Source organism: Paenarthrobacter sp. 10N417 (assembly GCF_056394745.1).
In genome coordinates this window covers 113,868-171,538 of sequence record NZ_JBFTIL010000006.1, presented here as the reverse complement: position 1 = coordinate 171,538, position 57,671 = coordinate 113,868, and the positions used below count along the sequence as shown (strand labels likewise).

The window sequence follows — 57,671 nt, the reverse complement described above, 5'->3', positions numbered from 1 at the left end:
GGCGCCCTGAGCCAGCAGGTGACGTACTTCGTGCACCATGGTGTCCACATCCGAGGCGGAGTAGTGGAAATCGCCGGGGCGGCATCTCACGAGCGGATGGATCTCCAAGCGTCCGGCAACGTGTTCAATGCTGGCTTCCATGAGTCCCTGGCTCGGTGTGATGCCACCAAGTTCCAGGCTGCTGCAGAGCTCAATCCGATCGGCACCTTCGGATGCGGCCGTACCGGCGCCCGCCGCGCTCACCACGGCGATTTCAAGTTTCATGGTGAAACTCTACGCGCGGTAACGCTCCAGCTTTTCCTTCTGGTCTGGAGTGAGCCTGAGGACTCTGCCGGTAGCTTCCGCCACGAAGGCCAGGTGTGTAACGGCCTTGACGCAGTCTTCCCTTGTGACGGGGTCCTTGATGACGTAGTGCAGATCAAAGCTGGCCCCCTTGACGACGCCAACCCAGATCTCCACCACTGCCGGGATGTTGCGATATTCCAACGTCCGCACGTACCGGACTTTGTGCTCCACAACCAACGTCATGGTGCCCTCTTCAACATCATTGAAGAGGGCAGCCGGTGGTTCTACCCCTGGAAGGCCAGCACCTCGTGGTGGTCCGAAAGCCGCGATTCGGGCTTCTTCCAGCATCCGAACGATCTGCACATTGTTGATATGCCCGTACGCATCCATGTCACCCCAGCGCATAGGTACGAGTACCTCAATGCGCTGGGGTGCCACGGAATTCTGGGCTTGCACCCCGGTGCTCAGGGAATCCGCGCTCAGCTGTGCACCGCCGTCGAATCATCCACGGCGGTCTCTTCCTCACCGGCAAACTGGGACATGTAGAGGCGGTAGTAGGCGCCCTGGAGCACCAGCAGCTGGTTGTGGTTGCCCTGCTCCACGATCTGCCCGTTCTCCATCACCAGGATCGTATCGGCGTCGCGGATAGTGGACAAACGGTGGGCGATGACGAAACTCGTCCGGTCCGTGCGGAGCGCGGCCATGGCCTTCTGCAGCAGCAGCTCAGTACGGGTATCCACCGAGCTCGTAGCTTCATCAAGGATCAACAGCGACGGATCGGAGACGAAAGCACGTGCGATGGTGATGAGCTGCTTCTCACCTGCGCTGACGTTATTGCCTTCTTCGTCGATGATCGTCTGGTAGCCGTCCGGGAGGGCCCGGACGAAGCGGTCCACGTAAGTGGCCTTGGCCGCTTCCATGATTTGTGCTTCGGTGGCGTCCAGGTTGCCGTACTTGATGTTGTCGTAGATGGTCCCGCCGAAGAGCCAGGCATCCTGCAGCACCATACCCACCTTGGACCGCAGCTCGGAGCGGCTGAGGTCCTTGATGTCCACGCCGTCCAAGGTAATGCGTCCGGCATTGAGCTCGTAGAAGCGCATTACCAGGTTCACCAGGGTGGTCTTTCCGGCCCCGGTGGGTCCGACGATCGCCACGGTGTGGCCAGGCTCTGCGCTGAAGGACAGGTCCTCGATGAGGGGCTTGTCCTCCACGTAGCTGAAGGAGACGTGCTCGAACTCCACGTGGCCATCGGTCTTTGCAGGCAGGTGGCGGGTACCGGTCTCTTCAACTTCTTCGTCGGCGTCGAGGAATTCGAAAACGCGTTCGGCCGAGGCAACACCGGACTGCAGCATGTTGGCCATGCCGGCGATCTGGCCGAGCGGCTGGGTGAATTCCCGCGAGTACTGGATGAATGCTGTGGCGTCGCCAAGGCTCATCGAGCCTGAGGCAACCCGCAAGCCGCCCACCACTGCAATGCCGACGTAGGACAGGTAGGACACGAAGTTCATGGCCGGGAAAATTACGCCGGAAACAAACTGGGCGCCGAACGAGGCCTTGTACAGGGCCTCATTGCGTTCATCGAAGCGCACCAGCATGTCAGCATCACGGCCAAACACCTTGACCAGGTCATGCCCGGAGAATGATTCCTCGATCTGGCCATTGAGCGAGCCGGTGTTCTTCCACTGTGCAGCGAAGAGCTTCTGGCTCCTGGCACCAATGACGCCGGCCATGACACCGGAGAGTGGCAGCGCGATCAGTGCGATCAGTGCCAGTTCCCAGGACACGATGAACATCATCACCGTGATGCCCAGCACCGTAAGCACCGAGCTGACCAACTGTGCGAACGCCTGCTGCAGTCCCTGCTGGACGTTGTCGACGTCGTTCGTAACGCGGGACAGGATGTCGCCGCGCTGGCGGGTGTCGAAGTAGTTCAGCGGGAGCCTGTTGAGCTTTGCCTGGACATCATTGCGGAGTTGCTTGATGACGCGCATGACGATCCTGTTGAGGAGCCAGCCCTGGGCCCACAGGAAAATGTTGGCCACAAAGTACATCAGGAGCACGATTGAAATGAGGAACGTCAGTTTGGGGAAATTGATTCCGTTGGTGAGTTCCATCTTGGAGACCATGTCCGCAAAGTTCTCTTGGCCTTGCTGGCGCATGAGCTCGACGAATTGTTCCTGGGAGACGCCGGGCGGGAGCTGCTTGCCCATGACGCCGCCGAAGATCACGTCCATGGCACTGCCCAGAATCTTGGGCGCAATCACATTCAGGACCACCGAGACAACCACAAGGCCGATCACGATGTAGACGCCCACGCTCTCAGGCTTTAACAAGCCCATGAGTCGCTTGGCCGATGGCCAGAACTCCTTGGCCTTCTTGGCGGGAACATCGCCGAACATGCCGCCATCGGCTTCCGAAGGGACGTACTCCTCCTCTACGAAGTCGTCGTCATCAAGTGCCTCGGTTGCCACGTCTGCCTCGTCTGAAGCCCGGGCATTCTTCGCGGCCTCTGCCTTGGCAGCCCAGCCACGCTTCTTCTGCTGGTTCTGCTCGCTCATGCGACTTCCTCTACACTCAGCTGGGATTCAACGATTTCCTGATAGGTGGGCGAAGTTTCCAGCAGTTCGTCGTGCGTTCCGCGGTCCACGATCCGGCCGTTATCCAGAACCAGGATCTCGTCCGCATCGGCAATGGTCGAGACGCGTTGGGCAACGATGATGACCGTGGCGTCACGTGTCTTGGCCTTCAAGGCCTTCCGGAGCCTGGCATCTGTGGCAACGTCCAAGGCTGAGAAAGAATCGTCAAACAGATAGACATTCGGCTTGGTGACCAGGGCCCTTGCAATGGAAAGGCGCTGGCGCTGGCCGCCGGACACATTGGTGCCGCCCTGGGCGATCCGCCGGTTCAGGCCGGATGACTTTTCCTCAACAAAGCCCTTGGCCTGCGCGGTCTCCAGCGCCTCCCAGAGTTCCTCGTCGGTGGCCTCGGGCTTGCCAAAGCGCAGGTTGTGCTCGATGGTCCCGGAGAAAAGATACGGCTTCTGCGGCACGGCCGAGACGCGGCTGGTGATCTCCGACGCGTCCAGTTCGGTGACTGGGACGCCGTCGAGCAGGACATCACCTGAGGCGACATCGTAAAGCCGCGGCAGCAGGGAGACCAGGGTGGTCTTGCCTGCGCCCGTGGAACCGATGATCGCCAGGGTCTTGCCCGGCTCAGCGGTGAAGGAAATGTTGCTCAGCACCGGCGCCTCGGCTCCGGGGTACTTGAAGGTGACATCGCGGAACTCCACGCGTCCCTTCTTCTCGGCCGGAACCACAGGGGATGTCGGGTTGTGGATGGAAGGCTCCACATCCAGCACCTCGCCGATGCGGTCTGCACAGACGGAAGCACGGGGAATCATCATGGCCATGAAGGTTCCCATCATGACTGCCATCAGGATCTGCAGGAGGTACTGAAGGAAGGCCGTGAGAGACCCTACCTGCATGTCGCCGGAGTCCACACGCTGGCCACCAAACCACAGGACCGCCGCAGTAGACAGGTGCAGGATCATGCCGATGGCCGGGAACATCAGGACAAAGAGATTGCCGATCTTCACGGACACGGCGGTGAGGTCCTGGTTGGCGTCACCGAAACGCTTGGCTTCATAGGGTTCGCGCACGAAGGCGCGGACAACCCGGATACCAATGATTTGCTCGCGCAGCACACCGTTGATGGCATCGATCTTGGTTTGCATGGAACGGAACAGCGGCATCAGCCGCACCACGAGGTAGCCCACGACAGCCACCAGGAGGGGCACGGAAACCCAGACCAACCAGGACAAGCTGAGGTCCTCGCGGAGGGCCATGAAGATGCCACCCACGCACATGATGGGTGTGGACACCATGAAGTTCAGGCCCATCAGCACCAGCATCTGGACCTGCTGGACATCGTTGGTGCCGCGGGTGATCAGCGTAGGAGCACCGAAACGGTTCACGTCCTGTGCCGAGAAGCTGCTCACTTGGCGGTAGACGCTGCGCCGGAGGTCCCGGCCGATCGCCATTGCCGTCCGTGCACCGAAGTAGACGGCGGCGACGGCGGTGAGCACCTGGCCGAGTGCGACGGCGAGCATCAGCGCGCCGGTCCGCCAAATGAAATCGGTGTCGCCGCGGGAGACTCCCTCGTCAATGATTTTGGCGTTGAGGCTTGGGAGGTAGAGCGTGGCAATAGTGGACGCCAACTGGAATATGAGGACGGCCACTATCTGCGGCAAATACGGCTTGGAGTAGCGCCGTATAAGGGTGACAAGCATGCCCACGGGTCCTTAGAAAGAGTGCGTGAATGAAGTAAGAGAAGTTTTGCAGCAGGGGCTGACAGTATTAGCCTCCCCACTCTACGAAATCCGTTGCCTCGGCGAAACAACCTAGGGAAAAGATCATCCCTGCGGAGTATTTCCCGTGTCGGATGTGCTCCCGCTGGCGCAGGCGGGGCGAGCCGCTGCAGGCCGGATCAGCCGGTGCAGGCCGGATCAGCCGGTGCAGGCAACAAAAACGCCGGCTGGTCACCCAGCCGGCGCTTTCTGTCCCGCCCTCGTTCGCCACGCCCCGCGTACGTCGGGAATTTCGAACGAGGGCAGGATCTGTGATGGTTAGCCCGCGTGCTTGCCGTGGTCCGAACGTGCTTCTACGCCTTGGAGGAGGATCAACGCCATGCGTTCCTGCTGCCTGCGTTCACGCTTGAGCTCCTTGCGGAGGGCGGCGAGCTTTTCCGCGGTATGGGCCTGCTGCTCGGCGACCGTCTGCTGCTCCCGCAAACGTGCCTGCAGTTCAACGTTCGCGCGACTCAGCTGCAATTGCTGTTCGGCCAGGACGTACTGGGTGCGGGACAGTTGTTCCTGCAATTCCTTGACGTCGGCAGTTGCCTGGGGGCGTTCCTGGGTCAGGATCCGCGCAAATTCGAGGTCAAGATCGGATCCGGAGTCCGTGGCCGGGCCTTGGCGCTCCCCCACCGGAACCTGACGGGCACCCCCTGAAACGGCGGGCTCGGCACCCACGTGGCGTGCGCCGTCGTCGGACGTTCCGATCTGGCCGACTGGGGAATCGGCTGTATCAAGGGAAGTGGTATCCAGAGTCATGGCAGCATCTCCGGATGCCGTTGCCACGAGTTCCTTCTCCGGTGCCGCATCGACAGTGCGCCGCAGCGGGCGTTCCTTGATGAAGAGCACGGCCAGGAGCGCCACCACGCTGATGATCGCGGAGATCAGGAAGATCTGGGCAGTGGCATCGCCGTAGGCAGCGCGCATGATGTCCGCGATGGGAGCAGGCATATCAGCCAGGTCCATACTGGCACCGGACCCTCCACCTTGGACCGGAATACCGGCGGCGGCCATCCCTTGAACGGCCAGGTCCTTCACGTGGTTGGACATGATGGCACCCAGGACGGACACACCGATTGCGCCACCCACAGAGCGGAAGAAGGCCACCGAGGCACTGGCCGTTCCAATGTCCTTGGCCTGGACCGTGTTCTGCACGGCGAGCACCAGGTTCTGCATCAGCATGCCCAGCCCGAGGCCGAACACACCGGTGTAAATGGCTACGATCCACAGTTCAGTGGTGTGGTCCATGGTGCCGGCGAAAGCGAGGCCGCCGATCAGGAGCACTGAACCGGCGATCAGGAACCGCTTCCATTTGCCAAAGCGGCTGATCAGGACGCCCGATGCCACAGAACCAATGAGGTTGCCTGCGATCATTGGCAGCGTCAACAGGCCGGCCTCAGTGGGCGTGGCTCCACGGGCCACCTGGAAGTACTGGCCCAGAAAGGTGGACGAACCGAACATGGCGATACCGACCGCGATCGACGCGATGATGGCAAGAGCTGTGGTGCGCTCGGAGATGATCTTGAGCGGAATGATCGGCTGGGCCACTTTGGTTTCCACCAGCACCAGGAGGGCCAACAGCACTACGCCTCCGCCGACCATGAGGGCTGACTGCCAGGAGAACCAGTCGTAGTAGTCCGGGTTACCGGCGAAGGAAACCCAGATCAGGAGCAGGCTCACGCCGGAGGTCAGCAGGATGGAACCGAGCCAGTCGATCTTCGCGGGGCGCTTGATGTGCTGGATCTTCAGGGTCACCTGGAGCAGGATGAGCGCAACAACGGCCAGCGGCACGCAGACGAAGAAGGTCCAGCGCCAGCCGAGCGGGCTGTCCACAATGAAACCACCCAGCAGCGGGCCGCCGGCAGTGCCCACCGCCATCACGGCACCCATGTAGCCGGAGTACTTACCACGATCCCGCGGCGGGATCATGGAACCGATGATTGCCTGGGCCAGGGCGGTGAGGCCACCCATGGCGATGCCTTGAACGACACGCGCAGTAAGCAGCAGCGGAATCGTCTCGGACAAGCCGGCCATGACGGAGCCCGCCACGAAGATAATGATGCTCAGCTGGACCAGGAGCTTCTTGTCGAAGAGGTCAGCGAGCTTTCCCCAGATGGGTGTAGTGGCTGCGTTCGCCAGCAAAGCGGCGGTGATGACCCAGGCGAAGTCAGTTTGCGTGCCCTTGAGTTCGGACATGATGGTTGGCAGCGCATTGGCGACGATTGTGCTGCTGAGGATCGCGGTGAAGAAGGCAGCGAGAAGACCTGTGAGGGCTTCCATGATTTGCCGGTGGGTCATGGGTGCTGCGGTATTCCCCAGGGCGGCATTCTGAATTGGTGTGGCCATGCGTGGCTCCTAAGCTATGTGAGTCGTCGTAGTGGAGCCGGCCGCCGTTGCCCGGATTGAGTCCTTGAGGGACGTGGTGAGTTTGTTGATGACCTGGGAGGCCTCGAGGGCGTCAGCCTCGCTCCAATCCGCCAGGTAATCCCGCAGCCTCACGCTGCGTTGTTCTTCGAAGTCGCGCAGCTTCGCCGCGCCATCCTCCGTCAAAGCAAGGAGCTGGGCCCTGCCGTCCGCCGGATCAGGCCGCCTGGCGACGAAGCCAAGTTCCTCGAGTTCAGCGACGTGTCTGCTCAGGACCGGCGCACTGACACCCAGGCGCGCAGCCAGCGCCGTTGCCCGGGTCTCCCCCTCGCCTATGAAGCGCATGACGCCTTGGACCGCCATCCCGACGTCGGGAACGCGGGCCATGTGGGCGGTTACCACGCAGCGCAGAGTGCGCTGGAGGTCGAATATTTGATGCACAAGATCGGTTGCTGTGGCAGAACCGACGGACATGGAAAACACCCCTTTTTTGTTTGCCTAGAGCAACTATAACTCATATTGATTGCTTTGGGAAACTAAAGAAGCGACTGGACCCTTAAAAACATCAAGCCCCGCACGGATAGCGTGCGGGGCTTGACCCTGGGTACTTAGTGGTCCAGGTGGGTGGGGCCGAACATCTTCAGCAGCGTCTCAACCACGACGACGTTAGGGCCGTCAGCTTCGAAGGACGCTTTGAGCGCGTCCCCCACTTCCTCCGAGGCCACCCGACGGGCGGGAACACCGAAGGACTCGGCCAGCTTGACGAAGTCTGGTCGTGCAAGCTCGGTGGCCGTGGCCTTGCCGAAAGCGCCCACCATGTATTCGCGGAGGATGCCGTAGCCGCCGTCGTCCACGATCAGCCAGGTGACCGGGATGTTGTGTTGCTTCGCCGTGGCAAGTTCGGAGATGGAGTACATGGAGGAACCGTCACCGGATACAGCCAGAACCCTGCTGGGTTTGCCCGTGGTTTCCAATCCCACGGCGCCGCCGATGGCTGCCGGGAAACCGTAGCCGAGGCCACCGGCGCCCTGTGCCGAATGGAACTGACCTTCGCGGGCGTCCCAGCAGCTCCAGCCCCAGTACGCGGAGATGGTCATGTCCCAGAACGTCTGCATGTCAGCCGGGACAGCTTCACGGATATCGGCCATGAACTTCAGTTCCTTGGCCAGGTCCTGTGATTCCAGGCGGGCCTTCACCTTGGCCAGGGTTTCCTTCACCAGGTTCTCAGGTGCGGTGCCATGCCAGGAACGCGTCACCGTGTCAGCGGCACCGGCTGCTGCGAGAGCTTCGTCCAGGGCTGCGAGCGCCTGCCCGGCGTCGGCACGGATGCCCAAACCTGGCCGGTTGGATTCGAGGACGCGAGGTTCGGCGTCGATCTGGATGATGCGGCCGCGGGGTTCGAACGTGAAGTAATTGGAGGTCACTTCACCCAGGGATGAACCGATGACGATGAGTACGTCTGCATCTTCCAGGACATCGGTCATGTACCGGTCCTCGATCCACGACTGCAAGGACAACTCATGCTTCCACGGAAACGCTCCGTTGCCGCCAGGGGTGCAGATCACCGGTGCGCGCAGCTGCTCGGCGATGGAGAGCAGCGACTTCTCAGCCCGGCCACGGCGGGTACCGCCGCCTGCGATGATCGCCGGACGTTCCGCCGTCGAAAGCCACTTCACGGCCTCGCGGATCAGCTCGACGCGTGGAGGGTTGTCTGCTGCCTCGGCGAGCGCGTCCTCCACAGGCGGGACCATGATCGGATCCAGCAGGACGTTCTGCGGGATCTCGATCCATACGGGGCCCTGTGGTGAGGAAATCGCCTCGGTCCAAGCGTCCTGGATGGCCGACGGGATGCCCGAGGCATGCTGGATCAGGCGCTGGCTCTTGGTGACGTTCGCAGCCGAAGCCTTCTGGTCATCCAGCTGGTGCAGCATGCCCTTGCGGCGAGCGCCCAGGCCCTCAAGCGGAATCTGGCTGGCTACAACCACCATCGGAACACCGGTGGCGTAGGCCTCCTGCAAACCAGCGAGGGAGGTCAGCGCGCCGGGGCCGGTGGACAGGAACAGTACGCCCACTTCGCCGGTGGCGCGGGAGTAGCCATCAGCCGCGAACGCAGAATTGTTCTCCACACGGGAGGAAACGAAGTGCAGGTTGCCGCGGCCCATGGCGTCAAAGAGGCCCAAAGCGTGCTGGCCCGGGATGCCAAAGACCGTCTTCGCGCCGAGCGCTTCGAGGGTCTCGACGACGAGGTCCCCGCCGTTGCGCTGATCAGTGCCCTTCGTGGGCGCAGCAGTGCCGGGATCGAAATCGATCATCGCGTCTCTCCTGCGGTGCCCGTTGCCTGGGCGAGTTCTGCGATGCGGGCGCCGAGGGCCTGCTGGGCGTAGCCGTTCGGTGAACCGTGACGGTCACCTTCCACGGCGTTGTCTGCCATGAGGGTTACCAGTTCATAAGCAACGTGGCTGCCGGCAACGCCAGTGATTTCGGCGTGGTCATAAGCCGGGGCAACTTCCACGATGTCAGCACCGACGAGGTTCATGCCACGGAAACCACGGATGATCTCGAGCAGTTCACGGCTGGTGATGCCGCCGGCTTCGGGGGTACCGGTGCCGGGCGCGTGTGCAGGATCCAGGACGTCGATGTCCACCGAGATGTACAGCGGGCGATTTCCGATGCGGTCGCGGATCTTGGCCACTGTCTCCAGGACGCCCTGGTAGTAGACGTCAGCGGAGGTGACGATTCCGAAGCCAAACCGGTGGTCGTCGTCGAGGTCTTTCTTGCCATACAGCGGACCGCGGGTACCCACGTGGCTGATGGCCTCCGTGTCCAGAATGCCTTCTTCCACCGCGCGGCGGAACGGCGTGCCGTGCGTGTACTCCGCGCCGAAGTAGGTGTCCCAGGTGTCCAGGTGTGCGTCGAAGTGGAGCATGGCCACCGGCTCACCGGCGCGCTCTGCTGCTGCCCTCAGGAGCGGAAGGGCGATGGTGTGGTCGCCACCCAGGGTGACGAGCTTGCTGCCGTTGGCGGTGAGGTCCAGCGCATTCTGCTGGATGGTCTCGATGGCCTCGTTGATGTTGAACGGGTTTACCGCCATATCGCCGGCATCGGCCACCTGGATGTTCTCGAAGGGGCTGACGTCCCAGGCAGGGTTGTACGGGCGCAGCAGGCGGCTGGCCTCACGCACATGGTTCGCGCCGAAGCGGGCGCCGGGACGGTAGGAAACACCGGAATCGAAAGGTACGCCAACAACCGTGACGTCAGCTTTGGATACCTGGTCCAAGCGGGGCAGGCGGGCGTAGGTGGCGGCACCGGCGTAGCGCGGGATGCGGGATGAATCGATGGGACCGAGGTTCCCGTTGGCTTCAATACGGAGCTCTTCCAAAATGCGCCACTCCTTAGTGGATAGGTCGAGATGAATCAGTAACTGTGACACCCATCATACACTCAAAGTTTCCTAATAAGCATCACCTGTTTACAAGTTCCCTTTGCTGATGAGCTCACGTGAGATGCCGGTCACATGAGGCGTAAAGATTCCATAAAAACCGGGGTTGAGCCGCTGACGGCGGCCATACGCTCCTTGCCTAAGCAGCACACTGCTGCCCGAAAGGACAACGTGACCACCCTGACCAGGCCGCCGGCCGATCCTGCAGACCGACTCAAAAAGGCATTCCACCTCAAATCGTGGCTGCTGGAAGGAATGCCGGATACCTCGGGCAAGCGGCAGGGTCCGCACGGACAGCCAGCGGAAGCCCACAAGCCGCAAGCTTGGTGGAAGGTCATGTGCCTGACGGGCCTGGACTACTTCTCGACTCTGGGCTACCAACCTGCAATCGCTGCCCTGGCTGCGGGCTTGCTGTCGCCCTTGGCCACGCTGCTCCTGGTCTTCGTCACCCTGGCTGGCGCACTGCCTGTATACCGTCGCGTTGCCAGGGAAAGTCCTCGGGGCGAGGGGTCCATTGCCATGCTGGAGCGCCTGCTTCCTCGATGGGGTGGCAAGTTGTTCGTCCTGGCGCTCCTCGGTTTTGCGGCCACGGACTTCATGATCACCATCACCCTCTCCGCCGCCGACGCTACCGCGCACCTCATTGAGAACCCCTTTGCTCCGCATTTCCTGGAAGGCCAGCAGGTTGTCATCACCCTGGCCCTGATTGCAGGACTGGGCATCGTCTTCCTGCGCGGATTCAAGGAAGCCATCAACGTGGCCGTCGTCCTGGTCGCCGCGTTTCTGGCACTGAACCTTGTGGTCGTCATCGTTTCCATAGGCCACGTGTTCACAGAGTCGCGGGTGATCTCTGACTGGTGGACTGCGCTCAACACATCCCACGGCGATCCGATCCTGATGATTGCCGTGGCGCTGCTCGTGTTCCCGCGATTGGCCCTTGGCCTCTCGGGCTTCGAGACCGGCGTCGCAGTCATGCCCCAGATCAAAGGACATCCATCCGACACTGAGGCCAAGCCAGCCGGCCGGATCAAGGGCGCCCACAAGCTCCTGACCACGGCCGCCATCATCATGAGTTCGTTCCTCATCACGTCCAGCTTCACCACCGTCATGCTGATCCCGGCCGCGGAATTCGAACCCGGCGGCAAGGCTGATGGGCGTGCCCTGGCTTTCCTCGCCCACAAGTTCCTGGGCGACGGATTCGGCACAGTGTACGACGTCAGTACCATCGCTATCCTGTGGTTCGCCGGCGCTTCGGCCATGGCCGGCCTGCTGAACCTGGTCCCCAGGTACCTGCCGCGCTACGGCATGGCTCCAGCGTGGGTCCGCGCACTGCGCCCACTCGTCCTGGTCTTCACAGTCATCGCCTTCATCGTGACGATCATTTTCCAAGCCGACGTCAATGCGCAGGGTGGCGCCTATGCCACGGGCGTACTCGTCTTGATCACCTCCGCCTCCATCGCCGTGACACTGTCCGCCCGGCGAAAGAAGCAGCGGGCACAGGTCATCGGCTTCGGCGTCGTGTCCTTGGTCTTCATCTACACCACCGTGGTCAACTCGATCGAGCGTCCGGACGGCCTGAAGATCGCCGCACTGTTCATTCTGGCCATCATGGTGGTGAGCTTCATCTCCCGGATCCGGCGTGCCTTCGAGCTCCGGGCCACCCATATCAAGATGGACCAGACTGCCCTCGAATTCACTGCGAACAACGTGGACGGACCGGTCCGGATCATCGCCCATGAACCAAAGCATCTCAGCGCCGGGCGGTACCGGGAGAAGCTCCAGCACGCGCAGCAGGCCAACCACTTGCCAGTTGATTGCGATGCAGTGTTCATCGAAATCATCGTTGATGACAGCTCAGACTTCGAGCAGGAGCTCCAGGTGGTTGGCAAACTCCGGCACGGGTTCAAGATCCTGGAAGTCCACAGCAACAACGTGCCCAACACCCTTGCCGCCGTCTTGCTTCACATCCGCGACGTCACCGGTTTCATGCCGCACATCTACTTCCGCTGGACCGAGGGCAATCCGATCTCCAACCTCAGCAAGTTCCTGTTCTTCGGCGAGGGCGAGATCGCGCCGGTGACTCGCGAGGTACTGCGTGAAGCTGAGCCAGACATCACCCGCCGGCCCTGGGTCCACGTGGGCTGACTGCGCCGCGTTGCTTGGAAAGACCTAGCGGCTCGCTGCGGGCACCAGAACCCAGAGGACCTCGACGGTTTCGTCCGTGGGATTGACCCAGGTATGGGGTTCCCTGCCTGGGAAGGAGAGGGTGTCCCCTTCTTCGAGGTCATACTCCTCGTTGGTCAGGATGAGTTTGATGCGCCCCTTCACCACGTGCAGGACGTCAACGTCGCAGTCCACGGCGTATAGCTCGTTCTCGCCACGGCCCCGCGGTTCGATGGTGGCCTGAAGGATCTGCAGGCGCCGCTCCGATCGGGCAGTCAACAAACGCTCCACAATGCCCTGGCCACCCAGGGAAATCCGTGGACCGTCGTCGCGCCTGGTGAGGTGCGTTTCCGGAGCGGCAAACAAGTCTCCCACCGAAACTGACAAGACCTGGCAAAGGGTTACGAGGGAAGCGACCGACGGCGATGTCAGGTCCCTCTCGACACGGCTGAGGAAACCCTTGGTCAGCCCCGTGGCGTCCGCCACTTGTTCGATGGTGAGGCGCTGCGCCTGACGGGCTGCGCGGATTCTGGAACCAATGGCAACGGGAACGTTGCTTGGTTCAACGGGGAGAGCCTTCATTCACGAACCTTTCAGGCCTGTCATTGGGCCCTGTCATTGCAGCAATAGTAGCGGGATCCCGGGCAGTGAGAGCCACAAACAGCCCAACGATGACCAAAGCCCCTTGACTGTTACTCCGATCACAACATATCCTCATAGGCAACAAGTGTTGTCTGTGAGGCACACAACACGAACCCAATCTCCCATCATCAGCACGGAGACTTCGGCGATTCCCAGGAGTATCGTCGAAAACCCCAACCTCCGTGCACCAGCTCCAAGGAGCCACTCATGGACTCATCGTTCATAAACATCGCCATTGTGGTGGTGTACCTGCTTGCCATGCTTGCATTCGGTTGGTGGGGCAAGTCCCGCACCAAGAACAACAGCGACTTCCTCGTGGCCGGCCGCCGTCTGGGCCCCTTCCTTTACACCGGAACCATGGCCGCAGTTGTCCTCGGTGGCGCATCCACCGTCGGCGGCGTCGGCTTGGGTTACAAGTTCGGCATTTCGGGGATGTGGCTCGTCGTCGCAATCGGCTCTGGCGTCCTCCTCCTGAGCCTGCTTTTCGCCGGCACCATCCAGCGCCTGAAGATCTACACGGTCTCCCAAATGTTGAGCCTTCGCTACGGCAGCAAGGCCACGCAGACCTCCGGAATCGTCATGCTGGCCTACACCCTCATGCTCTGCGCCACGTCCACCGGCGCCTACGCCACCATCTTTGTCGTCCTCTTCGATTGGCCGCGCTGGATGGCGATCGCCGTCGGCGGTGCAATTGTGCTTGTTTACTCGACCATCGGTGGCATGTGGTCCATCACCCTGGCCGACCAGGTCCAGTTCATCATCAAGACCGTGGGCATCTTCTTCCTGATGCTCCCCTTCGTCATGAACGCAGCCGGAGGACTCGACGGCATCCGTGAACGCGTGGATGCGAGCTTCTTCCAGATTGACGGAATCGGTGTCCAGACGATCATCACGTACTTCGTGGTCTACACACTCGGACTGCTGATCGGCCAGGATATCTGGCAGCGCGTCTTCACCGCCAAAACTCCCAAGGTTGCACGCTGGGGCGGAGCGACGGCTGGCGTTTACTGCATCCTCTACGGTGTGGCTGGCGCCTTGATCGGCCTGGCTGCCCGGGTAGCACTCCCCAACATCGATGTGGCCAACCTTGGAAAGGACGTGGTGTACGCCGAAGTGGCAACGAACATCCTGCCCATCGGCATCGGCGGCCTTGTCATGGCCGCAGCTGTTGCAGCCATGATGTCCACCGCTTCAGGTGCCCTGATTGCCGCCGCCACCGTGGCACGCGCAGATGTTGTTCCGTTCGTGGCCAGCTGGTTCGGCAAGACCATCAACACTGACGACACCGAAAACCCTGAGCACGACGTCAAGGACAACCGTTACTGGGTTCTTGGCCTGGGCATCGTTGCCGTGCTGATCTCCATGGCCGCGCAGGACGTGGTGGTTGCCCTCACCATTGCCTACGACATCCTGGTGGGCGGTCTCCTCGTCGCGATTCTCGGTGGCCTCGTCTGGAAGCGCGGAACCGGTATCGCTGCTGCCTGGTCCATGGCAGTGGGCTCTATTTTGACTCTGGCCTTGCTGATTCTGTTCGCCACTGGACTCATCCCGAGCGTCGACGGCGTCTACGCCAACGAACCGATCTACTACGGCCTGGCTGCCTCGTTCGTGGCGTACGTCGTAATTTCCCTCCTCACGCCACCCACAGAACCCGAAGTTCGGGCGGCCTGGGACAAGCGTGTGGCCGGGGCAGTCTCTGACGAATTGCCCCTGGAAGCCCACCCCGTCAGCAGCCACAACGCCAGCTAGCTGAGCAGGCCCAGCCCCAAGTAATGTTCGACGGCGGCGCCGCCCGTTTTCGGGGCGGCGTCGCCGTTGCGCTTTACCTTGGGTTCCCGAGTTGCAGGACCCACTTGGAGGACGCTTAGAATTCTTCGTCTTCTTCCCCACGGAATTCTTCGGTTTCATCCAGGGGAACAACCCGCTCGTCGTCATCCGGGACGTCGATTTCCTCCACCCAGGGTTCGTCGACTTCCTGGTCTTCGCTGTAGTCGTACGCGGGGTCCGACTCGATGGTCTCCCGCTCCGGGTGGTTGGCGTGCGGTTCGGTGGTGTCCATGCTGCAACCTCCGTCTGGTGGGCTGGCAAGCAGCCTGCTGACCGAGTACGGGGAGGGCCCCCGCCCCTGTCCTTCCATCTGAGCACTGTGCTTGAAGAGGGTCAAGGCATGCGTGGATCGCGCCCAAAATTAAGGCACGCCGAACATTCCCGCTAAGGAATACCGGCCAAAAATCCGCGCCAATAAGCGGTACAGTGGGCGTTGCAATGGGGCCGCAACTACCCCACCCAGCACAGGAGAGAAAGTGCAAAAGCACCAGGAATCCCACGGTTCGTCGAGCCCCGCTCCGGACCCCGCCTCCGGATCCGGAACACCGCCCCAACCAGTCCCGCCCACGCCTGCGGACATCAGGCGCTGGCGTCAATACCTGGCCGATGAGCGTGCCGAAGCCGCCGTCTACCGGGAGCTCGCCCAGCGTCGCGACGGCGAGGAACGCCAGATCCTGCTCGCCTTGGCCGAGGCAGAAGGAAGGCACGAGGCACACTGGCTCAAGCTGCTCGGAGAGCATGCTGGAATGCCGAAGGGTGCCTCCACCCGTAGCCAGCTACTTGGCTTCCTCGCACGGCACTTCGGTTCGGTCTTCGTGCTCGCGTTGGCGCAGCGCGCGGAGGGCCGCTCCCCTTACGGTGCCGAGCCCGCCGCGACCCCGGCCATGGTTGCCGATGAACAAATCCATGAAGAAGTTGTCAGGGGCCTTGCCACCCGTGGACGCAACAGGCTTTCGGGTACTTTCCGCGCCGCCGTTTTTGGTGCCAATGACGGTCTGGTGAGCAACCTTTCACTGGTCATGGGCATGGCCGCAACGGGCGTTCCCAGCCCTGTGGTCCTCATGAGTGGCGTGGCCGGTTTGCTGGCCGGTGCCCTGTCCATGGGTGCCGGTGAGTACGTTTCGGTCCGCTCGCAACGGGAGTTGCTCAACGCCACCCTGCCCACGCAGGCTACCCTCACTGCCGCCCCTTCCCTGGACATCGAGCACAACGAGCTCGTGCTGGTGTACCTGGCCAGGGGCATGACCCGCGAGGCCGCCGAGCACCGCGCGGCCGAACGCATGGGACTCTTCAGCTGTGACTGCGATCCAAGCCTTTCCTTGCAACCGGAGAAGGAGCAACCCGCTGACGACCACGAAACCGTGGGGTCTGCGTGGGGTGCCGCGATGTCCAGCTTCTGCTTCTTCGCTTCCGGAGCCATCGTGCCCATCCTTCCGTTTATTTTCGGCATGACGGGTGTGGCGGCGCTGACAGTAGCCGGTGTTTTGGTGGGGATCGCGCTCCTGGCGACTGGCGCCGTCGTCGGACTGTTGTCCGGGACCTCACCGCTGAGCCGCGGCTTCCGGCAGTTGGCGATCGGCCTGGGTGCTGCGGCCGCCACCTATGGGCTTGGCCTCGCGTTCGGAACGATGATCGTCTAGGCGGTAATGTTGGTTCGTCCTCCGCGCGGCCCCGCGTGACCGGGGCGTAGGGAATGGAGAACCGTGGATTCGGAGCAGCCGCCGTTGCGCGCGCCAAAACACCGCCGTGCGGGCACAACCCTCCGAATTCTTCGTGGCGTCCTCATAGCCGGTGTCGCCGCCGTCGTGGCTGTCCTTGTCAGCGGTTTGCTCCACGGCGATCCGCGAATCGTCGGGCTGTTTCCAGGTGTGGCCCTGCCCAATTCGCCCAAGAGCGAGCCGATCCAGCAGACCCCGGCCCGTGCCTTGGACGCGCCGCCGCCAGGAATCGAGGAGGCGGACGCCCCGCTGGCGTCGCCCCCGCCGCCGGCCAACGCCAGCGATTCATATAAGTTCCTGGCAACCAACGACGACGGCACCCCGGTTGGGTACTCGCCGTGCCGGCCCTTGCACTACGTGGTGAACGAGGCCACCGCGCCGGAGGGCACGGATGCACTGCTTGCCACCGCAATCGCCAATATTTCCGCGGCGTCCGGAATCCAGTTCGTCAACGATGGCAGCACCGACGAACTCCCCACAGGGAAACGCGAACCTTACCAACCATCCAAGTACGGTGACCGGTGGGCGCCCTTGCTGATTTCATGGACCACACCTGAGACGGCCCCAGCGCTGGCTGACAGCGTCATCGGTACGGGCGGCAGCACCATGTACTCACTGAATAATGGTGCCAAGAGCTACATCACGGGCAGCCTGGAGCTCGACACCCCGCAAGTGACGGAGCTCCTTGCCGAGGATGGCGGTTCGGACTACGTGCTGGCCGTCATGCAGCACGAACTGGGGCACGTCATGGGTTTGGATCACGTTGATGATCCCGTTCAGTTGATGTACCCGGAGATCGGCGCCCCGGACGGACTGGCTGCCGGCGACCTGAACGGACTTCACCTCCTGGCCTCGGCTCCTTGCCGCAAGGACATCTAAAGCTGCGGAGCCTGGCGAACCGCCATGGACTCACCACGCCATCGGTTCTATCCTGACGGAAGCGGCCGACGGCGGCGCTCACCGTCCGATTGGGCCGTCCCGTGAGGGGGTTCGATGGAACCTTATGGGTCGCCAGAGAGGCCAGACCCCTATCCCCCGCCGCCTTATCAGCAGCATGCCACGCCGCCGCCCAGGCCGCCCATCAAACACAGCAGCATCGCGGCCATCCTGTTCCTGTTCGCCGTCCTCGGTTTGGTCTGCGCCGGCGCCTACTTCAGCGGCGAACTGCAAAGTTTCTGGTCCGATTCCACAACGCAGAGCCAAGCGCCGCGGCCCGGGCTGGTTCCCTTCGGCCAACGTCAGGATCCGCTGCCCGGCTTCGAGGAAGCGGACGCACCCCTGGGCACACCGGCGCCGTTGCAGCGGACCAGCACTTCCTACAAATTCCTGGCTGTCAAGGAAGACGGAACACCCCTGGCATACTCTCCCTGCAGGCCGATCCACTACGTGGTGAACTCGGATCTGGCCCCAACAAGCTGGTCTTCCATGGTGGAGGACGCGGTTCGGCAGGCCAGCCTGGCCTCTGGGCTGCAGTTCATTTATGACGGTCCGACGTCCGAAATCCCCAGCACCAACAGGGCCGGCTACCAGCCCACTACTTACGGTGACCGTTGGGCGCCTGTGCTCATTGCCTGGACCACGCCGGAGCAGGTGCCACGGCTGACCGGACAAACCGTCGGCTTGGGCGGAAGTTCCTCCATCGGCCTGAGCAACGGCTATAAGGCTTACGTGACCGGCTCGGTCTCGTTGGATGGACCACAGTTCGCCGGGATCATGGACTCGCCCCAAGGCAAGGAAGTGGGCACAGCTGTGATCATGCACGAACTCGGACACGTTCTTGGTTTGGACCATGTGGATGACCCCCGCCAACTGATGTACGACCAAGCCTCGTGGGTTCGCGAGTACGCCGCCGGGGACAAGACGGGCCTTGCCCAACTCGGTTCCGGCCCCTGCAGTAAGGATTTCTAGCCCTTCCAGCAGGGTCTTCTAACCGGCGGCCACCACTGCGAGCGCGTCCTCCACGGTGTCCACCAGGAAGATCCTGCCCGCCATGGGCCTCCCGGCAGCGAGGCTCCGCAGCATCGGCCACGCCGGGTACGTCTGTTCCCAATGCTCGCGGCCCACCAGGACCATGGGGGTGATGGTTTCAGGGGCGCCGTAGTAGTTTTCGCAGGCGTCCTGGAAGATCTCCTGCACGGTTCCGGCCGAGCCTGGCAGGAACACGATCCCGCCGTTGCAAAGCTCCAGGAGGATTGCTTCCCGGATCGCGTTGGCGAAGTACTTCGCGATGTGAGTAGCGAACAGATTGGGCGGCTCGTGGCCGTAGAACCACGTGGGTATGCCGAGCGTCGCGGTGCCTTCCGGGTAACGTTCGACGACGGCGGCTGCTTGCCGCGCCCAAGCCGTCACCGAGGGCCTGAACCCCGGTACGGAAGCGAGCGTTTGAAGCGCTGCGCTGGAATCGGCGTCGGGCAGTCCGCTGAGGTAGGCCCCCATGTTGGCCGCTTCCATGGCGCCGGGGCCACCGCCGGTTGCTACCGTGAATCCGGCTTGCGCCAGCAGGCGACCCAGCCGCGCGGCGTCGGCGAATTCCTTGGTTCCGCGCTGGGCGGCGTGTCCTCCCATGACGCCTACCAGCTTGGTACCGGATAGCTCACCGTCTTGCAGCAGTTCGTCCAGTGCATCACCAATGGCGTGGTCGTGGAGGGCTGCGGCGAGCGTGGCGTCCAGGCTTGCCCGCTTACCTGGAAGGATGCTCCACTCATAAATCCTTGCGTCCAGGGTGGCTTCATACTCGGTAGTGGAAATGTCCTCGTAGAGTTCCGTTGCTGTGTAGAGGGTGCCGCGGTACGGGTTGAACGGTACGCCGCGCATCTTGGGAAAGATGAGCGCGCCGCGGCTTCGCAGGCTCTCCTCGATGCCGTCGTCGAATGTGCATCCCAGGAAGATAGCGCCCTGCGGGTCCATCATTTTTAGTTCCCGTGAACGTCCGCGAAGGTCCAGTGACTGTGCGTGCCAGCCGTGCATGGACCCGGCCCCGGAAGTAACCAGTTTGTCGAAATGGACGATGCTTTCGACATCGAGCGTCCGTGGACTTGGGTTCAAGGCACCGGAGGGATTCATGGCATCAGCGTAGTAGCGCTCAGCGGCTTGCGTCCCGTTTACGTGTGGGCGATGTTCCGTTGCATGATGAAGCATGAAGACTTCAGATGAGGGCGGCGCCGGCGCCCGGCCGCGTATCGGAGTTCCGGTCCGCCTTAGCAGCTCGGACAATCCCGACGCCCGCGTGGGCGAAGCCAACCAACTGTTCACCTTTATTGTGGATTTGCTCCGTGAAGCCGGTGCACAGCCGGTGTTGCTGACCCCCATTTCGGCCGACAGCGCCGGGCGTCTGGCCTCCGTCATGAAAACGCTCGACGGCGTGCTGCTGCCCGGTGGCGGGGACCTGGAACCGCGTCTTTATGGCCAGGATCCGGAGGACTCGGTATATGACGTCAACCCGGAACAGGATCACCTGGACATTGACGTCGCCCGGGCCACGATTGACGCCGGCCTTCCGCTGCTGGGGATTTGCCGCGGCCACCAGTTGTTGAACGTGCTCTACGGCGGGACGTTGATCCAGGACATGGCACCGTCGGCCGTCAACCATAACGGCTTGAATGCCCACGACCCCACTGCCAATGAGTGGGCATGGCACGACGTCGTGCTGGTACCCGGTTCGAAGACCGCCGCGCTCTATGGCGCACCGGAAGGGACCTCCATCAAGATCGCCTCGGGGCATCACCAGGCGGTGGCCAGGGTGGGTGAAGGCCTGGTGGTGACGGCGATCGCCGACGACGGCACGGTGGAAGCGCTTGAAGACCCTTCCCGTTGGGTTGCCTCCGTGCAGTGGCATCCGGAAGCTTCCCAGCTTCCTGATGCGGAGCGGTTGGCGCCTTTTAAAGCGTTCGTGGAAGTGTGCCGGAACCCTGTTCAGGCCCGGCCCGGAGGAGTACAGTAGCGCTCACTGCATCGCTTTCCGTTCCTCTGAGAGCTCGGCTAGCGCATAACTCCATTCGAATGACGTCCCTATGGGCGTCGTAAGTTTGCCGGCTGGGGGGCCCAACATCTGCTCAAAGGAGCATGGTTGTGGACCGTCCAAAATACGTCCGTCGTGCGAATCGGCAAGCTCATTTTTTCAGCCTTCTGGGTTTTATCTTTAGTCCGACCCTGGCCTTCGCGGGACTCGTCGCATTTTCCGCCACCCCTGCGGTGTCAGCCGTACCGCCGTGTGCAGGAACCGGCGGGGCCATGCAGATCGTGGCCCACACGGACGATGACCTGATTTTCCTTAGCCCGGACTTCATGAGGGACATCCAGGCCAAACGCTGCGTCCAAACGGTGTTCACTACTGCGGGCGAGGCCGGCGAGGGCGCTTCGTACTGGAAGGGCCTGGAAGCCGGAATCAGGGCCAGTTACTCCAAGATGGCAGGGGTGTCTGATTCCTGGACGACCTCGGACGCAGGGGTTCCCAACCGGCCGCTCACCATGCAAACCCTTAATGGTGCACCCAACATCTCGGTAGTGTTCATGCGGCTCCCCGATGGTTTCCCGAATGGTGACGGGAGCGCGGCGTACAACGATCAGAGCATCCTCAAACTCTGGGATGGACGGCTTTCCTCCATCCGGCCCGTGGATAATGCCGCCACGTTCACCAAGTCCCAGTTCCAGACTGCGCTGAACCGGCTGGTTGCCAACTTCCAACCGACCACGTTCCGCACCCAGGATTGGACTGGCAACTTTAACAACCCTTACGACCACAGCGACCATTGGGCAACCGCCAAATTTGCCCAGCTGGCTACGCGCAGTTACACCGGCCCCCACACTTCCCTGGCCTACGACGCATACGTCATTGACGAATACCCCCAGAACGTGACCGGGGCTGAACTCACTGCGAAGGTGGACACCTTCGTGCGATTCGCGGATTTCGACATGTATATCTGCAGCAGTCCCGGCGAAGGTTGCCCCGATTCCCCCTACGACGAGTGGCTGAAGCGGCAATACATCACAGCCATTGAGTGGGTGGGCAATGCCGCGAAATCTGCAGGGACCACCGTCACGGCGTCATCCCAGAAAGCAGCAGCCCAAAGTCCGGAAAAAGCCCGGGATGGGTACGACTGGGGCGCTCCCATGGACGCAACCCGTGAGTGGGTAACAGCCGGCGAAAAGGCAGGCAGTTGGATTCAATACAACTTCTCCCCCACAAGGACCATCAACTCCGTGACCTTGTTCGACCGGCCGCTCCTCTCGGACCAAATCACCGGAGGAAACCTGTTGTTCTCGGACGGAAGCACAGTGACAGTCCCTGCCCTTCCCAATAATGGCTCCGGACTCACCATCAACTTCCCGGCAAAGACGGTGAGCTCTGTGCGTTTGAACATCACCTCGGTAAGCTCCACCACCACGAACGCCGGTCTGGCCGAGTTTGAGGCGTACCTGGGAACGGACAACGTTGCCCCCGTGGTCACTGCGACGCCTCCGGGCGGAACATACGCTGTGGGTCAATCCATCACCCTCACCGCCAATGAGACGGCGACGATCTACTACACCACGGACGGCAGCAACCCCACGACGGCGAGCAGCAAGTACGCCAGCCCCATCCCGCTGAATGGCCCGATGACCCTGAAGTACTTCGCCGTTGACGGCGCCAACAATTCCTCGGTCGTGGCCACCCAGACGTACTCCACGGGCCCTGACGTCACCAAGCCCGTCGTGACGGCCAACCCTGCAGGCGGGGCCTACGCAACAGGTACCACCATCACCTTGTCCGCCAACGAACCAGCGGAAATCCGTTACACCACAGACGGCACTGATCCCCTCACGGCCGGCCTGGTGTATACCGCGCCAATTACGTTCAATGGGCCCGGCCCCATGACCCTGAAGTACTTCGCGAAGGACACGGCTGGAAACACCTCCGACGTCGCAACGCAGACCTACACGGTCCCGCCGGACACGACGGCTCCTGTTGTGACGGCCAATCCCACCTCACGGGCCTTGGCCAGCGGCGCCACGATCACGCTGACAGCCAACGAGCCTGGGGCGGCCATCTATTACACGACGAACGGCAGCACCCCCACGGCCACGGAGTCTGCTACCAACATCAAGTACTCCAGCCCGATTGTGATGGGCAGCTCCACGCTGACGCTCAAATACATAGGCGTGGATACCGCAGGCAACACTTCGGCTGTGGCTACCCAGACGTACACCGTTCCCGCAGCCGGACCGCCGTCGGCCCATGACTTCAACGGTGACGGCCGTGCTGACGTCCTGGCGGCTGATACCGCCGGGAACCTGTACCTGTATCCCGGCAACGGCGCAGGTGGACTCGGCCCACGGCAGCTTGCTTTGGCTGCACCCGCCTGGTCAGCCAACACGGACACCATCACCCCGGGCGATTTCAACAGCGACGGGAAGCCGGACCTCCTGGCACGATCCGGGGACGTCCTGTGGTTCTATCCCGGTGATGGAGCTGGCAGCTTTGGCGCACGGAAGCAGGTCAGCATCGGTTGGAGCACCATGACGCAGATCTTCTCACCAGGGGATTTCAGCGGTGACGGTATTCCCGATCTCATGGCACGTCGCAGCAACGGCGACCTCCGTTTGTATGAAGGAAATGGCGCTGGAGGACAGCGGACTCCCTACACAGTCGGCTGGGGTTGGGGCGTCATGAACTCCATCTTCAGCAGCGGCGATTTCAATGGTGACGGCAAGGCAGATGTACTGGCGCGGCGCACTGATACAGGCGCATTATGGCTATATCCGGGCAATGGTTCCGGGGGCTGGCTGCAATGGACGCAGATCGGGACGGGCTGGGGAACCCGCACTGCGCTGGCCGGACCACGGGACCTTGACGGCGACGGTAAGAACGACGTCGTAGGCCGCATCGGAGACACTTTGTGGCTCTATCCCGGATCGGGAAGCGGAACGCTCAGCAACGTTCCGCCCGTTAGCCTCGGCACGGGTTGGCAGGCCATGAAGGTCATCGGCTGATCAGCCCCCCATAGACCTGGCGCGGGTCGGAGTTTTCCCCCAGACTCATCCGGCCCGCGTCAGCTACGTCCGATCCTCTCTCACATCGACGCCCCTCCCGCCCGATCCTCTCTCACATCGAGGCCCCTTCCGCCCGATCCTCTCTCACATCGGGCCACCTTTCGCCCGATCCTCGCTCACGTCCCGCAGCGGTAGGTCCCGACGTCCGCACTCAGGTCAGGTGCCGACGTCGTGGCTTTACTGAAGCAAGGGAGAGACGAACGCCGCCAATCCATCAGGATGTGAGAGAACATCGGGGAAAAAGCCGCAGGACGTGAGAGAAGATCAGGCGGCGACGCGGACCCGGACGCCAGTTTTAAAGGATTCCTGGGCGGCGTCCGCCCACCTTGACAGCAGCTACCTGACCGATCCTCTCTCACATCGAGGCCCCTTTCGCCCGATCCTCTCTCACATCGAGGCCCCTTTCGCCCGATCCTCTCTCACATCGAGGCCCCTTTCGGCCGATCCTCTCTCACGTCCCGCGCGGCAAGTCCCGACGTCGGCACTCAGGTCAGGTGCCGACGTCGTGGCTTTCCTGAAGCAAGGGAGAGAGGAACGCCGGCAATCCCGCAGGATGTGAGAGAAGATCAGGGAAAAAGGCGCAGGATGTGAGAGAAGATCAGGGGGCGACGCGGACGGGGACGCCGGTTTCGAGGGATTCCTGGGCGGCGTCGGCCACCTTGGAAGCAGCGACAGCGTCCTCGGGAGTGCACGGATTCTTGCGTTCCCCGAGGACCAATTCCACAAACGCAGCCATCTCGGAGCGGTACGCCTGGTCGAAGCGTTCGGCAAAGGTCTTGTGGGAGTTGCCGAACGGGAACGCAACCCCTGGCTCGGCCGAGCGGACAGCCATCTGTTCGTCCATGCCAACCACCACTGAGCCATCAGAGCCTTGGAGTTCCAGCCGGACATCATGCCCGGCCCCGTTGTAACGGCTGGCTGAGACCGTGCCTACCGTGCCGTCGTCGAACGTTACTACCGCCAGGGCGGTATCGACGTCGCCCACCTCACCGATTGCGGGGTCGCCATTGTTGGAGCCCTTGGCGTAGACCTCCACGATTTCCTTGCCCGTGAGCCAGCGAAGGATGTCGAAATCGTGCACGGAGCAATCTCGGAACAGGCCGCCCGAGGTTGCCAGGAATTGGACCGGCGGCGGTGTCATGTCGCATGTGAGGGCACGGACGGAGTGGATCCAGCCCAATTCTCCGGCTTCGTAGGCCCGCTTGGCTTCCAGGTAGCCGGCGTCGAAGCGGCGTTGGTGGCCGATCTGCACGGTTCCACCCTTCTCCCGGATGTACTCAAGGACCGGCAGGGACTGGGCGACATTCACGGCCACCGGCTTCTCGCAGAACACGGGAATCCCAGCATCCACACCGGCGCGGATGAGGTCCGGGTGTGTCGCCGTGCCGGTGGCGATCACCAGTCCATCCACACCCGAGGTGATCAACTCCGCCACCGAACCAAGGAATTCCGCTCCACATTCAGCAGCCACGGATCGGGCGTGTTCCTCCGCCACGTCGGTCAGCTTGAGTTGGACCTGGACACCCTCCGGGTTCAGGACGTGGTTGAGCGCGCTGATGTTCTTGGCGTGCATTACGCCAATCCGACCGACACCCACCAGGCCGAGGGTCACTTGCTTCATCATTATCTGTCTCCGTCAGTGCAGCAGAAGTTGAGTCTTAAGAGGGATTCTTGAGGCGACACTAAACCTTGTCAGTTTGTCCTGTCAAATGGCCCAACGGCAGAAGCGTTCAGTGACGCTTCCAACGCCGCGTCAGCATCCTTAAGGACCTGCGTCGCCACTTCAAGTCCTTCAATGCGACCCAGGGAAACGTCCTCGTGTTCGATGTTCACCAGCATGTTGGGATCAACCTCATGGAGCGCCCGGAGGAACTCTGTCCAAAAGGCCGTATCGTGTCCACGGCCCAAGGCAACGAAGTCCCAGGCCGAGTTCTTGGGCCATTCGTTGGCCCACTCGTCGCCGCCCAGGTTGGTGCGGTTTTCCTCGGGTGAAAGCCGTCGGAAGCCGTTGTCCAAAACTCCGTACAGCGCAGCGTTGTCCTTGTTCACGCGGACGTCCTTCGCTGCTGCCTGGAACACCAATGGGCCAAGTTCGCGGACCACAGCCACAGGGTCCATCTGCTGCCAGAAGAGGTGCGAAGCATCGAGTTCGACACCAACATGGGTGGCACCGGTGAGCTCGATGAGTTTGTAGACATCAGCGGTGTTGAAGACGAGGTTCTGCGGGTGCAGTTCCAGCGCCACCTTGACGCCGTGATCAGCAGCAAGGCGGTCCGTTTCCTTCCAGAACGCAGCGGCCACATCCCACTGATAATCCAGCACGTCCAGGGCCGCGGAGTTCCAGGCGTTGACTACCCAGTTGACGGTGGTCGCTCCTAGCTCGCCGCCCGGCAGGCCGGACATGGTGACAACCCGGTTCTGGCCGAGGCGATGGGCCAGGCGAATGGAGCGGCGGATGTCTTCGGCATGCTTCTCACCGATTTCGCGCTTGGGATGCAGCGGATTGCCATTGCAGTTCAGGCCAGCGATGGAAACGCCGGTGCCCTCGAAGATCGCCAGATAGTCGTCGCGCGCTGCGTCGCTTTCCAGAATCTGGTCAAAGGTGGGGATGTGCACGGCGGGCAGGAATCCACCGGTGTTGATCTCAATGCCCGTGAGGCCAAGATCAGCTATGACCTTCAGCGCTTCGGGAAGCGGGCGGTCGTGCAGGATCGCGTTGTAGACGCCGAGCTTCATAGCGTGATCTTCTTTCCGTTGTTCAGGCTGGATTCGGTGACTGCATTGAGGAGTTCCATGTTGCGGACGCCTTCATCGAAGGTGGCGCAGCGAGGCAGGGATGCTTCTGCGTTGAGCCCGGCAACTTCTTCGAGGAACGCTCGGGCCTGATAGCCGAATGCGTCGTTCTGGCCAAAGCCAACTTCCGGGGCGTCCATGGCGAGTCCGCCGGCGATGTACGGGTGGCCCGGGCCGAGGATGACTTGGCGGTAACCGTTCTCGATACCTGAGCCGTCATTGAGGAACAGCTGGATTTCGGCCGGGCGGCGCTGATCGAACTTGGCGGCGCCGTTCTCGCAGAAGACCTCGAACTGGAGGCTGTTGGCATGGCCGGCTGCAACGCGGGAGACCTCGAAGCTTCCGGCGCCGTTGGTGAACTCTGCGTTGAAGGCTGCGTAGTCGTCATTCTCGACCGCTTCGAACGTGTCGCTGACGGCCACGTGATCGTGACCCATCACGGCACTCAGCGGAAGAGGGCGCTTGGCAATCGCCGTGGCGAGCCGGCCACCGCTGATGGACTTGATATCGCCGCACAGGAATTCGGATACGTACGTCAGGTGACTTCCGACGTCGGCCAGCGCACCGGAGCCGGGCCCGCCTTTGTATCGCCAGCTCATGGGCGCCGTGGGGCTGAAGCCGTAGTCGGTCCAGTACCTGCCACTGAAGTGCAGGACGTTCCCGAGAACGCCGTTCTGGATCAGGTCACGGATGTAGGCGATGCCCGGAGTCCGGCGAAAGGTGAAGCCGATGCGGGCAAGCGTTCCACGTGCCTCTGCTTGCCGGGCGGCGTCTGCCATGGCGCGGGCATCGGCCAGGGTATCGCTGAGCGGCTTCTCGCACAGCACGTGCTTGCCGGCGGCGAGCAGGCCTTCCACGACTTCGCGGTGGAGGGAGTTGGCGATGACCACGCTCACCACGTCAATGTCACCAGCCTCGGCGATTGCCTGCCAGCACGTATCGTTGCGCTCGTATCCAAAACGTCGGGCAGCCAGAGACCCAAATTCAGCATTCACGTCGCCAATCGAGACGAGGCGGAGCTGTGGCAGTACCGGGCTGTAGAGGGCAGATGCCGTGCGGTACGCGGCAGCGTGGGCTTTGCCGGCCATGCCTGCAAAGCCCACGCTGCCGCGTACCATGAGGCATAAGCGGCATTTTGTAGCGCTACAATTTTTGCACTGGGTTTGAGCGTAGCTATGTCCATATGTCCTGTCAATCCTTAAGCGACTATCCTCAAGGACAGACACGAAAGGCACACCGATTCCGTTGAACAACGCACAGACTCGACGCCCCACCCTCTACGACGTCGCCACGCAGGCCGGAGTCTCGCCGTCGTTGGTTTCCTTGTTCCTCAAGGACCCGGCGAGGATCAGCGAAAAGCGTAGGCAAGCCGTCCAAAAGGCGATACACGATTTGGGCTACCGGCCAAGCCGGGCTGCCACCACTCTTGCCAGCCACCGCACCAAGAGCATCGGCCTGGTGATCGACGATTACCGGAACCCCTGGTTCGTGGATCTCCTCCGGGGTATGGAATCCGTCCTTTCGGATCTTGGCTACCACGTCATGCTCGCGGACTCCAGGCCTGGCGCGAACCGCATCAAGGAAGCCACAGACGGCCTGCTGGCCATGCACGTGGACGCCTTGGTCCTGGCCGCCGAGCCCAGCGAACCCATGCTCGCTGGAACGTGGGTCCCCACTGTGGTTGCCGGATGGCGGAAGGGCGTCCCGACAGGCGCGGACCTGATAACCAACGACGACGACCGCGGGGGCAGCATGGCAGCGGACCACCTGCTGGGGTTGGGCCACAGCCGCATCGGCCACCTTTCGGGGTCCGACGGCGCGTCAGCACACCGGCGCGCCGGTTACCAACGCGCGCTGGAGGCTGCCGGCGTCGAAGTCGTCATCGGCCAGACTGAAGGAACGTCTGAAGAAGACGGGTACGGAGCCGCTTGCTGGCTTCTCGATCACCACCCCGGCACTACCGCCATCTTCGCCGCCAACGACACCATGGCGCTGGGCGCTTTCGCCGCCATCAAAGCCCGTGGGCTTTCCGTGCCCCACGATATTTCGGTGATCGGGTACGACAATTCCCCGTTAGCCAAGTCGCGCTTCCTGAACCTCACGTCCATCGATAACCGAAGCGACCTTGTGGGCATGGACGCTGCTCGAAGGCTGCTGGCCCGCATCGACGATCCTGCGTTGGAGCCGGAGCGGAAGCTCATCGAGCCGACGCTAGTACTCCGCAGCACGACGTCGGCGGTTCGGTAGAGGCGGACGCTGCAGGGGGCCGCTCACTGGGGGTGCCGGAAACGACTCTGCCCGGAGCCATCAGGCGCTCCGGGCAGAAGTCCGCGGAACAAACCTAGTGCCGCTTCGTGGCACCCTCCGGTGCAGCGTCAGCCACACCCGCCACTTCAGCCTTAACCTCCTCGAGCGCATCGGAGTGCCCGCCGAGCTGCTCCAGCTCATGGGCCAGCTCCGCGAGCTCTGCACCGCCGGCCATTTGGGCCGTCAGCTCATCCAAGGTGATGTCCTTCTTGTCGTAGTAGCCGATCGACTTGCCGCGCTTGAGCAGCAGGAAGCGGTCACCCACAGGGAAGGCGTGGTGCGGGTTGTGGGTAATGAAGATAACACCGAGGCCGCGGTCGCGGGCCTGGAGGATGTACCGAAGCACCACGCCGGACTGCTTCACGCCAAGTGCGGCCGTGGGCTCATCCAGGATCAGCACCTTCGCACCGAAGTACACGGCCCGGGCGATGGCGACACACTGGCGCTCGCCGCCGGAGAGCTGACCGATGGGCTGGTCAACATCGCGGAGGTCGATACCCATCTCGGCCAGTTCCTTCAGCGTGATGTCCTTCATCTTCTGGACATCCATGCTCTTGAACGGACCGAATCCGCTGATCAGTTCCGAGCCAAGGAAGAAGTTACGCCAGATGGGCATCAGTGGAACCACTGCCAGGTCCTGGTAGACAGTGGCGATACCGGCGTCGAGGGCGTCCCTGGGCGAATTGAACTTTCTGGCATCGCCCATCACGTGCAAGGTGCCTTCGTCGTGCTGGTGCAGGCCTGCGATGATCTTGATCAGCGTTGACTTGCCGGCGCCATTGTCGCCCAGGACGCAGGTAACCCGGCCGTTGTCCACAGCCATGGTGACATCGCGCAGGGCGATGATGTTGCCGTAGTGCTTGCCTACTCCCTCGAGCGAAAGCAGGTGCACGGGTGTGTGCGTCAACGGGTCCTTCTCGTTTTTCAGCAGTGTCTGCTGGTCGATCTGTTGTGCGTTCATTGTTCCGGCCCCTTACTTGAGCTCTGCCCGGCGCTTGACGATCAGGTTCACGATGGTGGCCAGCAGGAGCATCAAGCCCAGGAAGAACTTGAACCAGTCCGGATTCCATTGTGCGTACACGATGCCCTTGTTGGCCATGCCAAAGATGAAAGCACCGATTGCGCCACCCACTGCCGAGCCGTAGCCGCCTGTCAGGAGGCATCCACCGATGACGGCAGCAATGATGTAGAGGAACTCGTTGCCAACACCTTCGCCGGACTGCACAGCATCGAAGGCAAAGAGGTTGTGCATGCCCAGAATCCAGCCGCAGAAACCAACAGCCATGAAGAGGCCGATCTTGGTCTTGGTCACAGGGACGCCAACTGCGCGGGCAGCATTGGCGTCGCCGCCCACTGCGAAGATCCAGTTGCCAACGCGGGTGCGCAACAGGATCCACGAGGCCACTGCCACCAGGATGATCCAGAAGAAGACTGTGATCTTGACTTCCACGCCGCCGATGCTGATGGAGGAGGCGAACACCGCTCGTGCCGATTCGAACCCGTCCAGTTTGGAGATCGACGGCGAGGAGACGCTGCCGCCGATGAGGCGGGTCAGTGCCAGGTTCAGGCCCGTCAACATGAGGAAGGTCGCCAGGGTGACGATGAAGCTTGGAAGTTTGGTCTTGACGAGAATCCAGCCGTTGATGAATCCAATGCCCAGCGAGACAACCAGTGCCAACGTGACACCAACCCAGGCATTCATTGAGAAGTTCCAGCTGAAGAGCGAGGCGGTCAGGGCGGAGGAGATCACGGCCACACCGGTGGAAAGGTCAAACTCACCACCGATCATCAGCAGGGAAACCCCTACCGCCATGATGCCAATGGTTGAGGACCCGTAAAGCACGGTGGCGAGCGCGTTCGGCTGGGTGAACGTCTGGGAAACCGAGGCGAAGAAAATGAAGAGGACTACTGCTCCGACCAGTGCACCGACCTCGGGCCTCGCCAGGAACTTTTGGACCGGACTACGGCGGCCTACCCGTTCATCACCAGGCGATGTCGCCGGCGGCAGGGTTGCTGTGTTTGCCATGGGAATGACTCCTTGTTGTTCAGGCTGCGCGGCGGTTCCCCACCGCGCAGCCTGATGCCGGGATCTAGCGGACGCCCTGCTGGGCGAATTTGAGGACGTCGGAAGCATTGGACTTGTCCACGATGGTGGGTCCGGTCAGGACAGGCTGGCCGCCGCCGATCTTGAAGCCGCCGCGCTTTGCCTGCCACAGGGCGTCAACTGACATGTAGCCCTGAAGCCATGGCTGCTGGTCAACGGTGAAGATCACTTGGCCGTCCACGATCTTTTGGGCGAGATCGGCATTGAGGTCGAAGCTGGCCACCTTGGCCGAACTGCTGGCGTCAGTAACTGACTTGAGCAGGGTGAGGGTGATGGGGGCGCCGAGACCGATGATCACGTCAGCATCTTTGGATGCCTGGAGTTTCGCTGTGGCCGTTGACTGGACCGCGGTCATGTCCTTGCCGTCGACGTAGAGGATTTCCGTTGCCGGAACCTTGGCTTTCACGCCGGCGCAGCGCGCTTCCAGACCCACGTGGCCCTGCTGCTGGATGACGCAAACGGGGTGCTTGTAGCCCTCTGAAGCCAGCCGGGTGCCCACCGCCTCACCTGCAAGCTGCTCGTTGGAGCCGAAGTGGGTGAAAGCACCCAGCTGGCTGGAAACGGATTCACCAGCGTTGAGGCTCACAACTGGGATACCCGCAGCGGTGGCTTTCTTCAGCACATCCTTCAGGGCGTCCGGAGTTGCCAGTGTGACCGCAATGCCGTCAACCTTCTGGTCGATGGCCTGCTGAACAAGCTGTGCCTGGCGCCCGGCTTCGGGATCGCTGGTGTACAGGAGTTCTACGTTGTCCTTGCTTGATGCTTCCTCTGCGCCCTTGCGGACAATATCCCAGAAGGTGTCACCCGCCGCTGCGTGCGTAATGAGGGCCACTTTGATGCGTGCCGTGCTGGCTACCTGTCCGGCGGCTGCACCTCCCCCGGAATCTGCCGGCTTGCCGCCCTGGCTCGAACAGGCGCTCAGGGCCACCAATGGAACCACTGCTGCGACGACCGCCGCTTTGCGCCACGAGAATTTTGCCACCGTTATCTCCTTTGATGTCAGCTTCGGGCGTCCGGGGACTCGTGCCCGGATCGCCTGCTACCTCGATCATGGTGACTCGTCTCACACTTTGTCAACAGTTTGTCCTGACATTAGGATGTTTTTACGTAAGTTCCTCGAGTAGATGACGCCGCAGCGTGGGTGGAAGTCACTTCCTTGACCAGCACAGCCCGGCTGCTATTATCAGAAAAAGGCAGTATGTCCTATCAAGAGAACATGAGCGGACATACTCATCCATCCGGCCGGGATACTGCTTCCCGGGCCGGGCTTCCGCAGGCTAGGAGAAACCCGTGGCGAACCAACTCAGCCTCAGCATCGACCGTTCGTCCCCGGTGCCGCTCTATCACCAAGTGGTCCAGGGAATCGAAGCCGCCATCCATAGCGGAGTCCTGGAACCGGGCAGCAGGTTGGACAACGAAATCGACCTTGCGGCACAGCTGAACCTGTCCCGCCCCACCATGCGAAAGGCCATGGACGAACTGGTCCGCTCGGGCCTTCTGGTGCGTAAACGTGGCGTTGGTACCCAGGTTGTTTCAAGCCAGGTCCGGCGTCCCCTGGAACTCTCCAGCCTTTTCGATGACCTCAGCAATAACGGCAAGAAGCCCACCACGGATGTGCTCAGCTTCTCCCACGTGGAGGCCGACGCCGCCACACTCACCGCGCTTCAACTGCCGCCTGGGTCAAAGGTCTACCACTTCACCCGCCTCCGCAAAGTTGGCGGCAAGCCCCTGGCGCTCATGGAGAACTGGGTCCGTGACGACATCACCAGCATGGACGAAGCCCAGCTCTCCAGCGAGGGGCTCTATTCGATCCTTCGTCGCGGCGGCGTGAATTTCCGATTGGCATCCCAGCGCATCGGCGCCATGATCGCCAATGACTACCAGGCTCCCCTTCTCGAAGCCGAAGTGGGTTCGGCGCTTGTGACCATGGAGCGCACCGCGGTGGATGACACGGGACGCATGGTTGAAACGGGACACCACGTCTACCGCGCCGATTCCTACAGCTTTGAAATGACACTCGTACAGCGCTAACGCAAGGACACAAACTTATGGCCAACTGGGTCTACCCACTGGGAACAGCTACTGACGGCAAGTGGGATATCTCGCTCGGCACTTCCGATTCCACTCTCGCGATCGACGGCTGGGCCCATACGGGACTGAAGGTTGCGACGCTCGTGCCTGGTGCCGCCGTCGAGCTTCCTGCCGCTGCGGAAGAACGCATTGTGGTTCCGTTGAGCGGTTCGTTTACCGTGACGGTCGACGACGGCGAGTACAGCCTCGCGGGCCGGCATTCGGTTTTCCACGGGCCAAGTGACGTCCTGTACACAGGTATCGATAAGGCTGTCACCATCAGCTCGCACGACGGCGGCAGGGTGGCAGTCGCGACCGCACCGGCGAAGGCCGAGTACCCAATCCGCCTGATCACGGCAGCCGAGACCCCCGTAGAGCTGCGTGGGGCGGGCAACTGCTCCCGGCAGGTCCACAACTTCGGCACACCGGCTGCGTTGGAAGCTGATCGTTTCATTGTCTGCGAGGTCATCACCCCCGGCGGCAATTGGTCCTCCTACCCTCCCCACAAGCACGATGAGGAGAAGGAAGGCGAGACCAGCCTGGAGGAGATCTACTACTTCGAAACGCGCGTCGCTGAAGGTTCGCCCGCCCCGGAAGACTCAGACGCCATCGGCTACGCCCGCGTCTACGCCTCCGATGACCGGCCCATCGATGTTTCGGCTGAGGTCCGCACCGGTGACGTGGTCCTGGTCCCGTACGGCTGGCATGGACCTGCCATGGCAGCTCCGGGCTACGACCTCTACTACCTGAACGTCATGGCAGGCCCCGGACGCGTGCGCGACTGGCTCATCAGCGATGACCCCCACCACGGCTGGATCCGCCAGACCTGGGACGGCCAGGACGTGGACCCAAGGCTCCCGTTCGGCGCCTAACTTCCCGAGCTGGTGCACAGCCAAGGCCCCCTGGATGATATCCAGGGGGCCTTAGCCGTACTCAAGCTACCTATTTTGTTCCGGCGATGTAGTCGTTCATCGTCTTGAGCTGATACCGGGAAACGTCCTCGGCATTCTCGTCCTCTGCGAACACCGAAGAGACCATGACGGTGTTCTCCTTGTCCAGGAACCCGATCTCCTTCAGGCCGCCGAAGAACTCGTCCCAGTTCACGTCCCCGTCACCGATCTTGAGGTGCTGGTGGACGCGGACAGCGTTGCCAGGCGGGTTGGTGATGTACCGGAGGCCGTGTGAGGCGTGGTGGTTCATCGTGTCAGAGACGTGCACCAGGCGGAGCTTGTCGCCGGCTGCACGCATGATCTCCAACGGCTTGTTGCCCATATGGAAAGAGTGCGAAGCCACGTAGACCATGCCGATGTTCGGGGAGTTCACGCCCCGGATCACACGCAGTGCAGCCAGACCATCCTCCACGAAGTCGTCCGGGTGGGGATCAATGAGCACATCCATGTCTTCGCGCTCGATGATCGGCAGGAGCTCCTCCATGGAACGGTAGAACGCGCGTTCAGACTCCTCGGCATTCTCGGGGCGGCCACTGAACTCCGTGTTCATGGTCTGGACCCCGAGATCGACGGCGATCTGGATGGCCCGCTTCCAGTAGCGGACCGCAGCTTCCCGGGCGTCCTCATCGGGTCCAGACCACCGCAGGACGGGCAGGACCGAGGCGATTTCGACGCCGGCGTCCTTACACGCTGCCCTCAACTTACCCACAAGCTCGTCATCAGCTTTGGGGTGGTTGAAGAACGGGATGAGGTCCGCATGGGGAGTCATCTGCAGGTACTTGTAGCCGAGATCAGCTGCCACGCGCGGGAACTCCAGCAGCGTATGGCTGTGGTGGAACGGAGTGGGATCAAGGGCGATCTTCATAACAGTCCCTTACCTGTAGAGATCCGGCTTGGTGTTCAACTGGACCTTGACCTTTTCGCCCGACTTCTGGGCCTCGACGCCGGCCTCGCAGCAGGCAGCGGTGGCATAACCGTCCCAGGCGGTTGGACCGCCGATGTCGCCGCGAAGGGCGGCATCAACCCAAGCCTGGACCTCGACGTCGTACGCTGCTCCGAAGCGCTCCTCGAAGCCCGGAGTGACGCTGCCGCCCCACTTGCCGGCGGACTGGATGTAAGGGCCGCTGTCCCCGCCGATGCTCACAATGCCGTCCTCGAAGGACGCCTGAGTGGCCACCTGGTAGCCGAACTTGGCGTTGACGTAAATCTCGACGTCGGCCAGCACCCCGGATTCGGTTTCGAGCAGCACATGCTGGGGGTCGTGCTGGCCATTCGGGGCGTTGCGCGTAGGCTTCCCCAAGCGGACCTGCACGGACGTGATTTCCTCGCCGGTGAAGTAACGGATGGCGTCGAACTCGTGGACCACGGAGTCGTTGATCAGCATCTCGTTGGTGAAGCCCTCAGGCGTGCTCGGGTTACGGTGCTGGTGGTGCAGCATCAACAGCTCCCCCAATTCACTGTTGCGGATGATCGAACCCAGCGCCGAGTACTCGGCATCGAAGCGGCGCATGAAACCAACTTGGATGCGCTTGTGGCCCAATGCCAGTTCAGCCTGGACAACCTTCCACGCGCTTTCTGCATCCGGCGTCAGCGGCTTCTCGCAGAGAATCGGGAAGTCCTTCTCCAACGCCTTGTACAGGATTTCCTCGTGCAGGAAGCCCGGCGTGGCGATCAGGACGGCGTTGACGTCACCATTGTTCAGCGCCTCATCGGCACTGGACAGCGCCACGGCGCCGTCGATTCCTTCAACGGCAGCCTGCGCACGGGCAAGGTCAACATCGACGACGGCGGCTACTTCAGCGCCGTGAATGCGGGTGCTGAGGCGCTTGATGTGATCGGCACCCATGCGGCCTGCGCCGATGACGGCAACGCGGAGAATCTTTGTCACTTTTCTATCCTTCGTGAGGTTCGTTCTTGTTACTGGACGCGCGTGCGGGAGTTACTGGACCCGCGTGCGGGAGCCGCAGGAGAGAAGGTAACTGCGGGTTCGCTTGGCGATGGGCATCGGCACATCGAACGCTACCGGGTACATGTCCTGCTCCACGATGCCAAAGATCGGCCGGTTGAGGCCTTCCACGGCTTCGATCACGGCGCGCAGGTCCGGTAGGCCGCTGGGCGGTTCGGTCATGACGCCGGCCAGGTTCGCCGCAGCCCAAGTCATGTTCTTCTCGTTGACCTCGGCCAGGATCTCCGGGTTGATCTGCTTGAGGTGCAGGTAGCCGATGCGGTCCGGGTAATTCTTGATGAGCTCCAGGCTGGAAGCGCCACAGTATTCTGCGTGGCCCGTGTCCAGGCAAAGGTTCAGGTACTGCGGATCCGTTGCGGCTAAGAGGGTTTCGATGTCCTGCTGCGCGCCAACGTGGGAGTCCGCGTGGGAGTGGAACTGCTGGTGCAGGCCAAAGTCCTCCAACAGGACCTTGCCCATCCGGTTGTGGCCGGCGAAGAGATCAGCCCACTGTTCGTCGGTCAGTTCGCCATTCTCCACGGCCTCGCCCGTGACGTCGTCCCGCCACATCGCGGGGATAACCACAATGTGTTCGCCACCCATGGCCGCAGTCAGTTCGGCCACCTTACGGGCCGGCTCCCAGGCTTCGTCGTACTGCTTGGCACCACGGTGGAATGCCGTGAACACCGTTCCGGCAGTGACTTTGAGGTCGCGCTGCTTGAGCTCTTCAGCCAGACGGGTGGGGTCGTTGGGCAGGTAGCCGTAGGGACCCAGTTCAATCCATTTGTAACCGGATTCAGCAACCTCATCCAGGAACCGTTCCCACGGAGTCTGCTGGGGGTCATCGGCAAACCACACGCCCCAGGAGTCGGGGGCGGTGCCGATGATGAGCTTGTTCTCGACGTCAGTCATGACAGCGGTGTCTTTCTAGGAAGGTTAGTTGGAGGGGAAGTTGTAGGAGGCGCCGGAGGCGTGGGTGGGTTCGGGCCAGCGGGAGGTGATGACTTTGCCGCGGGTGTAGAAGGACACGCCTTCGGGGCCGTAGATGTGTTTGTCGCCGAAGAGGGAGTTCTTCCACCCGCCGAAGGAGTGGTAGGCCACGGGGACGGGCAGGGGCACGTTGATGCCGACCATGCCCACGGTCACGGAGCGCTGGAATTTACGGGCTGCGGCGCCGGAGGAGGTGAAGATCGCGGTGCCGTTGCCGTAGGGGTTGGCGTTGATCAGCGCGATGCCTTCTTCGAGGTCCGCGACGCGGACCACGACCAGGACGGGGCCGAAGATTTCCTCGGTGTAGGCAGTCATTTCGGTTTTGACGTGGTCGATCACGGTCGGCCCTACCCAGAACCCTTCTTCGTGGCCCGGGACCACCAGGTCCCGGCCGTCCACGACCATGGCCGCGCCGGCGGTTTCGGCTTCCGTGACGATCCTGACGATGCGTTCCTTGGAGGCGGGGGTGATGACCGGGCCCATGTCGGCGTCGGGTTCGGTGCCGTTGGCGACCTTGATGGTCAGGGCACGCTCTTCGACTTTCTTCACGATCAAATCCGCGGCGTCCCCGACGGCGACGGCGACGGAGATCGCCATGCACCGTTCCCCGGCGGAGCCGAAAGCGGCGGCTGCAAGGTGGTCCGCGGCGTTGTCCAGGTCCGCGTCGGGCATCACGATCGCGTGGTTCTTCGCCCCGCCCAACGCCTGGACTCGCTTGCCGTGCTTCGTGGCGGTCTCATGCACGTACTGCGCGATCGGGGTCGAGCCAACAAAGGAGATGCCGTCCACGTCCGGGTGGGTCAGGAGCCCGTCGACGGTTTCCTTCCCGCCGTGGACGACCTGGAATACGCCATCGGGCAGCCCGGCCTGCTTCCACAGGCGGGCGAGGAGCATCGGGGCGGACGGGTCACGCTCGGAGGGCTTGAGGATGAACGCGTTGCCCGTGGCGATCGCCATCGGAGCCATCCACAACGGCACCATCACCGGGAAGTTGAACGGGGTAATGCCGGCAACCACGCCCAGAGGCTCACGGAAGGAGAACACGTCGATGCCGGTGGAGACCTGGTCCGAGTAGTCGCCCTTGAGCAACTGTGGGATGCCGCAGGCGAATTCGATGACTTCCAGGCCCCGGCCGATCTCGCCCTTCGCATCCGAGAGGACCTTGCCGTGCTCGGCCGTGATCAGCTCGGCGAGGTCGTCCACGTGCGCGGCGACCAGCTCACGGAACTTGAACAACACGCCGGTGCGTTTGGCCAGGGAAATATCGCCCCAGGACTCGGCAGCTTTCTTCGCCGCGGCCACCGCAGTGTTCAGGTCAGCCTCGTTGGCCAGGCGCAACTCGGCGCTGACCTGCCCCGTTGCCGGGTTATATACGGGCTGGGTGCGGTCGCCGTCGCCTGCGGTTTCGGCGCCGTTGATGAAGTGGTTAATGGTGGTCAGTGTGGTCGTCGTCGACATGCGGACTTCCTTTGGTCTGTGGCTTTGAAAGCTGTGGCTTTAGAGGCGGGGGCTATGTGTTGGGAATCAGCCGAGCAGCTTGCGCTGGCGGTTCTTGTGCTCGGTGTACGTCGTGTAGGCCTGCTGGGTGGATTCGAGCTCGGAGGTCTGGGAGACGGGAACGTCCCACCAGGATTCGGAGCTGGGCGCGTCCAGCAGAGGATCGGACTCGACGTGGATGACGATCGGGCCGGTTTCCGGGGCTGCCTTGGCTTCCTTGATGGCAGCGCCAAGGGCTTGGATGACGTTCTCGCCTGGTTCGATCCGGATGACCTTGGCGCCGAGGGACTCGGCGTTGGTGGCCAGATCGATCGGCAGGTGCTCACCGGCGTCGAAACTGTGCTGTTCCTTGTCCAGGACCCGGTACTGCGTCCCGAAACGCTGCGAACCGAGCGACTCGGACAGCGAACCGATGGAAGCGTAGCCGTGGTTCTGGATCAGGACCACGATCAGTTTGATGCGTTCGGCGACGGCGGTGACCAGTTCGGTGTGCATCATCAGGTAGGACCCGTCCCCTACCATCACCACGACGTCCCTGTTGGGACCGCCGGCAGCGGCTTCGGCCAGTGCCGCGCGCTTCACGCCCAACCCGCCCGGGATTTCGTAGCCCATGCAGGAGTACGCGTATTCCACGTGGTAGCCGAACGGGTCACGGACGCGCCACATTTTGTGCAGGTCCCCGGGCAGGGAACCCGCCGCGCAGATGACGACGTCCTGGTCATCCATGGCTTTGTTCGTGGCGCCGATGATCTCGTTCTGCGCCGGGAGGGGCGTGAACCGGGTCTCGAACGCTTCGTCCACGATCGCGTTCCAGCGTTTCTTCTCCGCCGCGACCTTTTCTTCAAGATCAGCACCCACACGGTAGCCGCCCAGTGCCTGATTCAGTTTCACCAGGGCCTTGCGGGCGTCAGCGACGACCGGAATGGTGGTGCCGTGCTTGTAGGCATCGATCGGGGCGACGTTGATGTTCACGAAGCGCACGTCCGGGTTCTGGAACGCGGTGCGGGACGCGGTGGTGAAGTCTTCGTAGCGCGTTCCGATCCCGATGATCAGGTCCGCGTCGGCGGCGATGGCGTTGGCCGCCGTCGTGCCCGTGGACCCGATGGCGCCCAGGGAGTGCTTGTGATCCCAAGGCAGGACACCGACTCCGGCCTGCGTGTTCCCCACGGGAATGCCGGTCAGTTCGGCGAACTTGGCGAGTTCCTCGTTGGCGTAGGCGTAGAGCACGCCGCCGCCGGCGATGATCAGGGGGCGCTTCGCGGCACGGATGGCCTCGACGGCGCGGCGAATGTCATCGTGTTCGGCCTCGGGGCGGCGGATCCGCCAGTCACGCTCGGCCAGGAATTCTTCCGGGACGTCGAGGGCTTCGGCTTGTACGTCCTGCGGCAAGGAAATGGTCACCGCTCCGGTCTCGGCCGGGTCCGTCAGGACACGCAGACCGTGGTGGAAGGCCGAGAACAACTGCTCCGGGCGGGACACCCGGTCAAAGAACTTGGACAAGGGACGGAAAGCATCGTTGACCGTGATGTCGTAGGCGTATGGCAGCTCCAACTGCTGCAACACCGGGTCCGCTGCCCTTGTGGCAAAAGTGTCGCTGGGCAGCAGCAGGACCGGCAAACGGTTGGTCGTGGCCAAGGCGGCACCCGTCAGCAGGTTCGAGGAACCCGGACCAATCGAGGTGCTGATCGCGAACGTCTGGCGCCGGCGCGTGTGCCGCGCGTACCCCACGGCCTGGTGCGCCTGGGCCTGCTCATTGCGGCCCTGGTAGTACGGCATGATGGACGGGTCCGCTGCCTGGTACTGCTTCAAAGCCTGGCCAACGCCGGCAACGTTGCCGTGCCCGAAGATACCGAACATGCCCGGGATCAGGCGCTCGCGATAGTCCACCCCGTTGATGGAATCCACCGTGTACTGCTTGGAGAGGAACTCGACCACGGCCTGGGCCACGGTCATCCGACGGGTCACTGTTCCTGTTGAGGTCCGCATGGCGGGGCTACTCCGATACTTTCACTGGAATACGGTCAGACGAGGTGGGCTCCCCCGCAGCTGGCGCCGCCACGGCCGAAGTGCTGTTCAGCAGCGAGGCGGCCGTTGCTACGGCACCTGCCACATCACCATCGTGCGGGTAGAGCAGGGTCCGGCCCACCGTAAGGCCGCGGACGCCCGGCAGCGCGAGGGCGGCCTGCCAACTGGCGAAGACCTCGTCCTGGGAGCTGTCAGGGTCACCGCCCAACAGCACCGTGGGAAGGGTCGTGGAGGCCATGACGCGCTCCATGTCGGCCACCACCGGCAGTTTCATCCAGGTGTAGGCGCTGGTGGAACCCAGGCCCTCGGCGATACCGACGGATTTGATCACGGCGTCCGCGCGAAGATCGTTGCGGACCTTGCCATGGGCGTCACGTACGGACAGGAACGGCTCCACCATGGCGATGAGCTTGCGTTCGGCCAATGAATCGATGGCTTTGGCGGTCGCCTCGAGCGTGGCCACGGTGTCCGGGTCGCCGAGGCAGATCCGCGTAAGCATCTTCCCACCATCGGCACCGAGTGCCTGCAACGCGGCGGCTGTGTGGCCGGTGAACCGGTCATCGAACTCATTGACCAGACCAGCCAGGCCACCGCGGTTCATGGAGCCGAAGACGAGTTTGCCGTCCAAAGCACCCAGCAGCAGCAGGTCATCCATGATGTCCGGGGAGGCGAGGATGCCATCCACGGCAGGGTTCGCCAGGGCGATCTGCAATCGGTCCAGCAGGTCCCGGCGATCGGCCATCGCCATCGGCTCGGGCCCGACCGAGAGGGCGCCACGGGCCGGGTGGTCCGCCGCAACAATGAAATTCTGGACGCCGTGCTTCAAGCCCGGGTGGCGACGCCGGGTGGCAGCCGCGCGTGCGACGGCCTCCGGGTCCTCCAGCCTGATACGGCTCAAGTGCTCATACCGGCGGGGATCGTCATTCAGGCTCAACGGACTGCTCCTTCTGCGAACGTGGGTGCTGCAGGCGCAGGGGCCGCGGCGGGGGAAGCTCCCGGGATCCGCCGTCCGCGTTCAGCGAGCAGCGAGGTGACCTCATCCGGCGTCGGCATCGCATCCGCGCAGGAAAGCCGCGAGGCGACGATTGCACCGGAAGCGTTGGCGTAATCCAGGACCTCGGACAGCGGCCAACCGGACAGCAGTCCATGGCAGAAAGCCCCGCCGAAGGAATCACCCGCGCCCAGGCCGTTGACGGTTTCCACCGGTACAGGGGCCGAGACAACACGCTCAGTGCGGGTCTTGGCCATCACGCCTTCCGGGCCGAGCTTCACCACCGCGATCTCGACGCCGGCGGCGAGCAGGCGGTCCGCCTGTTCGTCCGGCGTCCCCTCTCCTACCGCGACGGCGCATTCTTTGTCGTTGCCGATCGCGACTGTGACGTGCGGGAGGATTTTAGCGACTTCCGCGCGGGCTTCCTCTTCCGAATCCCAGAACATCGGCCGGTAATCCAGGTCCAGGATGGTGAACTGGCCTTCCTTCAGACCAGTCCGGGGCCGGGCTTCGTGGGCGGCGAGGTGAGCACTGCGGCTCGGTTCCTGGCACAGGCCAGTCACCGTGGACCAGAAAATGCCCGCGTCCTTGATGGCCTCAAGATCGAGTTCTTCGGCTTTGATCTGCAGGTCCGGCGCCGTAGGGAAACGTCCGTAGAAGTACAACGGGAAATCCTCAGGCGGCTTGATGGCACAGAAAGTCACCGCCGTCGGGTACTCCTTCACCGGGGAGACAAATGAATCGTCAACATTGAACTTGTGCAGTTCCCGGTGCAGATACTTTCCGAATGCGTCGTCGCCCGTGCGGGTAATGACACCGGAGCGGCGGCCGTGGCGCGCAGCAGCGACGGCCACATTGGAGGGCGAACCTCCCAAATACTTGCCGAAGGACGTTACGTCCTCCAGGTCCACTCCGATGTCGTTCGGGTAGATATCAACGCTGATGCGCCCGATTGTAAGCAGTTCGTGGGTCACGATGATCGTTGACCTTTCTCTTGTGAACTCTGAACCTTTGAGCGCTGGGCCCCAATGCCTTGCCACCCCTCAGTGAGCGGGGCCACATGACTACTTTGCCCCAGATTTCATGTCCTGTCAAAGGTTTGTACTGACATATTTACAACATGACACGGACTACATCTACTTGCGCGGGATGGCCAATTCTCCCGTGACATATTGACTGCGCCCGAAGCCGAAAGACCAGTCGCCGGCCGAGTTTTCCATGTAGCCAATGAAGACATCCTCGCCCTTGATGCCAAGCTCGCCGAGCCCTTCGGCAATAGCCTCGAAGAGCGAACTCTTGGCCATCTGGGTTCGTCCGCCCTGCGTAAAGATCTGGATCATCACTACGTCGTCGCTCCGCTCAAAGCCCAGTCCGGCATCCTGGGCCACGCTCCGTCCCCGCGGGTGTTCAGTGAGGATGTGAAAGTAGTCGCGCTCGGGGATTTCATACTCAGTCACGATTGCATCGTGAATGGCGCGGCTGATGGAGGCCAGTTCCTCCGTCGACCGGCCCTGATTGACGTCGATTCTTACAAGTGGCATCCGAGTCTCCTTCGAAGTAGTTTGTCCTGACATACTAACAAAGAAAGATGACGAAGGTACAGAGGGTTCGCGTTAAAGCACGACGGCGGCCCCGCACCTTCCGTTTGAAAAAGGTGCGGGACCGCCGTCGTGCTTTAAAGAGCAACGCGGGGTCACTTTGAGCCCATTCCACACTCGGGAATGGGCCAAAAGTGACCCCGCGTTGCTTTGGGAACTAGAGCGTTGCGAAAACCTCGCGCAGCAGCTTAGCGGTTTCGGACGGCGTCTTGCCGACCTTCACGCCTGCAGCTTCGAGAGCTTCCTTCTTGGCCTGCGCGGTTCCTGCGGAGCCGGAGACGATGGCGCCTGCGTGGCCCATGGTCTTGCCCTCAGGTGCCGTGAAGCCTGCAACGTAGCCGACAACCGGCTTGGTGACGTTGGCCTTGATGAAGTCAGCAGCGCGCTCTTCAGCGTCGCCACCGATTTCGCCGATCATGACGATCGCCTTGGTCTCCGGGTCAGCCTCGAACGCAGCGAGGGCGTCGATGTGCGTGGTGCCAATGATGGGGTCGCCACCAATGCCGATGGCGGTGGAGAAGCCGAGGTCGCGGAGTTCGTACATCATCTGGTAGGTCAGGGTACCGGACTTGGACACGAGGCCGATGGGGCCCTTGCCCGTGATGTTCGCCGGGGTGATGCCAACCAGGGCTTCGCCCGGGGTGATGATGCCGGGGCAGTTCGGCCCGATGATGCGGGTGACCTGGTTGCCGTCGGCGTCAACCTTGGACTGGGCGAGTGCCCAGAATTCGGCCGAGTCCTGAACCGGAACGCCTTCAGTGATGACTACAACGAGGCCGATGCCGGCTTCGATGGCTTCAACCACTGCATCCTTGGTGAATGCCGGCGGAACGAAGACGATGGAGACGTCTGCGCCGGTTTCAGCGATGGCTTCCTTGACGGTGCCAAAGACGGTGATTTCCTTGTCGCCGTGCAGGACCGTGGTGCCGGCCTTGCGGGCGTTGACGCCACCAACAATGTTGGTGCCGGCCTTGAGCATCAGTGCGGTGTGCTTGGTGCCTTCACCGCCGGTGATGCCCTGAACGATGACCTTGGAGTCTTTGTTGAGGTAGATAGACATTGTCGCGTCCCTTTACTTAGCTGCGTTGGCGAGCTCGGCGGCCTTGTCGGCGCCCTCGTCCATGGTGGCGGCCAGAGTAACCAGCGGGTGGTTGGCCTCGGTCAGGATGCGGCGGCCTTCCTCGACGTTGTTGCCATCGAGGCGAACGACCAGCGGCTTGTTCGCAGCGGATCCAAGCTCAGCAAGTGCACCCACGATGCCCTTTGCCACAGCGTCACAAGCGGTGATGCCACCGAAGACGTTCACGAACACGCTCTTGACCTGGGAGTCGCCCAGGATGACGTCCAGGCCGTTGGCCATGACCTCGGCGGAAGCTCCACCACCGATGTCCAGGAAGTTGGCGGGCTTGACGTTGCCGTGGTTTTCACCAGCGTAAGCAACGACGTCCAGGGTGGACATCACAAGACCGGCGCCGTTGCCGATGATGCCTACTTCGCCGTCCAGCTTGACGTAGTTGAGGTCCTGAGCCTTTGCCTTGGCCTCGAGCGGGTCAGCCGATTCCTTGTCCTCGAGCAGTGCGTGGTGCACGTGGCGGAAATCGGCGTTTTCGTCGAGAGTGACCTTGCCGTCGAGGGCAATGATGTCGCCCGCGCCGGTGCGGACCAGAGGGTTGACCTCAACCAGGGTTGCGTCTTCCTTCTTGAAAACGTCCCAGAGCTTCAGAATGACGTCGGCCACTTTGCCGCGCAGTTCTTCAGCGAAGCCTGCAGCTGCGACGATCTCGTCAGCCTTGGCCTGGTCAATGCCCACAGCGGGGTCGATGGCGATCTTGGCCAGGGCCTCGGGACGCTCAACAGCCAGCTGCTCAATTTCCATGCCGCCTTCAACCGAGCACATGGCCAGGTAGTTGCGGTTTGCGCGGTCCAGGAGGACCGAGAAGTAGAATTCCTCGGCGATGTCCGCACCCTGGGCGATCATCACCTTGTTGACGGTGTGGCCCTTGATGTCCATGCCCAGGATGTTGGTGGAGTGCTCAAGCGCCTCTTCGGCAGTCTTGGCAACCTTGACGCCGCCAGCCTTGCCGCGGCCACCAACCTTAACCTGTGCCTTTACGACAGTAACGCCGCCGATCTTCTCGGCAGCTGCCTTTGCTTCTTCAGGAGTGTGCGCCACGATGCCGGCGAGCACGGGTACACCGTGCGCTTCGAACATATCGCGCGCCTGATATTCAAACAGGTCCACGGTTTAGTGTCCTTCTACGTCGAAGTAGTTTTCTGTTCAGCCGGGAACCGCGATGACCGCGATAGCCAGCTGCGGAAAGTACGCGGTAAACAACCGGGATTGAAGCCGGTCACATTGCGTAAGGTCCTCTCGGAACTTTAGCCCTTTGAGGAGTCCCGCCAGCTACACACTACCTGTTAAGTGAGTAACCTTACACTTCTATCGGCTGTAGAAAACCCGCAGAATGACGCGGTTTTTTGGCCGCTCATCGTCTGTTCGACGGCGATCACGACGCCGGTTTCAGGTTCCCGCGGACCGTTTTGCCGCCGTCGGAAATTAGCTGGTAGCCCTCCCGGCTGACAAAGAACGCCACGCCACCGGAGACATTTCCGCAGGCTACGCCGTCGTTATAGGCCGAGCACCGAAGGCCGTTGCGCTCGATGTTCTGCCCGTCGGCCAGCTCGCGCAGCTTGGAAATGGGGCCGCTCCGGCTACCTTTGGGCCCGAACTCTGACTCCATTTGTGTTACGCCGGAACGACACGAGCCATAGACGGCCTTATACGGAGAAAGGAGAACCGTGCCGCCGAGATAACCCAGGCCTGTGCCGGCGCAGTCGTCGGCGATGTCATCGATCTCCGGTTTGGCATACTTCGCCAATTCGCAGTGCACCACAGGCACCACGGCAAATTTGTTGTTGGCCGCATCAGAATACGAGTTCGCCTCATACGGCAGGTTGAGGTGCCCGCCCTTGGAGGAGGTCATGGCGCACACGATGTTGCGGTCCGGCGTCACAAACCCGGTGACGCCCTCGCCGGCAGCCAGAGTGGTCTGCCCGGTAACCGGGACCTCCTTGAGCTGTTCCAGCGGAGGCAACGGAGCCGGCGGAACGTAATCAGGGTCCTTGGTGGCGAAGGAGCAGCCCGTGGCAAACACCATGAGCAAGGCGGCAAGAATCCCCAATACAGTCCGTCGCATGCCACCAATTATGCCGTGAGGCGTCAGGCATCCAGTTTGGTCAGGGGCGCGTACCGCAACAGCAGGCGCTTCTCACCGACGTCGAACTTCACCTTGGCGACGGTCTTGTCACCCGAGCCTTCGACCCCCAGCACAACCCCGTTGCCGAAGCTTGTGTGGTTGACCTTGTCCCCCACCACCACTGAAATGACTTCCTTTTGCGGCTGCACCCTGTTGCGTGCGACGGCGGCCGGGACGTCGGCATCGAATCCGGCGGTTGGGCTGGCGGCAACGCCGCGGGACGTGCCTGCTCCCCAGAAAGAGCCGCCGTAGCGGTTGGAGCCGATGGGAGCACTTCCCCAACCTCCACCTGCCGCTTGCCGGCTCATGCCTTCACGTTTCCAGTCCACCAGTTCGGAGGGGATTTCCTCAAGGAACTGGCTGGCAGGGTTGTACTGGCTTTGGCCCCACATGCTGCGGACCTCTGAGCGCGTGACATAGAGCCGTTTGCGTGCACGGGTAAGTCCCACGTAGGCCAGGCGGCGTTCTTCGGCCAGTTCCTTGGGGTCCGTGGCCGAGCGCTGATGCGGGAAGATACCGTGTTCCATGCCGGTCAGGAAGACCACCGGGAACTCCAGGCCCTTGGCGGTGTGCAACGTCATGAGCGTGACAACGCCCATGCGCTTGGCTTCGGCCACTGCAGCGTCAATGTCTCCGCCGGGAGCATCAGGAATTTGATCAGCGTCAGCCACAAGGGAAACCTGCTCCAAGAACTCGCCCAGCGAACCGTCCGGGTTGTCGCGTTCATACTCACGGACTACGGCCACCAATTCGGCGAGGTTTTCCACGCGGGACTCGTCCTGAGGATCGTTGCTGGCGCGCAGACCCTCGAGATATCCGGTCTGCTCAAGCACGGCCTCCAGGGCAGCGGAAGCACCGGATCCGGAAGCCACTTCAGCGAGGTCATCCAGCAGCTTCACAAAGCCGAGGACTGCGTTCACAGAACGCGTTGCCATCCCTGGCGCCTGGTCAGCACGGCGGGCCGCGGTCATGAAGGACGTCCGCTCGCGTTCAGCCAAGGCAGCGACTGCACCCTCGGCACGGTCGCCGATCCCCCGCTTTGGTTCGTTCAGGACACGGCGGAGGTTGACGTCGTCGTCGGGGTTTACCAGGACGCGCAGGTACGCCAGGGCGTCTTTGATTTCCTTGCGTTCATAGAACCGCGTGCCGCCCACCACTTTGTACGGCAGGCCCACCCGCACCAGCACGTCTTCAATGGACCGTGACTGGGCGTTGGTGCGATAGAAAATGGCGACGTCGCCGGGACGCAGCCCTTCCTCGTCCTGAAGCCGGTCGATTTCCTTGGCGATGAACTGGGCTTCGTCGTGCTCGTTTTCTCCTACGTAGCCGACGATCTTCTCGCCATCTCCCTCTGCCGTCCACAGCCGCTTTTCCTGGCGGTTGGGGTTCCGGGAAATCACGGAGTTGGCGGCGGTGAGGATGTTCTGCGTGGAACGGTAGTTTTGCTCAAGCTTGATGGTGCGCGCATTGGGGTAATCGGCTTCAAACTCCACGATGTTGCGGATGTCCGCGCCACGGAAAGCGTAGATGGACTGATCGGAGTCTCCGACCACCGTGAGTTCGCTGGGCTCGACGTCGGTATCAGTGCCAAGGCCAACGATTTCCCTGACCAGCGCGTACTGGGCGTGGTTAGTGTCCTGGTACTCGTCCACCAGCACGTGCCGGAACCGGCGCCGGTAGGACTCCGCGAGCGCGGGGAACGCCCGGAACATGTAGACGGTCTCCGCGATCAAGTCATCGAAATCCATGGCATTGGCTTGGCGAAGACGCTGGGTGTAGCCCTTGAAGACCTCCGCCACCGCTTGTTGGAAGGGGTCATTGTGGTTTGCCGAGGAGACGTAGGAGTCGGCGTCGATTAGCTCGTTCTTGAGCGCAGAGATCTTGTGCTGGATGGCCTTGGGCGGGAACTTCTTGGGATCCAGATCCAGGTTCTTGGACACAAGAGTGATCAGGCGCAGGGAATCCGCGGAGTCGTAGATGGAGAAGTTCGAGTTCAGGCCCACGTTCGCAGCCTCACGGCGCAGAATGCGCACACAGGAGGAGTGGAACGTGGAGATCCACATGCTCTTGGCCCGGCCACCTACCAGGGCCTCGATACGTTCGCGCATCTCCGCCGCGGCCTTGTTGGTAAAGGTGATGGCCAGGATTTCGCCATGGTGGGCACGCTTTGTGGCAATGAGGTAGGCGATCCGGTTACTCAGCACGCGCGTCTTGCCTGAGCCTGCACCCGCAACGATCAGCAACGGACTGCCGGCGTGCTTCACGGCTTCTTCCTGCTGGGGGTTCAAGCCCTGGAGGAGGGCGTCGGCGGACGGAAGCCTCCCGGCCTCTTGGTTGCCCCAACCACCGGAAGCAGGGGTTTCGTTGGTACCGCTGCTGGACCCACCACTGCCCTCACCGAACCGGGCGCGGGAAGCGCCGCCGCCCGCGTGCGAAAGCTCCGGGGCAGCCTTGATTGCGGCTTTGGAGCCTGCGTTGAAGGGGCCGTCTGCGTAGGGGTCGAACAACATATCCATGGTGACTACCAGTCTAGGCGGTGCCTCTGACACTCAAGGGCCACCCCAAAGAGAGCACCGCCCAGGTCGCCAATAACTAGGCAAACTGGGGAACAGAGGTGAGGGCAGCGCCCAACTCACGGACCGCCGTCGGGCCTCCTGCAATGAACCAGTTAAGGCCGTTGACCTGCACGACGGCGGTGTCCCCACCTGCAGCGCGGACGATCGCCTTGCCAGGGAGCCAGTCCCACTCCGGGCAGCTGTGCTGGAACCAGCAGCCGAGCTCGCCATCAGCCACGCGGCCGAGGTCGCACGAGCCGGAACCGAACATCCGCAGCGATGCGGCGGAGACAGCTGCGGCATGCCAAGGCATTGCAGTGCGGGGGTCCGCCAACCAGGTGGGATGGATGTAGGTTGCTGCGCAGATCTGGCCAACAGAGAGGTCTCCGGAACCTGAAATTCGTTCGCCGTTCAGGCTAGCGGGATGCTCGTCGCCGCCTAGCCAGAGCTTGTCCAGTTCGGGCTGGTAGATGGCGCCAAGCAACACGTCCGGATCCGCAACAGGATTGATACGGTCTGAACCGTCGCGTTTGAGGGCAATGGCCGAGCACCAGTAAGTGGAGCCATGCAGGAAGTTGTATGTTCCATCCACCGGATCGATGACCCAGGTCCGGCCACTGGTACCGGCAACAGAGGTGCCCTCTTCGCCAAGGATGCCATCCTCCGGGCGGCAGCGTTGCAACTGTTCCAGGACATACGCCTCGGCCGCATGATCGGCTGCCGTGACGACGTCGGACACTGACGTCTTGCGCGTGCCCTGCAGTCCGCCCATCCGCATGAGCAGCGCCAGTTGGCCTGCCTCGCGGACCAGTGCGCTGGCCAATTGGTAGTCATCAAGTGATGGATCGAGTTCAGTTGCGGTGTGCCTGCCGGTGGTCATGGTCCCAGCTTATGTGGCGGGATAATGAATGACATGGCCAAGACACCAGCGCAGCGCATCAAGAAGCACGGAGCCAAGGCGGTGGTCCCCGATCACACCCTCCCACCCGTGATCAATCCCACCACGCGGCGGACCCCAGAGAAGGCGCAGAGCAATTCCAAGCTCATTGTGATTGCAGGCGTAGTGGCCAGCCTGTTCCTGTTTTGGTACCTGCACTTGCTGACGCTGAACCAGATGACGCAGCTTTCAGGCGGCCTGGCAATGCCGGATTCGCTGATTGGTGGGTTCTCACAGGACTACGTCGCCCAGCTTCGCGCCGCGATGGACGAAGCCGCGCGCGGTCAGTTGAATTACGTCCATAAGACTGCCGGCACGCTCTTTCCGCTGATCTTCGGTTTCAGTTGGCTCCTGCTGATCGGCATCAACGTTGCACGCAAATCGTGGCGCTGGGCAATGTGGGCCGCTCCCTTGCTTTTTGCTGTGGCTCACTTGTGGTCCAACCTCGCCATTGATTCCATGCTGGCTGCGGAAACGCCCGACGCCGGTTCGGTTGCCTTGGCTTCCGCCGTCACCATTGCGTCGTGGGTGCTGTTCCTTATCAGCCTGCTGTGCGGCGTGGCGGCGGTGTTCCTCGGACGGAAGAACGCGAAACAGCCCTGACAGCTTTCCGTTCCCTTGTGACGCGGTGAGCCACTACCAGCCCTACCAAGGACAACCCCAGGATGATCGGATAGGCCATGGTGCGCTCGATGGCGCCGGGCTCCTCGACGCGCAACTGCACCGCAAGCACGTAGATGGTTGTTCCCAGGGATACAACCCCGAACAGCAGAACTATCCATGACATCTGCGTGTGCCCTAGCCATATCAGGCCCAGTATCACCAACGACAGCGGTCCGGCGATGAAGTACAGTCCCGCACCGGTCAGGTGCAGGGCGAGGTCGGTGTCTTCGGGGATCAGGCCAACCATTGCCTGGCCTATGCCCGCCACGAGGATCAGCACCCTGACGGCCCCGGCTGCAAGCCAGGGAAAGGCGTCGGGTGACGCGACGCTTGATGCCGTCCTTGGCCGGATGACCCGGGCGCCCGGCTCAGCTGCCACAGAGAGGACAGCCGAGCTCAAGAGCACTGCGCCGAGCACCATGGCAATTCCCTGAAGCACAAACGAAGCATTCATGAGCCAATTAAGTGGCGAGCACACCTCGTAACCGTTGAACGGACCACAGTGGGCAGCGCCCAGATCACTGATGACGTGGGCACGCCGGTCATAACCTGGATTGCCTTGCCAGACAGCCATCGCAATGGCTTCCACCACGAAATAGTGGATGAGGGTGATCGCGGCCCAACCCCCAATCAGCTCGCGCCGGCTGGCGAGGTCAGGCAGAAGTCCCCGGTCGCCGCCGCGCGGACCAGCCGCCGTCGTCATAGCGTCAGAATAGTCCCGCAGCCCGGCAGGCGCACCCGCTCAGTGATGCGGACCGCTGACTTCGGATGCGCAAGGATGCACGAAGCGGGCGCAATAAAAACGATAGTGTTATACCAGTGGGCCAACCGCCCACCCCTTCGTTAAAACAATTGACCCGCCGGCAAGCGGGTCATTGTTAGGCGCAGGGCGCCTATGTTGTGCGATCAAGGGACTAATCCTTGGTGCCCACACATCAAGACTAGGCCCCCGAGCGGATTTTCTCTAATGCCCTTGCAGAATTTGGGCAAGTGGCATTCGTAGGGTCCGTGATCGCACCTTTCCTACGGGAGGAGGTGTCCGATGACTTCAAAGCGAAAGCGCAAGAAGCCCTGGGGCGCTCTGAACCTTATGGTGAATGTCATCCGACTTTCGGTTGACCTGATCCGCTGGTTCTGGCAAAGCATCCCCTAACCGGGAGCGGTGGCTGTGGCAACCATCCACGGTCACCGTCCCGCTCCTGCTGTCCCCATGCCTGAATCACCGCAGGGCCTTCGCCGCCTTTCGTACCGTGTGCACGCGCTGGGCGATGACCAGGCCGGCAGTTGCCAAGCCAATGGTGACGGGGTAGCCCATCAGCCGTTCCAGTGTTCCGGGCTGCGGCACGTCCATTCCCGTGATCCCGCCAACGATGAGCGCCCCGATACAGAGGGAGCCGCAGGCAGCTATGAACCAGCTCATCGGCGTCTGCCGGAACCAAAGGATGCCCAGCAGAAGCAAGGCGAAGCCGCCGCCGATGAAGAACATCAGTGCGCCGGAAAAATGCCATGGGGAGCCGACGTCTTCGGGCACCAGTCCAACGATGACCGTCCCGAGGCCGGAAACACCTGTCAGTATGCGAATGGCCACAGCCATGATCCATGGCTTGGCCAGGACCCGGGTCCGGGGCTCGTCATCGGCTGTGGCGGTGTGGAAGCGCTGGGCATGCACACCCGGACGCGCTGCCACGCACAAAAGCCCTGCGGTCAGGAACACCGCACCAAGGATCAATGCCAGGCCCTGGACAACAAAAGAGGCGTTCATCAGCACATGCAAAGGGGAGCACACTGCCCGGTCCTCGTAGACGCCGCACGATACTGCGCCCAGGTCGCTGATGAACCCGGTGGCCCTGCTGTACGGTTGCGGACCGGCCCAAGCCTCGATGACAGCAGACTCTGCAACGAAATACTGGACCACGCTCAGTTGGGCCCAGGCGCCGATGTTTGCGCGCGTAGCGCGAACGTCCGGAAGGAACGTGCCGGTGGTTTCCGGTGCTGTCGCATGCCCTCTCATGACCGCCAGCCTAGCCCGGTTCGGGCACTGGCCCGGCAGCTTGTATGCTTGTAGTCGTGTCCGGCCATGGAGCTGTCGTAACGGTACTCCGGGCTATGGACACGCAGGCCCTCGTAGCTCAGTGGATAGAGCACGGCTCTCCTAAAGCCGGTGTCGTTGGTTCGATTCCAATCGAGGGCACTTGAACCAGCAGCAGCCCATCCAGGACTTGCGTGCCTATTTGGCCGGCACGTGGAATGTGGAGCGGACTCTCCTGGACCGGGCCTCCGGCACCCGCGGAACCTTTACCGGCGTCGTGCGTTACACGGAAGAGCCCGACGGCGGCCTTCACTACCGCGAAGACGGAACCATGCACTGGCCCACGCACACTGGCCCGGCGTTCCGCGAATATCTCCTCAAGCTCGGCCCTGCAGCGGATTCCATGGACGTTTTCTTCCCCGATGGCCGGCCATTCCATGTGATGAGTTTTGCGGAGCAAGCCAACCAGGACAAACACTGGTGCGATCCCGACGACTATTACGTGAACTACACCTGGGAGAGCCCGGATGCGTTCAGTTTCACGTGGGATGTCCGCGGTCCGGCCAAGGATCTGCTGCTGGAATCGCATCTGGTCAGAATGAACGCCTTGTCCGAATCAACAGTGGGAGGCAAGCGTGAGCGTTACTGATGTGATCGTGGTCAGCGCCGTGTGCGTTTACAACAAGGAGGGCCAGCTCCTGACCGTCCGCAAGCGCGGCACGGACAAATTCATGCATCCCGGTGGCAAGCCCGAAGCCGGTGAAACCGCGGCAGAAGCTGCAGCCCGGGAATTGCTCGAGGAAGTGGGCATCGAGGTTGCCCCCGAAGACCTCGAACCCCTGGGCGCTTGGCTCGCAGTGGCCGCCAACGAGGCCGCGACCAACATCGAAGCCACGGTCTTCACCGCTCCTGGGACCTGGGAAGCGCACCCTTCGGCCGAGATCGCCGAGATCCGTTGGTTGGACCTCACAGCACCTTTACCCGGGGACCTCGCACCGCTCCTGACGGATCACGTGCTGCCTCTGCTCACCCCACCCAAGTAGCTGGCATTAGTGGTTGTTCTGAGGGCTCAGAACAACCACTAATGCCAGCTAGTTGCGGACAGCGTTAGAGTTCCGGAAGCGCTTCCTCAGCCACCGCCGTGGCTTCCGCGAACTGGGTCCGATACAACTCCGCATAGCGGCCATCGGCAACAAGCAGTTCGGTGTGCGTGCCACGCTCCACGATCCTGCCGTCCTCTACCACCAGGATCACGTCCGCGGCCCGGATCGTGGACAACCTGTGCGCAATCACGACGGCGGTACGCCCCTCGAGCGCTTCCCCCAAGGCCGCCTGGACGGCGGCTTCGTTAGTGGAGTCCAGCGCGGCGGTCGCCTCATCAAGAATGACGACGCGAGGCTGCTTGATGAGCAAACGGGCGATGGTGAGCCGTTGCCTTTCGCCGCCGGAGAGCCGGTACCCGCGCTCGCCAACAACTGTTTCCAGGCCATCCGGGAGAGACCGGATCATGGGTTCCAGGCGTGCACGCCGGAGCACCTCCCACATGTCTTCTTCCGTGGCATCCGGCCGGGCCAGGCGCAGGTTGGATGCAATGGTTTCGTGGAACAGGTGGCCGTCCTGGGTCACCATGCCCAGCGTGTCGCGCAGTGAGTCAAAGCCGAGGTCCCGGACATCCACGCCGGTGCCAGGTCCCTGCCCGCCAAGGCGCACGGTTCCGGAGTCGACGTCGTACAGGCGCGACAACAGTTGGGCCACCGTGGATTTTCCTGCGCCGGAGGAGCCCACCAAGGCGACGGTTTGGCCTGGCTCAACACGGAAGCTGACACCGTGCAGGACTTCCTCGCCGCCGCGCGTGTCCAGGGTGGACACATCTTCCAAGGAGGCAAGGGACACTTTGTCAGCCGACGGGTAGGAGAAGCGGACGTCGTGGAATTCCACGGCGACGGGTCCGGATGGAACGGCTACGGCGTCCGGCTTTTCCGTGATGAGGGGCTGCAGGTCCAGGATCTCGAAGACCCTCTCGAAGCTGACAAGTGCGCTCATAATTTCCACGCGAGCGTTGGAGAGGGCGGTCAGCGGAGCGTAGAGACGGGTCAGGAGGAGGGCCAGGACCACTACGTCGCCAGGTGCCAGTTGGCCACCAAGTGCAAGCCAGCCGCCCAGTCCATAAACGAGGGCCAGGGCCAGGGCCGAGACCAAAGTCAGCGCCGTGACGAAGGTGAACTGCAGCATGGCGGTTCGGATGCCGATGTCACGCACCCGGCCGGCGCGGGCAGCGAACTCCTGGGATTCCTCGTCCGGCCTGCCGAAGAGTTTCACGAGTGTGGCGCCGGGAGCGGAGAACCTTTCGGTCATCTGCGTACCCATGGCAGCGTTATGCGCGGCCGCCTCGCGGCGGAGGTCGGCCAGCTTGGATCCCATACGCCGGGCTGGTACGAGGAAGATTGGCAGCAACACCATGGCCAGGACAGTGACCAGCCAGGACGTGTTGAGCATGACCACCAGGGTCAAGGCAAGCGCCACAACGTTGCTGACCACACCGGACAACGTGCCGGCGAAGGCAGACTGTGCCCCGATGACGTCGTTGTTCAGGCGGCTGACCAGCGCGCCTGTCCGGGTCCGGGTGAAGAAAGCGATGGGCATGCGCTGCACGTGGTCGAACACGCGGGTGCGCAGGTCCACGATGACGCCCTCGCCAATGGTGGAGGACAACCATCGCGTCACCAGGCCAACCCCAGCCTCGCCGACAGCCACAATCGCGATGAGTACGGCCAGCCAGATGACCGTGCCCACATCCGCCTTGGCAATGATGGCGTCAACCACTTGCCCCGCGAGCACTGGCGTGGCGACGGCGAGGAAGGCACCCGCGATCGAGGCAATGACGAAGGCGATGAGCTTGGCCTTGTGCGGCGCGGCAAAGCCCAGCACGCGCTTCAGCGTTTCCTTGGAGAACGGCTGTGAACCGCTCTTGGCTGTGGTGATGTTGTAAAGCGAGCTCCACGCCACGCGGTCCATACTCATGGTTACTTCTCCTGGCCGAGGGTGTGGTGAAGCTCCTGGACACGGCCGTTTTCCAGGTGCCAACGCGAATCGAGCCGAACGTTCTGAAGCAAACGCCGGTCATGGGTGACCAGCAGGAGGGCGCCTTCGTAGCTTTCCAGCGCCTCTTCAAGTTGCTCGATCGCGGGGAGGTCAAGGTGGTTGGTGGGTTCGTCCAGCACCAGCAGGTTCACGCCACGGGCCTGCAGGAGGGCCAGCGCGGCACGGGTCCGTTCTCCCGGGGATAACGAATCGACGGTCCGCGAGGTGTGGTCCGCTTTCAGGCCGAACTTGGCCAGGAGTGTGCGGACGTCCGCGCTATTCCAGTCCACCAGCACGGCTTCGACGGCGTCGCCCAGCTGCCGTCCGCCGTCGAGCAGTCCGCGGGCCTGGTCGATTTCGCCGACGGCGACAGAGGCGCCCATGGAGGCTTCGCCGTCGTCCGGTTTCCGGGTGCCGAGCAGCAAGCGCAGGAGAGTGGATTTGCCGGCGCCGTTGGGCCCGGTGATCCCGATGCGCTCACCGCCGTTGAGCTGGAGGTTGACTGGTCCCAGCGTGAAGTCGCCTTGACGGACCACGACGTCACGAAGGGTTGCGACGACGGCACTTGAGCGGGGCGCCTGGCCGATGCTGAACTGCAGTTGCCATTCCTTGCGCGGTTCCTCCACCTCGGTGAGGCGGGCGATGCGCGACTCCATCTGGCGGACCTTCTGCGCCTGCTTTTCGGAGGACTCGGTGCTCGCGGCCCTGCGGATTTTGTCGTTGTCCGGATTCTTCTTCATCGCATTGCGGACGCCCTGGGAGCTCCACTCGCGCTGGGTCCGTGCGCGGGACACAAGATCGGCCTTGGTGTTGGCAAAATCTTCGTAACGTTCGCGGGCGTGGCGCTTGGCGACCGCACGTTCCTCGAGGAACGCTTCGTAGCCGCCGTCGTAGACAGCCACTGAATTCTGGGCGAGGTCCAGTTCCACAACGGTGGTGACGCAGCGGGCCAGGAACTCACGGTCGTGGGAAACCAGAACCACTCCTCCGCGCAGGCCCTGCACGAAAGCCTCCAGCCGGGCCAGGCCATCAAGGTCCAGATCATTGGTGGGTTCATCAAGAAGGACAACATCGAAGCGGCTGAGCAGCAGTGCACCCAAAGCAACCCGGGCAGCCTGCCCGCCGGAGAGCCCGGTCATGAGGGCATCGGTACCAAGCTCCAGGCCAAGGTCTGCCAGCACGGCCGGAATCCGGTCCTCGAGGTCTGCAGCGCCGGATGCCATCCAGCGGTCAAAGGCCAGGGAGTATGCGTCATCCGTTCCGGGAGCTCCGGAACCGAGGGCTTCGGCAGTAGCTTCCATCTCCGCCGTCGCCTGTGCGCACCCCGTACGACGGGCGATATACGCTGCGATGGTTTCGCCGACGGTACGCTCATGTTCCTGGGGCAGCCAGCCCACAAAGGCGTCCGACGGGGCCAGGTTGACGGTCCCCTCCTGCGGCTGGTCCACGCCGGAAAGGATGCGCAGGAGCGTCGATTTGCCCGCGCCGTTCGCACCCACCACGCCCACCACATCGCCGGGAGCAACGGTGAGGGAAAGCTTTGAAAAGAGCGTGCGGTGGCCGTGACCACCGGCAAGATCCTTGGCCACCAGTGTTGCAGTCATTCTCTATTCCTCTCGCAGCGCCACCACGGCGCTCGCGTCTACATCACCAGCACGGTAAAACAAGCGCGGGTTCACTTACGAAACGCGGCCTCACTACCCGTGATTCCCACGGGCATGGAAAAACCCGCTGGTCCGGACTTGGGGGGTGTACGGACCAACGGGTTCAAGCATCAAGCATAATTCAATGTGGCGTCGGCGTAAAATCAATCCGTACCCTTTGCTTCGGTTCCCCTGTGGGTGATGCCGGACTTGCCGTTTGAAATATCCCAGAAAGCGCTCCATGCCCTTACCGTCCAAGGCGTTCCAACGCTGGCTTCACGGCGTTGCACCCAACGCCAGCACAGCGGACGTCTGCAGGATTTCCGGGATAAAACGGACAACGCTGGCCCAACAGTTGGTCCGGGGCAAGGTGGCAGAGTCAACGTTGGTCAGTATCAGCCGGGGCTATCACATCAAT

General features: G+C 62.4%; 48 protein-coding genes and 1 tRNA gene (2 of these 49 cut by a window edge). 15 read left to right on the top strand and 34 right to left on the bottom strand.

Features of this window, described 5'->3' with window-relative positions; genetic code table 11:
• From AC1DCM_RS09680 to speB, 8 genes are all read right to left on the bottom strand, one after another.
• On the bottom strand, nucleotides 1–264 hold the 5' portion of the coding sequence (locus AC1DCM_RS09680) for a copper homeostasis protein CutC (RefSeq protein WP_477518120.1). 504 nt of this gene lie to the left of the window's left edge; the window shows 264 of its 768 coding nt (coding positions 1–264); it begins with the start codon at nucleotides 262–264; the stop codon falls past the left edge of the window.
• A 9-nt stretch (nucleotides 265–273) separates the two neighbouring features.
• On the bottom strand, nucleotides 274–690 hold the full coding sequence (locus AC1DCM_RS09675) for an acyl-CoA thioesterase (RefSeq protein WP_477518144.1): 417 nt from the start codon (nucleotides 688–690) through the stop codon (nucleotides 274–276).
• A gap of 74 nt (nucleotides 691–764) precedes the next feature.
• Nucleotides 765–2,843: an ABC transporter ATP-binding protein gene (locus tag AC1DCM_RS09670; protein WP_477518119.1), complete on the bottom strand. Its 2,079-nt coding sequence runs from the start codon at nucleotides 2,841–2,843 to the stop codon at nucleotides 765–767.
• On the bottom strand, nucleotides 2,840–4,573 hold the full coding sequence (locus AC1DCM_RS09665) for an ABC transporter ATP-binding protein (protein WP_477518118.1): 1,734 nt from the start codon (nucleotides 4,571–4,573) through the stop codon (nucleotides 2,840–2,842). The genes AC1DCM_RS09670 and AC1DCM_RS09665 overlap by 4 nt, the downstream gene beginning before the upstream one ends.
• A gap of 336 nt (nucleotides 4,574–4,909) precedes the next feature.
• Nucleotides 4,910–6,982 (bottom strand): MFS transporter, encoded by a 2,073-nt coding sequence (locus tag AC1DCM_RS09660; protein WP_477518117.1) that lies wholly within the window; start codon nucleotides 6,980–6,982, stop codon nucleotides 4,910–4,912.
• 9 nt (nucleotides 6,983–6,991) lie between these two features.
• Nucleotides 6,992–7,474 carry a MarR family winged helix-turn-helix transcriptional regulator gene (locus tag AC1DCM_RS09655; RefSeq protein ID WP_477518116.1) on the bottom strand — a complete coding sequence of 161 codons (483 nt, stop codon included), beginning with the start codon at nucleotides 7,472–7,474 and terminating at the stop codon, nucleotides 6,992–6,994.
• A gap of 134 nt (nucleotides 7,475–7,608) precedes the next feature.
• Complete coding sequence (locus AC1DCM_RS09650; RefSeq protein WP_477518115.1) at nucleotides 7,609–9,312, bottom strand: thiamine pyrophosphate-binding protein; 1,704 nt, start codon at nucleotides 9,310–9,312, stop codon at nucleotides 7,609–7,611.
• Nucleotides 9,309–10,379 carry an agmatinase gene (gene speB / locus AC1DCM_RS09645; protein WP_477518114.1) on the bottom strand — a complete coding sequence of 357 codons (1,071 nt, stop codon included), beginning with the start codon at nucleotides 10,377–10,379 and terminating at the stop codon, nucleotides 9,309–9,311. The genes AC1DCM_RS09650 and speB overlap by 4 nt, the downstream gene beginning before the upstream one ends.
• Before the next feature lie 231 nt (nucleotides 10,380–10,610).
• Between speB and AC1DCM_RS09640 the strand changes: the two genes are divergently transcribed.
• The gene (locus tag AC1DCM_RS09640) at nucleotides 10,611–12,584 is read left to right on the top strand and encodes an APC family permease (RefSeq protein ID WP_477518143.1); all 1,974 of its coding nucleotides are present in this window, start codon (nucleotides 10,611–10,613) and stop codon (nucleotides 12,582–12,584) included.
• Nucleotides 12,585–12,608: 24 nt separating this feature from the next.
• Here the strand turns inward: AC1DCM_RS09640 and AC1DCM_RS09635 are convergent, their stop codons facing one another.
• Nucleotides 12,609–13,184, bottom strand: coding sequence for a helix-turn-helix domain-containing protein (locus AC1DCM_RS09635; RefSeq protein WP_017197669.1), 576 nt, complete (start codon nucleotides 13,182–13,184; stop codon nucleotides 12,609–12,611).
• Between the two features lie 267 nt (nucleotides 13,185–13,451).
• On the opposite strand from AC1DCM_RS09635, the gene AC1DCM_RS09630 reads away from it, so the two are divergent.
• Nucleotides 13,452–14,993 (top strand): sodium:solute symporter family protein, encoded by a 1,542-nt coding sequence (locus tag AC1DCM_RS09630; protein ID WP_477518113.1) that lies wholly within the window; start codon nucleotides 13,452–13,454, stop codon nucleotides 14,991–14,993.
• Between the two features lie 115 nt (nucleotides 14,994–15,108).
• Here the strand turns inward: AC1DCM_RS09630 and AC1DCM_RS09625 are convergent, their stop codons facing one another.
• Nucleotides 15,109–15,303, bottom strand: a complete 195-nt coding sequence (locus AC1DCM_RS09625) for a hypothetical protein (RefSeq protein WP_442005842.1) — start codon at nucleotides 15,301–15,303, stop codon at nucleotides 15,109–15,111.
• Nucleotides 15,304–15,547: 244 nt separating this feature from the next.
• Here AC1DCM_RS09625 and AC1DCM_RS09620 point away from each other — a divergent pair, with 244 nt between their 5' ends.
• The 3 genes from AC1DCM_RS09620 (at nucleotide 15,548) to AC1DCM_RS09610 (ending at nucleotide 18,697) form a co-directional block, all read left to right on the top strand.
• Nucleotides 15,548–16,711: a VIT1/CCC1 transporter family protein gene (locus AC1DCM_RS09620; protein WP_477518112.1), complete on the top strand. Its 1,164-nt coding sequence runs from the start codon at nucleotides 15,548–15,550 to the stop codon at nucleotides 16,709–16,711.
• 63 nt (nucleotides 16,712–16,774) lie between these two features.
• Nucleotides 16,775–17,668, top strand: a complete 894-nt coding sequence (locus AC1DCM_RS09615; protein WP_477518111.1) for a matrixin family metalloprotease — start codon at nucleotides 16,775–16,777, stop codon at nucleotides 17,666–17,668.
• Nucleotides 17,669–17,782: 114 nt separating this feature from the next.
• Entirely contained in the window at nucleotides 17,783–18,697 is a 915-nt protein-coding gene (locus AC1DCM_RS09610; protein WP_477518110.1) for a matrixin family metalloprotease, read from the top strand.
• A gap of 18 nt (nucleotides 18,698–18,715) precedes the next feature.
• On the opposite strand, the gene AC1DCM_RS09605 is transcribed toward AC1DCM_RS09610, so the two are convergent.
• Nucleotides 18,716–19,852, bottom strand: coding sequence for an LOG family protein (locus AC1DCM_RS09605; RefSeq protein WP_477518142.1), 1,137 nt, complete (start codon nucleotides 19,850–19,852; stop codon nucleotides 18,716–18,718).
• A 73-nt stretch (nucleotides 19,853–19,925) separates the two neighbouring features.
• On the opposite strand from AC1DCM_RS09605, the gene AC1DCM_RS09600 reads away from it, so the two are divergent.
• Both AC1DCM_RS09600 and AC1DCM_RS09595 read left to right on the top strand, forming a co-directional pair.
• Nucleotides 19,926–20,729, top strand: coding sequence for a gamma-glutamyl-gamma-aminobutyrate hydrolase family protein (locus tag AC1DCM_RS09600; protein WP_477518109.1), 804 nt, complete (start codon nucleotides 19,926–19,928; stop codon nucleotides 20,727–20,729).
• 290 nt (nucleotides 20,730–21,019) lie between these two features.
• Entirely contained in the window at nucleotides 21,020–23,758 is a 2,739-nt protein-coding gene (locus tag AC1DCM_RS09595) for a chitobiase/beta-hexosaminidase C-terminal domain-containing protein (protein ID WP_477518108.1), read from the top strand.
• 658 nt (nucleotides 23,759–24,416) lie between these two features.
• Here AC1DCM_RS09595 and AC1DCM_RS09590 read toward each other — a convergent pair.
• The 3 genes from AC1DCM_RS09590 to AC1DCM_RS09580 all read right to left on the bottom strand — a co-directional run bounded on the left by AC1DCM_RS09590 (nucleotide 24,417) and on the right by AC1DCM_RS09580 (nucleotide 27,729).
• Entirely contained in the window at nucleotides 24,417–25,439 is a 1,023-nt protein-coding gene (locus AC1DCM_RS09590) for a Gfo/Idh/MocA family oxidoreductase (protein ID WP_477518141.1), read from the bottom strand.
• Nucleotides 25,440–25,510: 71 nt separating this feature from the next.
• A complete protein-coding gene (locus AC1DCM_RS09585) occupies nucleotides 25,511–26,554 on the bottom strand; it encodes a sugar phosphate isomerase/epimerase family protein (RefSeq protein ID WP_477518107.1) in 1,044 nt (347 codons plus the stop codon).
• A complete protein-coding gene (locus AC1DCM_RS09580) occupies nucleotides 26,551–27,729 on the bottom strand; it encodes a Gfo/Idh/MocA family protein (RefSeq protein WP_477518106.1) in 1,179 nt (392 codons plus the stop codon). The genes AC1DCM_RS09585 and AC1DCM_RS09580 overlap by 4 nt, the downstream gene beginning before the upstream one ends.
• 127 nt (nucleotides 27,730–27,856) lie before the next feature.
• Between AC1DCM_RS09580 and AC1DCM_RS09575 the strand changes: the two genes are divergently transcribed.
• Entirely contained in the window at nucleotides 27,857–28,858 is a 1,002-nt protein-coding gene (locus AC1DCM_RS09575) for a LacI family DNA-binding transcriptional regulator (RefSeq protein ID WP_477518105.1), read from the top strand.
• Nucleotides 28,859–28,952: 94 nt separating this feature from the next.
• Here AC1DCM_RS09575 and AC1DCM_RS09570 read toward each other — a convergent pair whose 3' ends face one another.
• The 3 genes from AC1DCM_RS09570 to AC1DCM_RS09560 all read right to left on the bottom strand — a co-directional run bounded on the left by AC1DCM_RS09570 (nucleotide 28,953) and on the right by AC1DCM_RS09560 (nucleotide 32,004).
• A complete protein-coding gene (locus AC1DCM_RS09570) occupies nucleotides 28,953–29,879 on the bottom strand; it encodes an ATP-binding cassette domain-containing protein (protein WP_477518104.1) in 927 nt (308 codons plus the stop codon).
• Nucleotides 29,880–29,891: 12 nt separating this feature from the next.
• Complete coding sequence (locus AC1DCM_RS09565) at nucleotides 29,892–30,944, bottom strand: ABC transporter permease (RefSeq protein WP_477518103.1); 1,053 nt, start codon at nucleotides 30,942–30,944, stop codon at nucleotides 29,892–29,894.
• A gap of 64 nt (nucleotides 30,945–31,008) precedes the next feature.
• Nucleotides 31,009–32,004, bottom strand: a complete 996-nt coding sequence (locus AC1DCM_RS09560; protein WP_477518102.1) for a substrate-binding domain-containing protein — start codon at nucleotides 32,002–32,004, stop codon at nucleotides 31,009–31,011.
• A gap of 308 nt (nucleotides 32,005–32,312) precedes the next feature.
• Between AC1DCM_RS09560 and AC1DCM_RS09555 the strand changes: the two genes are divergently transcribed.
• Nucleotides 32,313–33,053, top strand: coding sequence for a GntR family transcriptional regulator (locus tag AC1DCM_RS09555; RefSeq protein WP_224093760.1), 741 nt, complete (start codon nucleotides 32,313–32,315; stop codon nucleotides 33,051–33,053).
• Nucleotides 33,054–33,070: 17 nt separating this feature from the next.
• Nucleotides 33,071–33,964 carry a 5-deoxy-glucuronate isomerase gene (gene iolB / locus AC1DCM_RS09550; protein WP_477518101.1) on the top strand — a complete coding sequence of 298 codons (894 nt, stop codon included), beginning with the start codon at nucleotides 33,071–33,073 and terminating at the stop codon, nucleotides 33,962–33,964.
• A gap of 70 nt (nucleotides 33,965–34,034) precedes the next feature.
• On the opposite strand, the gene AC1DCM_RS09545 is transcribed toward iolB, so the two are convergent.
• The 13 genes from AC1DCM_RS09545 to AC1DCM_RS09485 all read right to left on the bottom strand — a co-directional run bounded on the left by AC1DCM_RS09545 (nucleotide 34,035) and on the right by AC1DCM_RS09485 (nucleotide 49,780).
• On the bottom strand, nucleotides 34,035–34,907 hold the full coding sequence (locus AC1DCM_RS09545) for a sugar phosphate isomerase/epimerase family protein (RefSeq protein ID WP_477518100.1): 873 nt from the start codon (nucleotides 34,905–34,907) through the stop codon (nucleotides 34,035–34,037).
• Between the two features lie 9 nt (nucleotides 34,908–34,916).
• Nucleotides 34,917–35,930 carry a Gfo/Idh/MocA family protein gene (locus tag AC1DCM_RS09540; RefSeq protein WP_477518099.1) on the bottom strand — a complete coding sequence of 338 codons (1,014 nt, stop codon included), beginning with the start codon at nucleotides 35,928–35,930 and terminating at the stop codon, nucleotides 34,917–34,919.
• 51 nt (nucleotides 35,931–35,981) lie between these two features.
• Complete coding sequence (locus tag AC1DCM_RS09535) at nucleotides 35,982–36,899, bottom strand: sugar phosphate isomerase/epimerase family protein (protein ID WP_442018316.1); 918 nt, start codon at nucleotides 36,897–36,899, stop codon at nucleotides 35,982–35,984.
• A gap of 24 nt (nucleotides 36,900–36,923) precedes the next feature.
• The gene (locus AC1DCM_RS09530; protein ID WP_442018317.1) at nucleotides 36,924–38,435 is read right to left on the bottom strand and encodes a CoA-acylating methylmalonate-semialdehyde dehydrogenase; all 1,512 of its coding nucleotides are present in this window, start codon (nucleotides 38,433–38,435) and stop codon (nucleotides 36,924–36,926) included.
• Nucleotides 38,436–38,501: 66 nt separating this feature from the next.
• On the bottom strand, nucleotides 38,502–40,427 hold the full coding sequence (gene iolD / locus AC1DCM_RS09525; protein ID WP_477518140.1) for a 3D-(3,5/4)-trihydroxycyclohexane-1,2-dione acylhydrolase (decyclizing): 1,926 nt from the start codon (nucleotides 40,425–40,427) through the stop codon (nucleotides 38,502–38,504).
• A 40-nt stretch (nucleotides 40,428–40,467) separates the two neighbouring features.
• The gene (locus AC1DCM_RS09520; protein ID WP_477518098.1) at nucleotides 40,468–41,433 is read right to left on the bottom strand and encodes a Cgl0159 family (beta/alpha)8-fold protein; all 966 of its coding nucleotides are present in this window, start codon (nucleotides 41,431–41,433) and stop codon (nucleotides 40,468–40,470) included.
• Nucleotides 41,430–42,464 carry a 5-dehydro-2-deoxygluconokinase gene (gene iolC, locus AC1DCM_RS09515; RefSeq protein ID WP_477518097.1) on the bottom strand — a complete coding sequence of 345 codons (1,035 nt, stop codon included), beginning with the start codon at nucleotides 42,462–42,464 and terminating at the stop codon, nucleotides 41,430–41,432. Before iolC ends, AC1DCM_RS09520 begins: the two co-directional genes overlap by 4 nt.
• Before the next feature lie 162 nt (nucleotides 42,465–42,626).
• The gene (locus AC1DCM_RS09510; protein WP_477518096.1) at nucleotides 42,627–43,031 is read right to left on the bottom strand and encodes a tautomerase family protein; all 405 of its coding nucleotides are present in this window, start codon (nucleotides 43,029–43,031) and stop codon (nucleotides 42,627–42,629) included.
• 214 nt (nucleotides 43,032–43,245) lie between these two features.
• Nucleotides 43,246–44,148 (bottom strand): succinate--CoA ligase subunit alpha, encoded by a 903-nt coding sequence (gene sucD, locus AC1DCM_RS09505; RefSeq protein ID WP_442005960.1) that lies wholly within the window; start codon nucleotides 44,146–44,148, stop codon nucleotides 43,246–43,248.
• A gap of 12 nt (nucleotides 44,149–44,160) precedes the next feature.
• Nucleotides 44,161–45,330, bottom strand: coding sequence for an ADP-forming succinate--CoA ligase subunit beta (gene sucC / locus AC1DCM_RS09500; RefSeq protein ID WP_224093741.1), 1,170 nt, complete (start codon nucleotides 45,328–45,330; stop codon nucleotides 44,161–44,163).
• A gap of 265 nt (nucleotides 45,331–45,595) precedes the next feature.
• A complete protein-coding gene (locus tag AC1DCM_RS09495) occupies nucleotides 45,596–46,285 on the bottom strand; it encodes a hypothetical protein (RefSeq protein WP_477518095.1) in 690 nt (229 codons plus the stop codon).
• A 23-nt stretch (nucleotides 46,286–46,308) separates the two neighbouring features.
• A complete protein-coding gene (pcrA, locus tag AC1DCM_RS09490) occupies nucleotides 46,309–48,861 on the bottom strand; it encodes a DNA helicase PcrA (protein ID WP_477518094.1) in 2,553 nt (850 codons plus the stop codon).
• A gap of 76 nt (nucleotides 48,862–48,937) precedes the next feature.
• Nucleotides 48,938–49,780, bottom strand: coding sequence for an inositol monophosphatase family protein (locus tag AC1DCM_RS09485; RefSeq protein ID WP_477518093.1), 843 nt, complete (start codon nucleotides 49,778–49,780; stop codon nucleotides 48,938–48,940).
• A gap of 33 nt (nucleotides 49,781–49,813) precedes the next feature.
• On the opposite strand from AC1DCM_RS09485, the gene AC1DCM_RS09480 reads away from it, so the two are divergent.
• Nucleotides 49,814–50,440 carry a hypothetical protein gene (locus AC1DCM_RS09480; protein WP_477518092.1) on the top strand — a complete coding sequence of 209 codons (627 nt, stop codon included), beginning with the start codon at nucleotides 49,814–49,816 and terminating at the stop codon, nucleotides 50,438–50,440.
• Here the strand turns inward: AC1DCM_RS09480 and AC1DCM_RS09475 are convergent.
• Complete coding sequence (locus tag AC1DCM_RS09475; RefSeq protein ID WP_477518091.1) at nucleotides 50,379–51,203, bottom strand: DUF998 domain-containing protein; 825 nt, start codon at nucleotides 51,201–51,203, stop codon at nucleotides 50,379–50,381. The genes AC1DCM_RS09480 and AC1DCM_RS09475 overlap by 62 nt on opposite strands.
• A gap of 516 nt (nucleotides 51,204–51,719) precedes the next feature.
• Nucleotides 51,720–52,511 (bottom strand): DUF998 domain-containing protein, encoded by a 792-nt coding sequence (locus AC1DCM_RS09470; RefSeq protein ID WP_477518090.1) that lies wholly within the window; start codon nucleotides 52,509–52,511, stop codon nucleotides 51,720–51,722.
• Nucleotides 52,512–52,618: 107 nt separating this feature from the next.
• On the opposite strand from AC1DCM_RS09470, the gene AC1DCM_RS09465 reads away from it, so the two are divergent.
• The 3 genes from AC1DCM_RS09465 to AC1DCM_RS09455 all read left to right on the top strand — a co-directional run bounded on the left by AC1DCM_RS09465 (nucleotide 52,619) and on the right by AC1DCM_RS09455 (nucleotide 53,572).
• Nucleotides 52,619–52,691: transfer RNA gene (locus AC1DCM_RS09465), tRNA-Arg, on the top strand.
• A 1-nt stretch (nucleotide 52,692) separates the two neighbouring features.
• Nucleotides 52,693–53,178 (top strand): DUF6314 family protein, encoded by a 486-nt coding sequence (locus tag AC1DCM_RS09460; RefSeq protein ID WP_477518089.1) that lies wholly within the window; start codon nucleotides 52,693–52,695, stop codon nucleotides 53,176–53,178.
• Nucleotides 53,165–53,572: an NUDIX hydrolase gene (locus AC1DCM_RS09455; RefSeq protein ID WP_442005952.1), complete on the top strand. Its 408-nt coding sequence runs from the start codon at nucleotides 53,165–53,167 to the stop codon at nucleotides 53,570–53,572. Before AC1DCM_RS09460 ends, AC1DCM_RS09455 begins: the two co-directional genes overlap by 14 nt.
• A 64-nt stretch (nucleotides 53,573–53,636) precedes the next feature.
• Here the strand turns inward: AC1DCM_RS09455 and AC1DCM_RS09450 are convergent, their stop codons facing one another.
• Together AC1DCM_RS09450 and AC1DCM_RS09445 are read right to left on the bottom strand one after the other, a co-directional pair.
• Complete coding sequence (locus AC1DCM_RS09450; protein WP_477518088.1) at nucleotides 53,637–55,550, bottom strand: ABC transporter ATP-binding protein; 1,914 nt, start codon at nucleotides 55,548–55,550, stop codon at nucleotides 53,637–53,639.
• Between the two features lie 2 nt (nucleotides 55,551–55,552).
• Nucleotides 55,553–57,214: an ABC-F family ATP-binding cassette domain-containing protein gene (locus tag AC1DCM_RS09445; protein ID WP_477518087.1), complete on the bottom strand. Its 1,662-nt coding sequence runs from the start codon at nucleotides 57,212–57,214 to the stop codon at nucleotides 55,553–55,555.
• A gap of 280 nt (nucleotides 57,215–57,494) precedes the next feature.
• Between AC1DCM_RS09445 and AC1DCM_RS09440 the strand changes: the two genes are divergently transcribed.
• On the top strand, nucleotides 57,495–57,671 hold the start of the coding sequence (locus AC1DCM_RS09440; RefSeq protein ID WP_477518086.1) for a hypothetical protein. 546 nt of this gene lie beyond the right edge of the window; 177 of the gene's 723 nt are visible here — the first part of the coding sequence; the start codon lies at nucleotides 57,495–57,497; the stop codon falls past the right edge of the window.

Excerpts from the sequence above, each read along its gene's own strand:
- AC1DCM_RS09675 (WP_477518144.1), bottom strand. The coding sequence starts at position 690 with ATGCGCTGGGGTGACATGGATGCGTACGGGCATATCAACAATGTGCAG.
- AC1DCM_RS09670 (WP_477518119.1), bottom strand. The coding sequence starts at position 2,843 with ATGAGCGAGCAGAACCAGCAGAAGAAGCGTGGCTGGGCTGCCAAGGCA.
- AC1DCM_RS09665 (WP_477518118.1), bottom strand. The coding sequence starts at position 4,573 with ATGCTTGTCACCCTTATACGGCGCTACTCCAAGCCGTATTTGCCGCAG.
- AC1DCM_RS09660 (WP_477518117.1), bottom strand. The coding sequence starts at position 6,982 with ATGGCCACACCAATTCAGAATGCCGCCCTGGGGAATACCGCAGCACCC.
- AC1DCM_RS09655 (WP_477518116.1), bottom strand. The coding sequence starts at position 7,474 with ATGTCCGTCGGTTCTGCCACAGCAACCGATCTTGTGCATCAAATATTC.
- AC1DCM_RS09650 (WP_477518115.1), bottom strand. The coding sequence starts at position 9,312 with ATGATCGATTTCGATCCCGGCACTGCTGCGCCCACGAAGGGCACTGAT.
- AC1DCM_RS09635 (WP_017197669.1), bottom strand. The coding sequence starts at position 13,184 with ATGAAGGCTCTCCCCGTTGAACCAAGCAACGTTCCCGTTGCCATTGGT.
- AC1DCM_RS09630 (WP_477518113.1), top strand. The coding sequence starts at position 13,452 with ATGGACTCATCGTTCATAAACATCGCCATTGTGGTGGTGTACCTGCTT.
- AC1DCM_RS09625 (WP_442005842.1), bottom strand. The coding sequence starts at position 15,303 with ATGGACACCACCGAACCGCACGCCAACCACCCGGAGCGGGAGACCATC.
- AC1DCM_RS09610 (WP_477518110.1), top strand. The coding sequence starts at position 17,783 with ATGGAACCTTATGGGTCGCCAGAGAGGCCAGACCCCTATCCCCCGCCG.
- AC1DCM_RS09605 (WP_477518142.1), bottom strand. The coding sequence starts at position 19,852 with ATGAATCCCTCCGGTGCCTTGAACCCAAGTCCACGGACGCTCGATGTC.
- AC1DCM_RS09600 (WP_477518109.1), top strand. The coding sequence starts at position 19,926 with ATGAAGACTTCAGATGAGGGCGGCGCCGGCGCCCGGCCGCGTATCGGA.
- AC1DCM_RS09595 (WP_477518108.1), top strand. The coding sequence starts at position 21,020 with ATGCAGATCGTGGCCCACACGGACGATGACCTGATTTTCCTTAGCCCG.
- AC1DCM_RS09590 (WP_477518141.1), bottom strand. The coding sequence starts at position 25,439 with ATGAAGCAAGTGACCCTCGGCCTGGTGGGTGTCGGTCGGATTGGCGTA.
- AC1DCM_RS09585 (WP_477518107.1), bottom strand. The coding sequence starts at position 26,554 with ATGAAGCTCGGCGTCTACAACGCGATCCTGCACGACCGCCCGCTTCCC.
- AC1DCM_RS09580 (WP_477518106.1), bottom strand. The coding sequence starts at position 27,729 with ATGGTACGCGGCAGCGTGGGCTTTGCAGGCATGGCCGGCAAAGCCCAC.
- AC1DCM_RS09570 (WP_477518104.1), bottom strand. The coding sequence starts at position 29,879 with ATGAACGCACAACAGATCGACCAGCAGACACTGCTGAAAAACGAGAAG.
- AC1DCM_RS09565 (WP_477518103.1), bottom strand. The coding sequence starts at position 30,944 with ATGGCAAACACAGCAACCCTGCCGCCGGCGACATCGCCTGGTGATGAA.
- iolB (WP_477518101.1), top strand. The coding sequence starts at position 33,071 with ATGGCCAACTGGGTCTACCCACTGGGAACAGCTACTGACGGCAAGTGG.
- AC1DCM_RS09545 (WP_477518100.1), bottom strand. The coding sequence starts at position 34,907 with ATGAAGATCGCCCTTGATCCCACTCCGTTCCACCACAGCCATACGCTG.
- AC1DCM_RS09535 (WP_442018316.1), bottom strand. The coding sequence starts at position 36,899 with ATGACTGACGTCGAGAACAAGCTCATCATCGGCACCGCCCCCGACTCC.
- AC1DCM_RS09530 (WP_442018317.1), bottom strand. The coding sequence starts at position 38,435 with ATGTCGACGACGACCACACTGACCACCATTAACCACTTCATCAACGGC.
- iolD (WP_477518140.1), bottom strand. The coding sequence starts at position 40,427 with ATGACCGTGGCCCAGGCCGTGGTCGAGTTCCTCTCCAAGCAGTACACG.
- AC1DCM_RS09510 (WP_477518096.1), bottom strand. The coding sequence starts at position 43,031 with ATGCCACTTGTAAGAATCGACGTCAATCAGGGCCGGTCGACGGAGGAA.
- sucD (WP_442005960.1), bottom strand. The coding sequence starts at position 44,148 with ATGTCTATCTACCTCAACAAAGACTCCAAGGTCATCGTTCAGGGCATC.
- AC1DCM_RS09495 (WP_477518095.1), bottom strand. The coding sequence starts at position 46,285 with ATGCGACGGACTGTATTGGGGATTCTTGCCGCCTTGCTCATGGTGTTT.
- pcrA (WP_477518094.1), bottom strand. The coding sequence starts at position 48,861 with ATGGATATGTTGTTCGACCCCTACGCAGACGGCCCCTTCAACGCAGGC.
- AC1DCM_RS09485 (WP_477518093.1), bottom strand. The coding sequence starts at position 49,780 with ATGACCACCGGCAGGCACACCGCAACTGAACTCGATCCATCACTTGAT.
- AC1DCM_RS09480 (WP_477518092.1), top strand. The coding sequence starts at position 49,814 with ATGGCCAAGACACCAGCGCAGCGCATCAAGAAGCACGGAGCCAAGGCG.
- AC1DCM_RS09475 (WP_477518091.1), bottom strand. The coding sequence starts at position 51,203 with ATGACGACGGCGGCTGGTCCGCGCGGCGGCGACCGGGGACTTCTGCCT.
- AC1DCM_RS09470 (WP_477518090.1), bottom strand. The coding sequence starts at position 52,511 with ATGAGAGGGCATGCGACAGCACCGGAAACCACCGGCACGTTCCTTCCG.
- AC1DCM_RS09450 (WP_477518088.1), bottom strand. The coding sequence starts at position 55,550 with ATGAGTATGGACCGCGTGGCGTGGAGCTCGCTTTACAACATCACCACA.
- AC1DCM_RS09445 (WP_477518087.1), bottom strand. The coding sequence starts at position 57,214 with ATGACTGCAACACTGGTGGCCAAGGATCTTGCCGGTGGTCACGGCCAC.